This window comes from Nodosilinea sp. LEGE 07088 (genome assembly GCF_015207395.1).
Taxonomy (GTDB): domain Bacteria; phylum Cyanobacteriota; class Cyanobacteriia; order Phormidesmidales; family Phormidesmidaceae; genus Nodosilinea.
In genome coordinates, this window is sequence record NZ_JADEWX010000022.1 from 1 (window position 1) to 53,878 (window position 53,878).

A 53,878-nucleotide genomic window follows, 5' to 3' on the forward strand; every position below is an offset into this window, starting at 1 on the left:
GGGTAGGGTGGGAGTACTGTCGGCAACAGTCATGGGGCCTCCGGGATAGTGGTTAGAGGCTAGAAAGCATTGCTAGCTTTCTAGCTTGCTCAGATGGGTAGCATTCCCTACCGAGGTCTTGGGCAGAGATTGCGATATATCCATTATGACAAGGTTGGCCTGGGGCCAGAGCGATCGCCCCGCTCTGGCATAATGAGAGCCTGTTCTGTACGGCGCTGCTATGGCCACCACTCCGCGATCGCCCCTGCTGCGCAACCCGGCTGTCAAACCCAGCACCAATGTCTCGGTGGTGCTCATGGGGGTGGGCAGCGTCATTACCGTAGGGTTTATTCTGATTGCTCTGCTGGCCCCGCTGATGCAGTCGTGGGGCTGGCTGGCCGACCCCACCACAGCGCTGCAAAACCCCATTCACCAACCCCCCAGTGACGATTATTGGTTTGGCACTACCCGCCAGGGCTACGATGTGTTCTCGCGCACCCTGTTTGCCACTCGTGCCGCCTGGCAAGTGGTCATTCTAGCCACCATGCTGAGCGTGGTCATTGGGGTGCCCCTGGGTATGGTCAGCGGCTATCTGGGCGGCTGGCTCGATCGCGCCCTGCTGTTTTTTATGGATACGATCTACACGCTGCCTGGGCTGCTGCTCTCGGTGACGCTGGCCTTTGTGGTGGGTCGGGGGGTGGTGAATGCTGCGATCGCCCTCAGCATCGCCTACATTCCCCAGTACTACCGAGTGGTGCGCAACCACACGGCCAGCGTCAAAACGGAGCTGTTTATTGAGGCAGCCCAGGCCATGGGGGCTGACCCCTGGACGGTGCTGACCCGCTACCTCTTTCTCAACGTCATTCAAAGCGTGCCGGTGCTGTTTACCCTCAATGCCGCCGACGCCATTTTGGTGCTGGGGGGGCTAGGGTTTTTAGGGCTCGGGCTACCCGAGCAGGTGCCCGAATGGGGTGCCGACATTCGCCAGGCCCTGGATGCGTTACCCACGGGTATTTGGTGGACAGCGCTGTTTCCAGGGCTGGCGCTAACGCTGATGGTCACTGGGCTATCGCTGGTCGGTGAAGGGCTGAACGAGCTGATGAACCCCCTACAGCGCCGCGAAAACTGGCGCTAGTCCAACGGCTCAACGCACCCATAACGACAGCCTTATTCATGTTGCTTAAGTACAGTCAAAAGGGAGCAGGGAGTAGGTGACAGGGAACAGAGTGTACTTGTTTCACTTGTACACCGCTATAAGGCGAGTTTGTGTGCAGGGGCCTGCAAGACTAATCATCACAGTCCGAAACCGCAACAGCCGTCACAGATGACGCTGCCTCGACAGCCGCTTTTTTGTGGGCTAGCGAGGTTTACTGCGCAGGGCTGTCACCGAGTAAAGCAGCAGCGCCAGCCAAATACAGCTAAAGGTAACGACATGGGTGGGCGTAAACGGCTCACCGTAGATAAACACTCCCAACAGCAGCGAGAGCGACGGCCCCAGGTATTGAAAAAAGCCCAGGGTAGCCAACTTCAGGCGTTTAGCCGCGTTGTTAAACCACAGCAGCGGCATAGAGGTGGCAACGCCCGCACCTATGAACAGGAGGGTCAGCGGTAGGTTTTCGCCAAATCGGCCTTGGCCACTCATGCCCAACCAGCTCACAAACAGCAGCGTAGCTGGCGTAATCAACAGGGTCTCGACTGCTAAGCCCACTAGGGGGGCTACCGCCACTACCTTTCGCAAGAGGCCATAGAAGGCAAAAGAGAGGGCCAGGGCCAGGGCAATCCAGGGCACGGTGCCGAGTTGCCAGATAAAGTAGCCCACCCCGACTACGGCCAGCGCCACCGCCACCTGCTGCCCCCGATACAGGCGTTCTTTGAGAAAGACAAACCCCAGCAGCACGCTCACCAGGGGGTTGATGTAGTAGCCCAGGCTGGCTTCGACGACGCGATCGCTATTGACCCCGTAAATGTAGAGACCCCAGTTAAAGGTCAGCAGGCTGGCCGTGAGCAGTAGTACTAAAACCTTGCGAGGCATGCGCAGCAGCGCCAGCAGATCACCCAGCCGCCGCTGCACCAGCAAAATACCCACCAGAAACATCGCTGACCAGATCATGCGGTGACTGAGCACCTCGACAGCCGCAGTGTGATCAAAGAGCTTCCAATAGATGGGCAATAGCCCCCAGGTACCGTAGGCCAGCAAAGCGTAAAGCGGGCCTAGGTGCGACTCAGCGATTGGCCAGTTAGCAGCAGAATGAGGTGGAGTCAAAGCAATAGCCGTAATAGATGCAGATTGTCTAGCTAGCTACCCATGGTGAATGGGTAGCTGCACGGCTACCGTCGTGCCCCTGTCAGGCTGACTACGGGCCACTACATTGCCACCGCAGTACATCAGCAGCTGCTGTACGATCGAGAGCCCCAACCCCGCTCCTTCGACGGCACCTGGGGGTAGGTTGCGGCCCCGATAAAAGTGCTCAAAGATATGGGGCAAATCACTCGGAGAAATGCCGGTGCCGGTGTCGCGCACCTCAATTTCGGTGTAATCGTCGAGGCGCTTGGCCGTGACCCAAACCTGCCCGCCACTAGGCGTATATTTCAGACTGTTGTTGAGCAGGTGAATCATAATCTGCCGCAACCAGCTATCGGGGCAGCTAACCGGTGGCAATTGGCTGGGAATCGTATAGGCCAGCATGATCCCTTTTTCTTCGGCTAGGGGCTGGTAGGTGCTGACCACTGGGGGAACTGTTTCAACCAGGTTGAGCGGATCGGGCTGGGTTTGGTCAAGACTGGTTTCGACCTGCAACAGATTGAGAACGCCCCTGATCAAAGAACTTTGGCGATCGCACTCATTGCTAATCATCTCCCGGTAGCGCTGCCGCTGGGGGGGCTTGAGATGGGGCGAGTCGAGCAGGGTAAGGGCCGTTTTAATGGTCGTGAGCGGAGTTCGAAGCTCTTGCCCAACGGTATTGAGAAAGTCATCTTTCAGCCGCAGGGTATGCATCAGCACCTCGTTTTGCGAGGACAGGCTCGACATATTTAGAGCCTGGCGGCGGTAGGTTGAGGCCGACTGACGCAGGTGCTCTTGGCGCTTGAGCTGCCAATTGAGCCAGCGATCGACCAGAGTGAGGTAGTTAGGGTTCAGAGCTTGGTCGGGGTCAGGCTGGGGCCACTGCCGGGCGATCGCCGCCGCTTCGGTATCGATCGCCCCTAGATCGATCGCCCGTTCCAAGGGCGGGCCAATCGCCTGGATAACGGTGGCCACTAGACTCGGATTGACCGAACAACAGACCGACAGGTAGGAAGACCGAGCTGTCGTCCGCTCGTCGATGGGAGAGCCCGCCTCGTCGTCATCTGGCCCCGCCCCCCGATCGCCCAGAGCAGCAGCAGCAGATAGGGGCTGCATCTGGTGGGCCACCACCATAGCTCCAAAGCTCTCAGACTGCACCACCACAAAATAGTCACCCCGCCAGAGATAGCCTTCTCCCAGAGAAATGCTCTGGTCTAACGATGTGGACGAGCGTTGGTCGGTATCGGCACGGAGAAATCGCCACACACGGTAGGGGGGCACTAGGCTGCAGCCGTAGCGCTGCACATCTTCATGCCACGTTGCCCCGGCTGGCAGTTTTACCAGCAGGTGCGCCTGAATACCGTAGGCTTCGAGAAATTCTACCGTCGATTGCAGAATTGCCTTAAACCCCTTGGGTTTAACCTGCACATACTCTGGTGTTGCTGCACTGAGCTGAAGCAGCCGGTGTAGCGACACCTCTTGCTCTTGATCGGACTGCATAGTGCTCCAACGGGCCAAAACCAGGCTAGGGCCAACCGCACGGCCAATCAGCACTAACACCTATTAGGGTATCTTCAACCGCCTGAAATAACGTCGCGAATGTTGCGTGTTTTCATATAACGTCGCGATCGCAGGGTCAAGCGTTATCTAACTGTACCGTTTTTCGAGAAAGTGGCGGGCCTGCTCACGATCGTCAAAGTGAATTTTTTCGGTGCCGAGGATCTGGTAGTCTTCGTGGCCCTTACCCGCAATGAGAATGCCATCCCCTGGCTGGGCCATGGCAATGGCCGACTGGATAGCGGTGGCGCGATCGCCCACCACCTGATCCTCGCCCAGCTTCGCCGGAATCCCCGCCACCACATCCTGCAAGATGCGCTCGGGGTCTTCGGTGCGGGGGTTGTCGGAGGTGACCACCACTACGTCGGCCAGATCGTAGGCAATGCGGCCCATCTGGGGGCGCTTGGTGCGATCGCGATCGCCGCCGCAGCCAAACACGCAGATCAGCCGCCCCGGCACAAAGGGTCGCGCCGCCGTCAGCGAACTTTTCAGACTGTCCGGGGTGTGGGCGTAGTCCACAATCACGCTGATGTCTTGGGTCTCAGATACTTTCACCTGTTCCATCCGCCCCGGCACCCCGCCAAAGTCTGGCAGCGCCGCCGCCACGGTGTCGAGGGCCACGCCCAGGTGCAGGGCGGCCCCCACCGCCGCCAGCAAATTCTCTAGGTTAAACTGCCCCACCAGGGGCGAGCTAAAGGGCACCGTCCCCATCGGCGTCTTGAGCGTTCCGGTCACGCCGTTGGCCTGGTAGCTTAGATCCCCGGTATAGAGATCGGCCTCAGGATGCTGTGTGCTGTAGGTCCACACCCGATCGGCTGGCAGCTGGGCGACAATGCGATCGCCGTAGGGGGTGTCGCTATTCACCACCGCTCGCCCCGTCAGGTACTGGTCGTTAAACAGCAACGCTTTGGCCTGGAAGTAATCTTCCATGTCACGGTGGTAATCGAGGTGATCCTGGGTCAGGTTGGTGAAGACCGCCACCTCAAAGGGGCAGCCCCAGACTCGCTTTTGCGCTAGCGCATGGGAGCTGACTTCCAACACCGCGTAGCGACAGCCCGCATCCCGCGCTTTGGCCAACTCGGCCTGGAGGTCTACCGCAAAGGGAGTGGTGTAGAGGGCGGTCTGCTGATGGCCGGGCCAGCGGGTGTAGAGGGTGCCCAGTAGTGCCGTGGGTTGCTTGGCCGCTCCCAATAGATGTTCAATCAGATGGGTTGTTGTGGTTTTGCCGTTAGTGCCCGTTACCCCCACCAGGCCCATCTGCCGGGCTGGATAGTGGTAGAAGCGCGCCGCCACCTCAGCGCAAGCCACCGCCATATCCATCAGCGGTACCACACAGACCTGGCCATCGGCGGGACGAGTTTGCAAGGCTTGGGCCGACACCAGTGCCGCTATAGCTCCGGCTTCCACAGCGCTGGGCCAAAATTCGCCGCCATCGACTCGCGTGCCCGGCATGCCAATGAACACATCCCCCGGCTGACAGGCATGGGAATTGGTGCAGAGGCCTTTGACAGCGCGATCGCCAGCTGTCTCCGACAGCGAAAAACCAGTCTCAATCAGCCCAGCGGGCAAGTCCTCAAGCAGTTGACGCAGCTTCATGTCAGCAACTCCTCACAGCACTGAAGTTGACCTATTCTGCCTTACTCTGGCCTAAGAGTATTCCACCTCAGAAACTATTTTTGTCAGGATCTCGGGACCCAGCCTGGTTAGCAGGTCGTAGGCAACACTCTAGAGGGCGTCTTCGCTGGAACACTCTAGATATGTCTGTATCAGTTGTTCCACCCTGGCCTGGGGTGCCCTCGGTGACAATCGAGGTAGGGGATTTTCCTGCACTCCAGCCTCGGTGACCAGCACCTGGCACAGCACCGGAATCTCGTACTGGTAGCGCTGAAACCAGTCGTCGCGGGTGGTAATGTCGCGCACCTCTAGCTCAAACGGCAGGTGGGCAGCGGCGGCAAGTTTTTCTTCTAGCCCTTCGCACAGGTGGCAACCGGGCTTGCTGTAGAGCACAAATTTCATCGGGTTAGCGTCGCGCAGAAGGCGATGGGAAGAGGGCGATCGCACCCTGCCCACACCGAGCAAACTCTACAATATCAGGAAGCTATCTCGACAGGCTGGGTTTTGGTATGGCACCTCGACTGCTCTCCACCGCTGATCAGGTAGAGGCCATTTTTACGGCCCCGCCCCTCGTCTCCACGGGAGGCTTTTGCTGGGGTGGCACCTACGTAGACTGCCGCTGGGAACCACCGGGGGAAACCCCTGGGGAAGTGACAACCCCCTGGCACAGCATTGTACTGTTTACCCAATTTCCTGAACCGGCCCTAGCCGAGCGCTCAATCGATGGCCAGTTTAGGGTCGAGCAGGTGCACCCGGGAGATATTTTGGTGCTGCCGGCCTGGGTGGGGCAGCGCGCGCGGTGGAACGTACCCGGCGAGTTTATCAGCCTGGTCTTTGAGCCTGCTGCCCTGGAGCGATCGCTTAAAGACACCGCTGGCCCCATCCCTGAGCTAACGCCCCACTTTGCCACCCAAGACCTGCTGGTGTTGCAGCTAGGGCTAGCCCTCAAGCGCTTGCTGCAGCGGGGAGAGTGCGATCGCCTATACGCCGAATCTCTTACCACTACCCTGGCGGTGCACCTGTTGCAGACCTACGCCACCCGCAAACCGGTCTTCAAAACCTACTCCGATGGTCTGGCTCGCCCCCGTCTCCGGCAGGTGATGGAGTATATTCACAGCCATCTCGATACCGATCTAAGCCTCGAAACTTTGGCCAACCTGGCGGGCATGAGCGCCCACTACTTTGCCCAGCTGTTTAAGCAGTCGATGGGGGTAGCCCCCCACCAGTACGTCATTCGCTGTCGGATAGAGCGAGCCAAGACCTTGCTAGCCCGTCCCGATCTGCCCATTGCCGATATTGCCTGCCAGGTCGGCTTTGCCCACCAGAGCCACCTCAATCGCCACTTCAAGCGGCTGCTCGGCGTTACCCCTGGTCAGTGGCGGCGAAGATAGCGGTCGGAAGTTTGTGCAAACGGGCCGAAGAACCTGCAAGACAGAGGGCGATCGCTCCCGCCATACTCAAGCCATGAACTCTGACAGGAGGAGTCCCCATGGCTCAGATAGAAACTCGTACCGAGCCAATCGTGATCAACTTTGGTCCCCACCATCCGTCAATGCACGGCTGCTTCAGGATTATAGTCACCCTCGACGGCGAAGATGTAGTCGATTGCGAACCCGTGATTGGCTACCTGCACCGGGGCATGGAAAAAATTGCCGAAAGCCGCACCTCGACTATGTTCATTCCGTACACCAGCCGGTGGGATTACTACGGCGGCTTGTTTAACGAGGCCGTGACCGTCAACGCAGTTGAAAAGCTGGCAGATATTCAGGTGCCCAGGCGGGCCAGCTACATTCGCGTCATTTTGCTAGAGCTGACCCGCCTGGTCAATCACCTGCTGTGGGTGGGGCCATTTGTGATGGATATGGGAGCGCAAACGCTGTTTTTCTATTCACTGCGCGATCGCGAGCCTATTCTCGATTTGTTTGAGGCGGTGAGCGGCTACCGCATGGTCAACCACAACTACTTTCGGGTTGGGGGCGTGGCCGCCGACCTACCCTACGGCTGGGTCGATAAGTGCCAGGATTTTGTTGCCTATCTGGCTCCCAAACTCGACGAGTATGAGCGCCTGATTACCGATAACCCCGTGTTTCGCCGCCGCTGCGAAGGTCTGGGCGTCGTCACCCGCGATCAGGCCATTGGCTGGGGCTGTTCTGGCCCCATGCTGCGCGCTTCCGGCGTCAAGTGGGATCTGCGCCAGGTCGACCACTACGAATGCTACAACGACTTCGACTGGGCCGTAGCCTGGGCGATCGAGGGTGACTGTCTGGCCCGCTACCGGGTGCGGTTCGAAGAAATGCGTCAGTCGCTCAAAATTATTGAGCAGGCTTTAGAGCGGCTGCCGGGTGGCCCTTGGGAGAATTTGGAGGCCAAACGTTTAGCCGAAGGCCCCAAATCGAAATGGGAGGGGTTTGACTACCAGTTCATGGCCAAAAAAATAGCCCCCACCTTCAAAATTCCGGCCGGGGAGCACTACGTACGGGTTGAGTCGGGCCGAGGTGAGCTGGGCATTTTTATCATCGGCAACGACAGCCCTATGCCCTGGCGCTGGAAGATTCGCCCGGCGGATTTCAACAACCTACAGCTGCTGCCCTACCTGCTAAAAGGTCAAAAGGTGGCCGATATTTTCGTTATCCTCGGCAGCATTGACGTAGTGATGGGGTCGGTCGATCGGTAGCGAACATGCGGCCCGACCACTGAGTGATGGGTCGAAACCTTTCCAGCACTGGCCCCAGCAGCCGGATAATTTTTCCCCTGGGCGACTCTAGAAAGCCGGGTAGCTGACGCCTTAAACCGACTCAACTCGCTCTAGCAGCACAGCCTGGCTATCCTTCAGCTCAAAGGCTTTCAGGTCAGCCTCACCCAGCCCAACCCCGGGAGATATCACAGCCACTCGCCATTCGGCCACGTCAATTTGTAGCCAGTCGCCCAGGGTAACGGTCAACGGATCGCCCCCCATGTGGGCTACCATGGCCACCTGGTGCTGGCTGGTCTGCCCGTCCTCGGCAGGAGCGGTGCGCAGGCCGTAGAAAACGGTTTGCTCCTCAGTGTCGATGCGGTTAAAGCGGTCTAGGGCCAAGAGATTTTTGCGCAGCCAGGGATTGGCCCGGCGGAACCGCCGCAGCGCTAGATTAAAGGCCACCTGGTCGGCCTCTAAAATATCCTGCTGCAGCCAGACATTGCACAGGTCATGGGTATCTTCCATAAAACTCCTGGCAAACTCCTTCAGCTTGGCCACATCGAGCTGGGTCAAAATCGCTGACTTGTCGGGCACGTTGAGCTTGTGCAGAGATTTAGCCGATTTACGGGTTTGGTTCTCTGCCGCCAGGGCATCAGCATCGACATCTGCCCCCATAAACTTTTGGCACAGGTGCGCCACCTCGTCGAGGTCATAGTCGGTTTCTTCAATGGCGTCGTAGAGAGCCCGCACAAACTGGCGCAGCTCGCCCAGCTTGGTAAAGCCCATGGCCTTGAGGCGCGGGAACAGATTGGGCCAGTCATAGGTTTCGGGAATCACCTGCCAGTCTAGAAAACCCCCGGCCTCTTCGGAGACTACTTTGACCCCGTAGCGATCGTCGGTGTTGCGCAAAAATGCCCAGGGCGATCGCATGGTGCAGTTGATAAAATCCATCGGTAGTCCAGGGCTAAAGCCGTAGGTCATCAGCGCGATCGCCGGGTTGTCGTAGGCGTTGTTGAGCACCTCGGGCAGACCATCGCCCAGGTTCCAGTTGATGTCGAGTTCAGAATCCACCTGGGTGCCGCGCCGCAGGGTGTCGTGGTTGCCGCAGCCGGTAATCCAGTTTTCGCCCACCTGCATCTGCTCAACCACCCGCCGCCATTTGCGATTCCAAAACTTTTTCAGGCTGGGGGTATTGTGGGCAAAAATTAGCGGCCCCCACTGAAAGGCGTCGGGCTTAAACTCCACGATGTCGCGGTAGGTGGAAATTTCTTCCCAGTTTTCGGCGGGCCAGGGGCGACCATCTTCAAAAATCGAGAACAGCCGACGCTGGCGATCGCCCACCTGTTGCAGCACCTCGGCCATGTCGCTGAGGTAGTTGTCGTCATACTCAACTCGGCCCGACAGCGGGTTAAAGAACTTGAAATCTTGAGCCCCGTCTACCCGAATACCGTCTACCCCGGTGTTGTTTTTACGCCGCTGCATTTCTAAGAGAATCGCCCGCACCGTGGGGTTCTGGTGGTTGACATCCTGACCGTACATATTGGGGCCTTTAAGAAAGCGCCCGTTTAGTAAACTAATGCCCTGGTTGTCGGCATGGCCATAGACAATGTCGAAAATCACCTGTATTGGCCCGGTGGGGAAGTTGTGCAGGGTTGCAATGAATTCCACCAGCTCATCGGGGCGCAGGGTTTCGAGCACAGATGGGTTGGTCGCCGATGAGCCAAAGATGACGATGTCGTAGCCCCAGTTTTGGGTATCGGGCTTCTTCAGGGTGACGTTGATATCCCCTGGTTCGCGCTCGATTTCCTCGGTTTCGGGGTCCATTTCCCCCATGTCGTCTTCCCGCAAAATAAAGAAGCCGTGGCCCAGCTCATGGGCACCCAAATACTCCACCGTGGGCTCGATGGGAAGCAGCTGCACGGCGTCGTAGCCCAGAAAATTTTGCTCCGCCGGGGTGAGGGGGGCTTGGGTTTTGAGCTTGTTGGCAATGCCCTGATAAACGGCGGTTAGCCCGCTGAGGTAGCCATTGGGCGAGGCCGTGTTGACGTGGAGCTGCAAAATATTGCCGGGCGAATGCACCTGTACGACGCCATCGTCGTTGGTGTCGCCCTGGGCGAAGTAGTCGAGATCGGCGCGACGACGCTGAAGACCATCCATGTCGTAGAGCTCAGCTGGCGCGTAAACCCCGTAGGGCAGGGAGTAGGCCAGGCAGTCGCCAATCACCCGCACCTCGTCGCTGTTCATGTCGAGGTAGCGCAGCCAGTAAAACGAGCCCAGCTCGTCGCGGGTGCCGGGTTTCATGCCCGACAGCACACCCCAGAAGTACTCGCCCTGCTTGTGCAGCTCCACGTAGTCGCGACGGAATATCACTTTTTGGCTGGCCCGGGTCGGGTCAATCTTCTTTTTGGGGGTAAAAATCTCTAAATAAATATTCTTGGGCTGCACCATGTCAGCCCCCAGCTCTGGAGCCCAGAAGCCGATTTCGGTCAACCCGTCATTGCGGTAGTGGGCACCCAGTCGAGTCGCCAGAGCTTTTGCCTGGTGAAACAGGGTTTCATCGGATTGGTGCACCTGTTCGGCCCAGTCCAGCAGCGCTTGGGTTTCTGTGTCTAGGAGCTGAATGCGAGCAGCGGTTGCGACCATGCTGTGAGAATTCCTTCTTTAGAGATAAACAACGGTTCAAGCGAATGGGGGCAATGGTGCAGCGGGTAGAGCACTATTGCTGTAGATCGAAACGGGTAGACAGAGGGTTGGGGCAGTCGCGCTATCTCAGCCCAGGACATTTCTCAGCGCCCGGAAATATCTGGCAGGGGCGATCGCCCCACACTCCGCACCCTACTGAGGAAGCCAGCGGTTAACCGTTCAGCTTGAACACCATCACCCCCAGGGGTGGCAGCGTCAAACTCAGGGCGTGGGGCCAGCGGGGGTGATCCCAGGCGTGGCTCTGCTGACCGCCATGGTTGCCGACGCCGCTGCCGCCGTAGGCCGTGGCGTCACTATTGAGCAGTTCTTTGTAATAGCCCGGCTGGGGCACCCCGACCCAGTAGTCGTGGTGAACTGTGGGAGTAAAGTTGCACACCGTCACCACAAACTGATCGGAGTGCTTGTCCTGACGAATGAACGACACCACGCTATTCCCCGCATCATTGCAGTCGATCCACTCAAACCCCTGGGCCGAGAAGTCGTCGGTGTAGAGGGCGGGCTCCTGCTTATACAGGGAATTGAGATCGCCCACAAACTGCTTCAGCTGCCGGTGGGGTTCCTGGTTGAGCAGGTTCCAGTCGAGGTCGAGCCAGCTATTCCACTCGCTGGTTTGGCCAAATTCCATGCCCATAAACAGGGTCTTTTTGCCGGGGTGGGTAAACATGTAGGCATAGAGGGCGCGCAGGTTGGCCAGCTTTTGCCAATAGTCCCCCGGCATCTTTTGAACCAGATTGCCCTTGCCGTGCACCACCTCGTCGTGGGAGAGGGCCAGCATAAAGTTTTCGCTGAAGGCGTACCAGAGCGAGAAGGTAATATTGTTGTGATGGTAGCGGCGGTGGATTGGGTCTTCGCTGAAGTAATGCAGCATGTCGTGCATCCAGCCCATGTTCCACTTAAAGTTGAAGCCCAGACCGCCGATGTAGGTGGGGCGCGACACATTGGCCCAGGAGGTAGACTCTTCGGCGATGGAGAGAATGCCGGGGTAGTAGCCAAACAACACCGTATTGAGCTGGCGCAGCAGATCGACCGCTTCCAAATTCTCGTGGCCACCAAACTGGTTGGGTACCCACTCGCCCTCTTCGCGATCGTAGTCGAGGTAGAGCATTGAGGCCACCGCATCGACCCGAATACCGTCGATGTGGTACTTGTCGAACCAAAACAGCGCATTGGCAATCAGAAAGTTGCGCACTTCGTTGCGCGAGTAGTTAAACACCAGGGTGCCCCACTCTTTGTGCTCGCCCTTGCGGGGGTCGGCGTGTTCGTAGAGGTGGGTGCCGTCGAAAAAGGCTAGCCCGTGGGCATCTTTAGGGAAGTGGCCCGGCACCCAGTCCACAATTACGCCCAGGTCATGCTGGTGGCACTGATCGACAAAGTACATAAAGTCTTGGGGCGTGCCAAAGCGGGAGGTAGGGGCAAAGTGCCCCGCCACCTGGTAACCCCAGGAGCCATCAAAGGGGTGCTCGGCCACGGGCAGCACCTCAATGTGGGTGTAGCCCAGCTCCTTCACGTAGGGAATCAGCCGATCGGCTAGCTCTCGGTAGGTGAGAAAGCGGGCCTCGGGCTTCTGACTCACCCGCACGGCATAGCCCTCGGCGGGTGGGTTATCTATGCCGTCGTGCAGCCAGGAGCCCAGGTGCATTTCGTAGACCGAAACCGGCTGCTCTTGAGGATCGTCGTGGCGGCGCTGCTCCATCCAGGTGGCGTCGTGCCACTGGTAGCTGAGGTCGGTGACAACGGAGGCAGTATCGGGCCGCACCTGCTGCTGAAAGCCGTAGGGGTCAGACTTGAGGTAGGCGTGCCCGGCCTGGTTTTTGATCTCAAACTTGTAGATTTCGCCCAGCTCTAAGTCTGGAATAAACAGATCCCACACGCCGCTCTGGAGCAGCCGCATCTGGTTTTTGCGCCCGTCCCACTGGTTGAAGTTGCCCACCACCGACACATTGCGGGCGTTGGGTGCCCACACGGCAAAGTAGACCCCGGTTACACCATCAACCTTGACCCGATGAGCGCCCATCTTCTCGTAGATGGCGTGGTGGTTGCCTTCGTTGAAGAGATGCAGATCGAAATCGGTCAGCAGCGGCGACTTAAAGGCATAGGGGTCGCGCAGGGTGCGCTCATGATCGCCCTCTTTCACCTTGAGCAAATAATTTTGGTCGGCTTCACCGGGCAGTCGGCATTCAAAAAAATGGGGATGATGCACTGACTCCATAGCGTACTCTTGCCAGGTTTCGGGCCGCACCACCCAGGCGGCATCGGCGTCGGGCAGGTAGGCGCGAATCACCCAGTGAGCCTTGTCGTCGGCCTGATCGCCAGTCTGACTGATCGTGTGGGCACCAAGCACCTCAAAAGGATTGCTGTGCCGGTTCTCAACGACACGGTACACCTGGTCAGACGAAAGAGTAGAAGAAGACATAAATACCGCTATAGCTGCTGTAGCTGCTGGTCAAGCCTAGCGGTCGATGACGATATTGACCACTGGAACCATGCCAAAGGCAAACTAAAGGACTTTTCTAGCGGCTGACATCTATCTTGGGGGGGATTTTTTTTTGCGAGAGGTTACGGGCGCTACATGGCTGCGATCGCGCTTCCTTCCCTCGTATAGCTATCTAGAGCATTTAACCTAATCAGAAACAGTCGGCTCGGCTTGAGCCATCCGACCGTTCATTGACCACTGAGCGTTATGTTTGAGGCTTACTCTATGACGACGATTTATTACACCGCTACTAGCCTGGATGGCTTTATTGCCGACCCAAACAATTCCCTCGACTGGCTGTTTCAGTTTGGCGAGCTAGAGCCCAATACGTTTGATACGTTCCTGGCTGGGGTGGGTGCGATCGCGATGGGATCTACCACTTACCAGTGGATCTACGACAACCAGATTGCGCCTGCAACCGGCGATCCGCAGCCCTGGCCCTACCAGGTGCCCGCCTGGGTGTTCACCTCCCGCCAGCTGCCCACCCTTGCCAATGCCGACGTACGCTTTGTCAGCGGCAACGTGCGGCCCATTCACCAGGAGATGGCGATCGCAGCAGGCGACAAAAACCTGTGGATCGTCGGCGGCGGCGACCTGGCAGGACAGTTTTACGATGCTGGGCTGCTCGACGAAATTGTGGTGCAGATAGCCTCCGTTACCCTGGGTGGTGGAGCCCCACTCTTTCCGCGCCCAGTCGATCCGCCGCTACAGCTGCTGTCGGCCAAGACCTATGGTCGCGATTTTGTAGAGTTGTACTACAGGGTGTCCTACACCTGATCAACCTAGCCCTAGGGAGGCCCCATGCGACCGTTAACCTATCTCGTAGCGTGCAGTGTCGATGGGTTTATCGCCCATCGCGACGGTTCCCACGATGGCTTTTCCCAAGACCCTGACTACTTTGCCGATCTGTTCAGTCGCTTTCCCGGGACGGTGCCCACCCACCTGCGCAGTGCTTTGGGAGTTGAGGGCGAAAACCGCCACTTCGACACCGTGCTCATGGGCCGTAAAACCTACGATATAGGGCTCAAAGACGGTGTCACCAGCCCCTACTCACACCTCAGGCAGTACCTGTTTTCGCGCCGCATGCCGTCTAGCCCCGACCCCAGCGTTGAACTCATTTCAGACAACGCGACTGAAGTGGTTGAAAACCTGAAGCACGAATCTGGCATGGGTATTTGGCTCTGCGGTGGCGCCGATTTGGCCACTACGCTCTTTGCCAACCGCCTGATCGATCAGCTGATCTTGAAGGTCAATCCCTTCCTGATGGGCTCAGGCATTCCCCTGTTCGGTGGCGAAATACCGCAGACGGCGCTGACCCTGAGCGATCGCAAAATCTACGACAGTGGTGTGGTGATATTGCACTATCAGATCAACCATCCCTAAGCCCTCGAATCTGCTTTGAGTCGAAGGATGCGATCGCCCATCCCTTGCCACCATAACCCTAAAGATTCATTTCCCCTGACAACAAAATAGTACAATTGAACCATAATGATGGGGCGGTTCGCCATTGTCGAGTTCGTAGGTAACAACCATGCCCGAGCCCAACGCCATTACCCTGCGCGCTGTCACCACCGCCGATGTCAATCTCTTGCGCCACTGGGACAAGCAACCCCACGTGATCGCCGCCGACCCCAACGACGACTGGGCATGGGAAACAGAGCTGAGCCATACCCCCGACTGGCGAGAGCAACTCATTGCTGAGCTGGCAGGTCGCCCCATCGGCTGCATTCAAATCATCGATCCGGCCCTGGAAGACAGCCACTACTGGGGTGACGTAGCAGCCAATCTGCGCGCCATCGACATCTGGATTGGCGAAGCGACCGATTTGGGGCAGGGCTACGGCACCACCATGATGCAACTGGCCCTGGCGCGATGCTTTGCCGATCCGGCGGTAGCGGCGGTGCTGATCGACCCTCTGGCCAGCAACACCCGTGCTCACCGCTTCTACGAACGCCTCGGATTCAAGTTTTTGGAGCACCGCCGCTTTGGCGATGACGACTGCCGCGTTTATCGCCTCAGCCGAGCCAGTTGGACTGAGTCAACCATCGCTATGGAGAGCGCAGCTCATGTCTCTACTTGAACAACGGGTTATCCCCGCGACCTGAGATTTATGGAACCAGTCCGCAACAGTACCTAACCGGTATCGATTCGATCGATAGGAAAACAACTGCAACATAAAGAGGTAACAACAATGGTCAGCATCCCTAAGCAGACCGTAGCCACCATCATTCCAACCCTGCGCTACAACGATGCCGCGAAAGCGATTGATTGGCTTTGCCAGGCGTTTGGCTTTGAAAGGCACCTGGTTGTGCCCGGCGAGAACGGTGCCATTGCCCATGCCCAGCTCGTGTTTGGCAACGGCATGATCATGCTCGGCTCGGCCCGCAACGATGCCTTTGGTCAATTGCAGCAGCCTCCTCAACGAGTGGGCGAGGCCGTCTGCCAAAGCCCGTACATCGTTGTAGACGAGATTGACCAGCACTACCAGCGGGCGATCGCCGCCGGGGCTGAAATCGTCATGGACATCCAAGACCAGGACTACGGCGGGCGCGACTACGCTTGCCGCGACCCCGAGGGCTACCTGTGGAATTTCGGCACCTACGACCCCTGGAGCAGCGAATCTCAGCCTGAATAACTTACTCACTCATCGAGGTCATCTGCTCGGACGCGGATGAGCACCGAGCCCGCGTCGAAGCTAGAACCTCCGACATTGCCGGGCTGCGACTCCCTACCTGGCTAGATGTGGTCAACCGCGACTATGCGCCCTGGGCGACGGAGCCTATCGTTATTGACACCGCCGGGCGATCGCTCGACCAGAGTTTTGCCGAGTTGGTCAACATACTACAGTATTCAGCTTAGGGCCTGTATTGACCAAAGTTCACAGCCTGTAATTCCAGTATTTTAGCCAGTCGATCTGGAATCATGTGTAGCACGTTGTAGTATACTTGGTGCGACGCTCACGGTGCTCTTGCAGAAATGAGGTGGTAACGGCTGATGGCTAACCGTGGCCTTATCAGACCACTGACCTTGACCAGGCTAAGCAAGCTGACGGTGTCTTGCAAGCAATGATCCTTCCGGATCGATCTGAACCATCGCTAGCAGCCATTGGCCTAAAGCCGTAAATTTCCCCGCGCCATATCATCCATCCATCAGGGAAAAATCATGCTGCTCTACCTTCGCGTTCCCAAAAGACACAAAAAAGAAGACCCGCCGCCGCCACAGCCTGCGACTCCCGAGTCCTCAGAGCAAAACTCGCTAGCTCGATACCACCAGGCTGAAGCAACCAAGGTGTACCAAAAAGTCAGCGAGAACTACCTTTGTGAACGGCGGTTAATTCTCTAACGGTCAGCTGTCTAACAATCCAGCCTTTTGGCTTCAGCGACGGCAGTTTTAACCGTACTGCTGCGGTTGCGTAGGACTTGAGCTTTGGCAGTCAGATCCTGAAAGAAATCGGTCTCGACAATTTCTTTTACCTGTTTTTTGCGCTTGGTTTCGTCAATCTCAATGCGCAGGTCGCGCACCTGCTGCTTGAGCTTTTGCTCACGACTGTAGACCTGCTGCGCCATGCGGTCAAACACGCGGGCCAGCTGGCCAATTTCGTCGGTACGGCGGGCGATCGCCCCCAATTGACCCAACTCAAACTTTTCTGCCTCAATGTCTGCCGCTGTACGAGCAATCCCTAACACGGGACGGGCGATCAGGCGATCGGCCATCAGCACGGCAACCCCGGCGGTCAAGCCGGTAAAGACAGCGATAATCCCTAGCAGAGTGCGTTTGTTGCGGTTTACCTCGACCAGATAGCTCGACTCTGGAATCACGGTACCCACTACCCAGTCCAGCTGTTCTAGGGGGGTAAACGAAATCAGGTAGCGCTCTCCAGTGTTGGGATCTTTGAATGCAAAACGCCGCAGCTCCGAGAGCCCATCTAAATCAACCCCCTGGTTTACGAGCGTCTGACTGGCGATCCGCAAGAGAGAATTGTCTACCGTTGCCAGCTGCTGCAAACGAGGGTCAGCGGCATCTTGCCCCTGGGTTAGCACCGCTTCGGCCACATCTGTAGAGGCAATCAACTCCCGCTGGGCATTGATAATAAATGCCTCTCCGCTATAACCACTCTTCAGCTGCTGCAAATACTCCGAGAGCTGAGATAGTTCAATGCCTACCCCAATGACACCGTCAATTTCTCCCTTGGGATTGATCAAGGCCGTCGTGGCATCCAATCCAGGGCTCTGGGTAGATCGATAAACATAGACCGTCCAGGCTCGCTTTTGAGGAGAGGCCAGCGTATTGCGATACCAGGGGCGATCGGGCGAAAAGTAAGGTGGATCCATTTCATAGGTTTCAATCCCCAGCGGGGTGAGCCCTTCAGCCGAGGTCTTGTAGGTACTAACCGTCGTCTGGGTAGTGCCGCTAGCGCCATTCCAGTCGCGGAGATGAAAATGGAGTTGTCCGTCAGGAGTGCGCTGGGCCCCCAAAAAGTCTCCCCCGGGCTCGCCGTATTGCACCCAGGTAAAGTCTGGGTTGGCCTGCAAGACGCTGAGCAAAAACAGCTCCCGATCTTGGGGGTTGGTCATGTCAACTAAATTCTGTCCCAGGCTGCTATTTAATAGCGACTGGGCCGACTCTGCATTACTGAAGAGCTTTTCTACCTCCTGGGAGGTACCGAGGGTAATCTCCTGATTGACCTGGTCAACAATAGTGTCGATGTTGCGTTTAGAGACCAGAGACCAGGGCACGTAGACAATGGCCGCCGTCGTGCCCACCGTCAGCAGCATAGCGCCCACCAGGGTAGCTTTGAGACCGGGCATTTGAGGGCGGCGAAAGGGGAGGGGCATGATGACCGTGGGTAAGGTGGTTCAGATCAAAAACTCAGCGAGGTTACGCAGCAGGCGGGCATTGGCCTCACCCTGGGTTCTGCACCCCCATGGATGGTCTACAGTCTCGATGCCATCAGTTGTCTGGCTCTGCGATCAGCGCCGTGGCAGCCATACCGGTATGCACAATACCTAAGGTGCGAAAAGGATCCATCAGGGGGTCGATCGCGATAAATAGAACCAGTACAGCCTCCAGGGGCAGCTTCAGCGGGTCTAACACCAGGCCCAGCATGGTCAACGTGAGAATACCGGTCACCCCGGAGGTGGCCATGCCAGCCAGAATGGAACCTAAAATTACTATGCCCAAACCCACTGCCCCTAAATCACGCTGATAGAGCTGCACCACAAACAAGGTGGCGGAGGCAAAATAGATCACTGAACCAAAGCGACAGAGGGTAATCGCCAACGGAGTCACCAGCTTGGTGGTTTGGGGCTTGAACTTGAGGTTTTCGCTGAGGCTGCCGATCGCAGCGGGCAGGCAGGCGAGGCTGCTGGAGGTAGCCAACGCCAGAATCGTGGGATCTTTGAGGGCAACGAGGGTGGGCCAAAGACCCATGCCAGACCGCCGCCAGATAATCAGGGTGCTGACTAGATAGATCAGCACGAACGTGGCGATCGCAACCACGACGAAGTCAACCATCGACCACAGCACATCTACCCCAACCTGAGACAGTTGATCGGCCAGCAGGCTACACAGGCCAAACGGCAGCAGATAGGTCAGCCCGTGGATAATCTGGTTAAAGGCACGGTAAAGACTGTCGAGGGTGTCAAACAGGGCCGCGGTGCTGGGTGCTTTGACCAACCCCAGTGACACGCCAAAAATCATGGCAAATAGCAGCACTTTCAGCGTTTGTTCTTGGCTGAGGGCCGCGAAAATATTGTCGGGCACCACGCTATCGACCAGGCCCGTCACGTTGGTCGTAGCCACCTCGGGGAGAGGGCCACTGAGGGCCATTTCCAGATCAACCCCCGACTGGTTGACCAACACCCCCAGGGTTTGCAGCGTATCGGCAGAGAGGTTGCGACCTGGGCCAACCAGCGCGGCGATCGCCACTGCGATCGCGCTGACCGCCAGCAAACTCAGCGGAAACACCACGGCAATCCGCTGCACATACTGCTTGGCATCGTGACTCTGCATCAACCGCCCCATACTGTTGGCGATCGCCGACAGCAAAATCGGCAAGACACACATCTTCAGCAAGCCCAGATAGACATTGCCAAAGGGAGCGATCCACGCCGCTAGTTGGGGCTGAGTTGTGCCGATTAACAGGCCTAAACCACTGCCAATCACAATCGCCCAGGGGCTACGCAGCCCCTCGATTGAGACTTGGCGGGGAAGATAGGCTTTCAAAGAAGTAACCATGGGGGGTGCCACAATGGGATGGTTAAAAACTGGGATGGTTAAAAACTGGGATGGTTAAAAACTACGGTTGCTGAGCAGGCTGGGCTGCCCAATAATCGGCATACTCATCGAGCACCGTATCCACGGTGTACTGGGTAGCCAAGGTATCGAGATATTGATCGACAAAGGCCAACAGGTGGGTGCTACTCCAGGGCAGCACCACCGCCAGCGCATCTTGGGTATCGGTGAGGGCAATGGTCTGTAACTGTAGCGCCGCATCGGGCCGATTGCGCACCACCTTCTTAATTTCCAGCTCATCTCGGTAAGCGGCCAGAATGTCGCCCTGCACAACGGCCTCCACCGTGGCCTCCCAGGTTGGGTACTCCACGATCGTGGCCTGGGGAAACTTCTGTTTCAAGAAACCGACGTAGGATGAACCCTGAATCACGCCCACCTGCCCCCGTAGGTCGCGAATGGTTTCAACCATCGATCGCCCCTGGGTCTGTTCGGCCACCTGGAGGCGATTCACCAACAGTCCCTGACGCATACGCAGGTAGGGGTGTGAAAAACGCACCTTCTGCGCCCGTTTCAACGTCCGACTAATTTTAGAGATGGCTAGGTCTGCCTTTTGTTCGTAGACCGTATCCACCACTTGATTGAAGGTTTGGGCCGAACGCGTCACCTCCAAACTGACGCCTAATTGGTCTGCCAACGAGCGCGCCAGCTGTAGATCTAGCCCACTCAGTTGGCCCTGTCTATTCATAAAGAAGGGGGCGTTATCTTGACCCAGCACCGCTACGGTCAATTTGCCGCGCTCTAAAATTCGCTCGATATCGGGCGGCATGGCTGGCCCGGCAGCCGTAGGCGAGGTTGCCGTTGCCGGACGATTTGGGGTCGATTTTGATGCTTGGGTCGCTGTCATCGCAGCAGCTGTGCTGGCCCCTGATTTTGCCGCCGCCATCGCGCCATCGCCAAGGCCCAACGTCACGACCAGGAGCACCGACAACACCCACGCTGGCCGCCAAACTACTCGCCAGTAGTTGCGAGATGCACCATTTCCTGCCCTAAACCCTAAGCGATAGTAGAGTTGAGTGACTATTTTTTTCTGCACCATGCTTTCTCCTAGGCAGCTTGCCAGAGCGGCAGGGAACGGTAACCCCAGGCCAGATCCAAGGTGATGTCGGCCACCACATCTAACGGATCCACCCAGGGCAGTGGCAATGATGGCATTTGCGCAAAGGCCACAGACAGTTCTGTACAGCCCGCAATGACCACCTCTGCTCCCTGGGTTTTGAGCCAGTTCGTCGCCTGCTCCAATACGGTCAATGCTTTGGTAGATACCTGGGTCCCTGTGGTTTTTATTCCCCAATCGGGATGGTAAATTGCCTGCATCACCAAATCTTGCCAGGGAGACTTCAGCTCAAAGCCCATGGGAGTTAATCCCATCTGACCCAGGCTGCGACTGTAAAGTCCACATTGCACCGTGCCATCGGTAGCTAACACTCCCACCCGCTGCACCGTAGGATAAGTCTGGTGGATGTGGCGACTCGTGCAGGTCATCAGATGAATCCAGGGAATACCAAGCTGGGCCTGGACCTGGTCGTAGAACCCGTGGGCGGTATTGCAGGTGACGATCAAAAAGTTAGCCCCGGCCCGCTCCAGCAGTTGGGCGTAGCGCACCAGACCCGGCACACAGTCTGGCCCGGTACCCTGTAAGCTCTCTGTACGGTTGGGGATGGTGGTGCCATTGATCAGCAGCCACACGGGATGATCTTGATCGCACCGCGCCCCTCGCTCGGCGCTGCGCTGAATCAGCCGCTGTTCAAACTGCACATGGGCCATCGGGCCAAGACCACCGAGAATCCCCGGTACAGCAGCTTGTTGATCCTGGGAGGGTAACAGCAAAGTCATGGCAGATCTTGGGTTTGTGGTTGGTTGGCCACCGTGAGGAGTCTGATTACATCGACAGACGACGGCGGGGCATGTTGGTCAGCGCAAAGCCCACCGCCATGATCATGAACAGCGCCCCCATCCAGAACGGCGACAGCATGCCCGAGCGATCAAAGATCCAGCCTGCCCACAGCGGCCCTAGAATAGAGGCCATGCTTTGCAGCGCCTGGTTGCCCCCCAGGGTTTTGCCCTGCTCTTGGTTGGAGACACGAATGGAAATGAGCCCTCGCAGCGAGGGAATGATCAGCCCTACCCCCAGCGCCAGCATGGCCTGAGTGGTATAGAGAGCCGGCACTAGCACTGGGCTACCAGCTGGGATGAGCACCACACCGCTAAAGGCCAGGGCCACCAGCACTAGCCCAGCCACAGTCAGCTTGGCCTCCCCGAAGCGGGGTAAGAGCTGGCGAATGAGCCCCCCTTGCACCAAAGTAGAGACAATACCAATGAAGCAAAAAACCATGGCCGCCTGGCTTGGTCCCCAGCCGTAGCGGGTGTTCAAAAACAGCACGAAGATGCTGCTGAAGCCCGCAAAGGCAAAATTAAAGATAAAAAACGAAATCAGCAATCCCTGAATGCGGCCATCGCGCAGAATGTCACTGAGTTGGCCGATGGGGTTGAGGTCGCGCAGGGTCAAAGGGCGGCGCTGATCTTTGTCTAAGGATTCGGCTAGCACAAACCAGCCCAGCACAAAGTTCATCAGAGCAACGGCACCTGCCACAAACACCGGCAGATTCAGGCTGATATTGGCCAATACTCCGCCCAGGGCTGGCCCTAGAGTAAAGCCGAGGCCAAAGGCTGCCCCGGTAATGCCAAAGTTTTTGGCCCGGTCTTCGGGGGCCGAGATGTCGGCGATGTAGGCCTGGGCGGTGGCGGCGACCCCGCCGGTTGCCCCATCCAAAATGCGGGAGAAGAACAGCATCCACAGAGTGGTAGCGAACCCAAAAATAAAGTAGGAGATGGCCGTACCCATCACGCACACCAGCATCACCGGGCGGCGACCGTAGCGGTCAGATAGCGCCCCAATCACTGGGATAGCGATGAACTGGGCGATCGCATAGCTCGACACCAGCATCCCCAGGGTGAAAGCATCGGAACGAAATCGCTCGACTAGAAACGGCAAAATCGGGAAAATCAGGCTTTCCCCCAGCTTGTCAAACAAGATGGTGATGAAAACAAACACCAGCCGGGGCACCGACAGCGTCTTGGCATTGGCAGGACTTAACGACATAGGTTTACTCAGCGGGTGGATACAGCAGACGTAGCGACAGTGTGGCGAGCTACCCAATCTTGCAGATGGTTGTTAACCACCTCAGGGATTTCATCCTGGGGGCAGTGGCCTGCACCCTCTAGGGAAATAAATGCTTCGACAGCAGGGAAGTTGGCTAACTCACGACCCAGGGCGATCGGCTCCCAGGGGTCAGCGGAGCCCCAGAGAATGAGCGCTGGGCAGGTGATTTGGGGCAGCAAGTCCTCTGGCAGAGGTCCGTCAAAGTTGTTGATAAACGCCCAGAAAACATCTGCCGCCCCTGGTTCGTAGGCCGGAGCCAGCAGGAGTTCAACCAGTTCATCCGTAACGGCTTCGGGGTTGCCGTAGGCGGTGCGGAGGACGGTACGAAGGCGCTCTGGTTTAGCGATTTGGGCAAATAGCCAATGCACTAAAGCCCGATTTTTCAGGACTTTTTTGAGCAGCGGGCGGCCCAGACGACGCGTGGGAGGCTGGGTGTGGAGTTTGCGATCGCAGATCTGCCGCAGCGCACAGTCGATCAAAACCACGCCCCGACTCTGGTCTGGGGCCATCACCGCTGCCTGCAACGCCACCACCCCGCCGATGGAGTTGCCCACCAAAAAAGCAGGTGCTTTAACCACCTCTCGCATAAAATCAGCGACTTGGGTGCCCCAGGTCTCAAAGTCGTAGGGCAACGGCTCGCCTGGGGCAGGCTTAGCCGATTGGCCAAAACCCAGCAGGTCTAGGGCAAATACCCGGTGGTTTTGGGCTAGAGCTGGCATGTTTTGACGCCAGTGGCCCACGCTGGCTCCAAACCCGTGAATTAGCACTAGGGCAGGGCCAGAGGTCCCCATCTGTTGGTAGTTGATCGGTAGGCCACGCCACTCCCAAATGTGGTTAGGGATAACGGACTCAGCAATGGACATGGGGATGTGCTCCGTAGGGGTAGCTTGGGTGCGTCACCCCAGGCGATGACGCACCGATGAGCGAAATTTCAAAGCTGGGAAAAATGCAAAGTCCCTAGCCGACAACTGGCTCAGCGGTTATGGCCTCTTCTGGCAGTTCAGCCGATCCGGCATATTGCTTCAGCAGCTTGCGGTAGGCAATCAGCGTGGCGTCGGAGGCGACCAAGAGTTCCTGGCGCATGTCCTGGTAGGGGGCAATCTGGGGCTCCTGGGTTTTGACCACCACATCGTCTTCCTGCATGATCTGGTTGCCCACCTGGGCTGTGTTGCCGTCGAGCCATTGCCCTAACCCCGGCACCTGGTTGAGGAAGTTGCGAATATTCACCGACTTGACCACGGTGGTGGCGTCATCCACCGGAATGTGAACCATGATGCTCTCGATGGTGTAGCGGCCAAACTGCACCGCCGAATAGGTCACATTGGGCAGGGCAAACCGATAGCGCTTGTGGGCTTCGGGGTCATCTTGCTGCAGCACAAACCGCATGACGCCGTTGAGACGATTGACTTTGATGGGCAGGCTGGCGGCGAGTTCGTAGGCGCTCACCGTGACCTCGTAATCCTCAATTTCGGTATTTTGGGGGGCGTTGCTGGCCCCGATCGCACCCTTGTGCATAAACAGCGCGTGGGAGGTATCGATGGCGTTTTCCATCGTGCGGGTGAAGTGGGCGTCGAACTCGTGACGGCTGTAGGTAGCGGGCCGCACAGGCGACTCAAACTGTGGAAAGGCCGGGATCGGTGGGCGGCGGTCGGCGGGTAAATCTGGGCTACCGACGAACATCCACACCAGACCATACTTCTCCTGCACCGGGTAGGATCGCAGCCGCGCCCGCTTGGGAATGGGTGTGCCCGGCGCATCGGCCGGGATGTGACTGCACTGGCCGTCGGCTTCGTAGGTCCAGCCGTGGTAGGGGCAGCGCAGACAGTTGCCCTCTACCCAGCCCAAGGCCAGGCTAGCGCCCCGATGAGCGCACTGGTTATCGAGGGCGACCACTTGGCCATCGCTGTCACGGTAGAGGACGTAGTCTTTGCCGAGTAGCCTGAGGGATTGCGGGGTCTTGCCCACCTCGTGGCTGAGCTCTACGGCGTACCAAAAATTCTCCAGCATAGTCATTTTTCCCTTGGGGTTGGCGAGTGGGTTATGGGGCGCATCGCCTCGCAGTTTGGGGAGCTGCACCTTAGCGTTGGTAGGGTGGGCCGTGCCCACCCACAGAGGATTCGAGGACGAGCTATTTATCCAACAGTCATCGCCGCCGGAGCCTTACCGTTACCATTGGCAAGTTCCGCCACAGGCGGGACACCGTAGTCACTGCCGATCGCCCAGCCGCGCTCGACACATTGCCGAATCAGCTTGCGGTAGGCCAGTTGCAGACTGTCGGAGGCCAGCAAAATTTCACCCGTTAGCGGCACCACGCGGGGCACCTGGCTTTCGATCACGGCTTTATCTTCGAGGTAGGTATCGTTGGTGTTTTTGCGCGAGTTCCAGTCGGCCCAGGCCTGGGGTAAGAAGTTGCGCAGGCCAATCCACTTGGTCAGGGTGGTGTTTTCATCCACCGGAATGTTGCTGGCGAAGTAGATGTACTGGTAGCCCCGAAAGTTGAAGTCGAGGTGGATGCGGTTGATGTTGGGCATGTGGGCGGTGAGGGTGGCGCTGGAGAAGGGGCGATCGCGCTTCACAATCAGTTTCAGCAGACCTGCTCGCTTCGGGGGCTTCGAGATCGTGCGAGCCGTCGCGCTCCAGTCATCCACCTGCACCTCGTAGGGCGGCACCTCGGCATCGTCGCGCAGATTAAAGAAAACCGAATGCACAAAGGGCGCATGGGAGCTATCCAGACCACTTTCCACCACGCGGGTGTAGTGGGCGTTCCAGGTGTATTCGCCGGTGATGGCGCGCCAGGCGGGGTCACCGTACTCGGGCAGGGCCGGAATGGGAGGCCGCTGGTCGGCGGGCAAATCGCCGACAAATAGCCACACCATGCCGTAGTGCTCTGCTACGGGCAACGCGTCAATACGAGCCCGCTTGGGAATCGGGGTGCCTGCCTGGTCGGCAGGAATGTGAACACAGGTGCCATCGGCCTCGTAGCGCCAGCCATGGTAGGGGCAGCGGATGCAGTTGCCCTCAACCCAGCCCCCTGACAGGGAGGCCCCACGGTGAATGCAGCGATCGCGCATCGCCACCACCTGGCCATCCCCCCCCCGATACAGCACATAGTCTTCACCCATGAGCCTGACAGGCTTGGGCGCGTCGGCAATGGCAGCGCTAAATTCGACGGCGTACCAAAAATTTTTGAGCATGGCAGTCTCCTGGGGGATGGGGCACCTAAAATCACCACGTCCACGGCAGGACGTGCCAATTGAAACAGTCGTAGGTGATGTAAAAGCTTTGCCTGAGCTTGCCCAGGGAAACCACAAAAATCGAGGTGTTTGAGCCTCAAAATTTGTCATTTAGCGAAAAACCCCTAGGGCTTAGCCGCTTTATCCCCCTGAGATCAGCCGATCTCTCGGGGAAACTACGGATGCTTGCCGCTAGAGCTCCTCTTTGCTTGCTTTACCCAGCCTGCTTCTAGCCCCCAGGGATTATACGAGATCCGATTTAGGAAACCCCGATTCATAATCAGGAGCCTCGTAGGGGCATAGCATGCTATGCCCCTACGAACCGGGGATATTCAGGCAGGATTTGTCCTGAAAATAGGCTAGCTCTAGAGGGTTTTGGGTTCTAGGGGCAAAAATACGGTCAACACTTCACCCGCCTGGGGGCGCTGACGCACGATCAGCTTGCCCCCCAATGCCTGGAATAGGTTTTTAGTCGCGTTGAGGTTCAGGCTGAGGCCGCCGGTCTCGGGCTGAAACATCAGCAGCTGCCCCAGCGCCTTAAATGGCGATGCCAGGGGATCATCCTTGAGCTGGGCTTCACTGCCCTCAGGGGGCTGCGACTGAAACTGAAGCTTGAGCTGGTGCCCAGCTAAGGTCACCGCCAGCTCGATATGGCTATAGGGCGGCAGGCTATGGGTAAAGCGATCGATCAGCCCCGTCAGCACCTGGGTCAGCATCGCTGGATCGCTGTTCACCATCGGCAAACAAGGGGGCACGTTCACCGTTAAGCTCAGGTTGCGACGGCTGGCCTGCTGCTGCCAACGGGGAATGGCGTCGTCAAAGATTTGGTTTAGGGAAATGGCCGATAGGGGCGATCGCGGCCTAGGCACACGATCGGTCTCCAGTTCCACGGCGCGGAAAATTAGGCTAAAGCGATCGATCTGCTGGGTGCATTCGCGATCGATCAGGCGCAGTCGTTTAGTGACCTCATCGCTAATGTCTGGGCGCTTGAGCAGCGATCGCGTCAGGGTGCGAATCGTCGTCAGCGGCGTGCGGATTTCATGGGCCATCGCCTTGAGCAGCTCAGTATCGGCGCTGTTCTCTGGAGCTGATTCTGGCTCGGGTATGCCGGCGGCAGCCGGGCTGAATACCGACTCAAGATGAGGGGTTGGCTCGGTCTGAAATGCTTCCAGCCTAGGGCGAGCGGGTAGTGATAGCGGCGGTGACGGGGCTGGGGGCTCAAGGCCCCGATCGGCAGAAGTTCGCTGGCGCAATTGAGTCAGCAACAGATGGCCATAGCGGGTCACCAGACGATAGTCGGGGGCTACTGGGGGAAACTGATCAATTAAGCGATCAAGGCCGGTCAACAGGGGAGGCCGGGTCGCCGCTACGCGATCGCGCAGTTGCTGCCAACCCTGCCAGACTACATCTGGATCAAACGAAAAGTGAAACTGAGGCAGACCCTGGGCACTGTGCCCCAAGACCAATAGCAGACTGAAATGATTGGTCAGTAGCAGACTAAAACGCTCACCTACTAGCGGGTCGTCGCTAGCCAGCGGCACCATCTGCAAGTTGCAAGCGGGGGCATCGATCGCACCGCGACCCTGCCCTGGCAATAGAGGCTGGGTGACTAAGAGAATTTGTTCTAGCTGCTCAGGTACTAGCAACCAGTGAATTAACCGCTGTCCCATCAGGCGATCGGGTAGCACCGGAAACGGCCCCGACAGTACTCCTCCCATCAGAGGAATAGTTGCGCCCGTAGCGTGAGCTGACTCAAGGGGTTCTGTGGGCAGCTCTAGCAACAATCTAATCAACGCTGCCAAACCACCCAACCATTCTTGCTCCGCTTGTACCTGGGCCTGCGGCCAAAAACCAGGGCTCTGTTCCGCAAACGTTTGAGCGGCTCCATACGCCCATTGAACGTCGTCAACCCTGGAGTTAAACGACGTCTGGTACTCGCTAAGCAATTGACTAAGAGGACGAAACTGTTGCACCAAGACGACACCTGTCTCTGCAATAAGCTAGCTGTCGGATTCAAGTCACAGCCAGCGGGTTGCCGATAAAAGCAGCCCAAGGTCTATTACGAGACTAATGCCTTAGCGCGGATTGGGCTATGGGTAGAACCGAACGAAAACCCGGTCCCTAACCAAACCAGCTGGACGGAATGGCCTCAGCTTCGTCCAAATGAGGGCCAGAGCTATGCCGCCAAATCTCAGGCCGCCCCAGCAGAGCATCAATGCCTTGGTGAATGAGTTGGTTAATCTGATCGTGCTGCTCAGAAGAGTAACAATGCCCAGGTGACTTCAGGCCGCCAGCCTCACCGCTATCCATCGTGACGTAGACCACCGGCAGGCGGGCCAGCACGTAGGCTGTGAGCTTTTGCCGCAGCTCAGGAACCGCAAAAATCTGGCGGTATTCATAGAGAGGATAAGCTGCCAAAATGTCGTCAATCTTATCGGTTACGGTTGGCAAGGTTAAGTTGACAATTGCTTGGGTCATTTGAGTTTACCTCCAGGAATATAGGGCGACAATCGAGGATATTATGGATTGAAATAGTCAGGGATCAGGCTAAACAGAAATTAAATAGCGACAAGCGACATGATTGATAGAAACTCAGCCTTTAAAGGCTATCGCCAGATCAACTCGAAGATTACTCACCGAGACCCTCAGGGGTCGAGCTGTCAAGACACATCTAAATAGATGTAAAAAAAGACTCAGCTCAACCAATCCAGATATCCCTATATAAGCGCGATAATAATGACTGCCCTACCTAAGTTTTAGAAAGAAATTATTTTTCTCCTGTGGATGTCCGCAAAAACTACGCAAAGTGAAGCATTTCTCAAACCTTGTTGTTTCTAATTAAAGTGACGGTCTCCTAACTGTTGCGTTGTGTAAGCTAGCGAGGTAAATCTAGGCGGCTAGAGTAGTCAATGCTCTAACCGCGAGCGGGGGGAGGCGGCTAGTGAACCAGGCTGTTTTGTTGGTGTGTGGTGGTATGCACTCACCTCGTTACACCGATCAAATCTGTAGCCTTATTGCTGCGGATGACGTGCTGAGCGCCAGTCCTAGGATAGTGATGCCCGCTTCCCTACAGGTGCTTTCGGCCTTTGCCCTGCGCCAAGACCTCGAAGCCGCTCTATCAAATGCCTCGTTGGCTGGCGTAGAACCGCTGGGGTTAATCATTTGGGCCTTTAGCGCCGGATGTGTAGGCGCTGCGACCCTGGCAACCCACTGGCAGCGGTATCGTGGGCCAGTGTTGGCGCTGTTTATGGTGGACGGCTGGGGGGTACCCCGCGATCCAGACGTGATCGTCCATCGCCTCAGCCACGATCGCTTTACCCACGACACCTCGGGCTGGCTAGGATGTGGGGATGAAGATTTCTATGCCGAGCCAGCTGTGCCCCATTTAGATCTGTGGCGACATCCCCAGTCGGTAACCGGGCACATAGCCACAACCAAAAGACCTGAAGAGCAGATAACCGCCGCTGATTTTCTCTGTCAGCGATCGCGCGCTTATCTCGGGCTAGCCAAATCCTAATATCAACAGCTCATAACCACAGCGCTAATCGCAAGCGCGACAGCCACAAAGACCTGGGCCTCTACTGCTAATATGGGGAGAAATGTTCTTCATGTAACAGCATTGACTGACATCATTCCTGTAAAGCAGCGGCGGTGAGTTCAATCACCGTTCGTGTGGCCTGAGGGAGAAAATGCTCTAAATTTTTGTTTTCTTCTTAAGCAATGCACCCTAGCCCTAGCCCAACTCAAGCACCCGCCGCTATGACAACTCCCGTTGCTGCTCCCAATAGTGTTCTTGTGCGCCGTGCTTCCGGTGCCTTTGCTCTAATTGATAGCCTCAGACGCCACGGGGTGGAGCACATCTTTGGCTACCCCGGCGGGGCCATTTTGCCCATCTATGATGAGCTATACCGGGCTGAGGCAGCGGGTGGCATTAGCCACATATTAGTGCGCCATGAGCAAGGGGCAGCCCACGCGGCTGATGGCTACGCTCGGGCCACGGGTAAGGTTGGGGTTTGCTTCGGCACCTCTGGCCCTGGGGCTACCAACCTGGTGACCGGCATTGCCACCGCCCAAATGGACTCGGTGCCCATGGTTGTGATCACCGGACAAGTGCCTAGCCATGCCATTGGCAGTGACGCTTTTCAAGAAACCGACATCTTTGGCATTACGCTGCCCCTGGTCAAGCATTCCTACGTCGCGCGTAACCCCGACCAAATTCCCCGCATGGTGGCAGAGGCTTTTTACATCGCCCAAACCGGGCGTCCGGGGCCGGTACTGATTGACATTCCCAAAGATATTGGTCTGCAAGAGTTTGACTATGTGCCGGTAGAGCCTGGACAGGTCAATTTGCCGGGCTACAAGCCGACGATTAAGGGCAATCCCCGCCAGATTAATCATGCGCTGCGCCTGCTGCGTCAGAGCGAGCGCCCCCTGCTGTACGTGGGTGGTGGTGCGATTACGGCCGGAGCCCACCCGGAAGTGTTGCAGCTAGCCGAATACTTTCAGATTCCGGTGACAACTACGCTCATGGGCAAGGGCTGTTTTGACGAACACCATCCCCTGGCCCTGGGCATGTTGGGTATGCATGGCACCGCCTACGCTAACTTTGCCGTCAGCGAGTGCGATCTGCTAATTGCCGTAGGGGCCCGCTTTGATGACCGCGTGACGGGCAAGCTGGACGAGTTTGCCTCTCGCGCCCAAGTCATTCACGTCGATATTGACCCGGCTGAAGTGGGTAAAAACCGCGCTCCTCAGGTGCCGATTGTTGGCGATGTAAAGCAGGTACTGACCACTTTACTCGGTCGCCTGAAGGACGAAAAGCAGCTGCCGCCGCCCCATCAAACCTTGGCCTGGCGCGATCGCATCGATCGCTGGAAACGCGATTACCCTCTGGTGGTGCCGAGCTACCCCGATGTGTTGGCCCCCCAGGAGGTGATTCACGAGCTCGCTACCCAAGCCCCTCAAGCCTATTTCACCACTGACGTCGGCCAACACCAGATGTGGTCAGCTCAGTTCTTAAAGAATGGCCCCCGACGCTGGATATCGAGTGCCGGTCTGGGCACCATGGGCTTTGGCATGCCCGCCGCCATGGGCGTGCAGGTGGCACTGCCCAACGAAACCGTGATTTGCATCAGCGGCGATGCCAGCTTTCAAATGAACCTGCAGGAACTAGGCACCCTAGCCCAGTACGATATCCCCGTTAAAACAGTGATTATCAACAACGGCTGGCAGGGCATGGTACGCCAGTGGCAGCAGGCCTTCCACGGGGAGCGCTACTCGTCCTCCAATATGGAGATCGGTATGCCCGACTTTGAGTTGTTGGCTCAGGCCTACGGCATTAAGGGAATTGTGGTGCGCGATCGCACTCAGCTCAGCAACGCCGTAGCCGCGATGCTGGCCCACAATGGCCCAGTGCTAATGGATGTGCACGTGCGCCGCGACGAAAACTGTTACCCCATGGTGGCACCTGGCAAAGGTAACCACCAAATGTTGGGGCTACCTGAAGTACATGGCACCGGCACTAGCGTAGGCACTGCTCCCTGTGTCAGTTGTGGGCACCATAACGTCGCCACCAGCAATTTTTGCTCGGAATGTGGCACTAAGCTATAGCAGCCAAATCGGGGATGAGTTTTAGCGGGCTACTGGCCCAAATTTTTCAGGATGCAGTATCCTAACCTCAGTTTCATTACTGATATGGGGCATCTATGTCTGCTGCGCTGAAATCCTATGTCCCTCGTCCTGTGCCGTCCCGGCGTAGATCAGCAGCGGCTCATGCTGCTGTAGCTCTATCCGATGGCTCTACGGCTATTGCCGTAGAGAGCAGCCCCAAAGTCGCGGCTCCGGTTATACTGCCAACGGCAGTTCCTGGCCCAGCCGTACAGGTCTTATCGAAACTGCATCTGGTGTCATCGGTTTTGGCCGCAGCGGTGGTAGCCCTTACCCTAATCAGCTATGGCACCTCGGTTTACCTTAACCGTCAGCTAAGTCAAGCCAACCAGCAGCTTAACCGCTTACAACGGAGTGAGCAGCAAATTGCAGCCGCTAACGAAGTGCTTAAAAACCATTTGGCAAAGCAAGCCGAAGACAGTAATTTTAGGTTTCAGCCCCCGCAACCAGGTAACGTGATTTTTTTGCAGCCGACTGATCGAACCGCCGCTCAGCCTAGCCAGACACCTAAGGCTTCACCGGGTCACCTGAGGCTACCCAAAGTGGATGTACCGATGGGGTACTAAGGCACTAGCCCAACCGTTTCTCGCCGCTCTGCTTCTCTGCCGCCCTGCTACCTATGGCTAGTTCTGCCTATTCTGACCGCCGTCGCCGTCGCCGTCGCCAGCGGACTCGATCGCCGGTTGTTGTTTCCTTTAACCCAGCAGCTAATCAACGGCGACTGTTGTTAGTTTGGGGTGTCCTCATCCTTGCGATCGTTGTGATGGCTGGGCGACTTACCTGGCTGCAGCTGATCCAGGGAGACAATCTGGCCAATCGCGCTCAGCAGCAGTACTTGTTGGCTCCAGTGCAGCGACAGATGCGCCACTCGATAGTCGATCGCCAGGGCAATGTCTTGGCCATTGATCAGGTTGTCTATACCCTCTACGCCCATCCTCAGCTATTTGATACCCCGATTCAAGATGTGGCAACGGCCCTGGCCCCGCTCCTCAATCAGCCGATTACAGAGCTGTTAGACCATTTGGGCCAGAGCCCCACGGGCATTCGCGTAGTCGATGGTCTACCCGAGGCAACCGTCGATCGCATTCGCGCCCTACGGCTGAATGGTCTTGAGCTCCAACCCCATCAGCAGCGCTTTTACCCTCAACAGCAGTTATTTGCCCCGGTGGTGGGCTTTGTCAATTTTGACGGCGAACCCCAGGCAGGGCTAGAAATTACCTACCAAGATCAGCTCTCGCTGGCCCCGCCTCCCGCCGAGCCAGATTTAAATACCGAGGTCTACGGGCCTCCCGTGAGTCTCTTGACAGCAGCAACCACCGAGACAGCGGCCCCCGATACTGTCGAGCCAGCCACTGCCTACTGGCCCAGTGACAATGTCAGCCTGCAACTCACCCTCGACAGCCGCCTTCAGCGTGCGACGCAGCAAGAACTTCAGGCCGTCGTTGACCGCTACCACGCCAAGCGCGGCACAGTGATGGTCATGGAAGCGCAGACCGGCGCCATGCTAGCCCTGGCCAGTGTCCCTACCTACGACCCTAACCAGTATTACGAGGCCGAGCCGAGCGATTTGAAGAGCTGGGCGATTAGCGACCTCTATGAGCCCGGCTCTACCTTTAAGCCGATCAATATTGCGATCGCCCTTGAGGCCGGGATCATCACCCCCGATGAAATGGTCAACGACAGCGGCCAGATCCAGTTTGGCAAGTGGAAGATTCGCAACCACGACTACGCTAGCGTTGGGGGGCGAGGGCCGATCTCTATTACTGACGTCCTGAAATACTCCAGCAATGTGGGCATGGCCCGCATTATGCAGAAAATGCCTGCCTCCGACTACTTTAGCTGGCTCCAGCGCCTCACCCTAGACCGCCCCACCGGCATCGATTTACCCGCTGAAGCGGCGGGCCAAATAAAAAATCGAGAGGAATTTATCAACAGCCGCGTGGAATCGGCTACCACAGCTTTTGGCCAGGGCTTTTCGCTATCGCCCATTAAAATGCTGCAGTTGGAGGCAACCCTGGCCAACGGCGGCAGATTGGTTACCCCACACCTGGTCAAGGGGATGATCAACGCCGATGGTGAGGCGGTGTGGACGCCTCCTCGGCCCCAGCCGAAGGCAATCTTTTCGCCCCAGACCACCCAGCAGGTGCTCACTATGATGGAAGCCGTGGTTGCCACTGGCACCGGTGATGCCGCCAAATTACCTGGCTATCGCATTGGGGGCAAAACTGGCACCGCTCAAAAGGCGGCGGCTTCTGGCGGCTATGGTCAGGGCCGAGTAACCAGCTTTGTGGGCATTCTGCCGGCTAATGCTCCCCGCTACGTCGTACTGACGATCATCGACGAGCCCCAGGGCGAGAATTCCTACGGCGGCACCGTTGCAGCGCCCCTCACCAAAGAGGTCATCGAGTCTTTGGTGGTACTAGAAGGGCTGCCCCCCGATGCCGAGCAGTCTACTGATTAGCCCCAACCCTCGCTCTAGAACACTTTGAATCCGGCGGCGCTTTACGTTAGAACGAGGGCTCTGTAATAGTGCCGCCCAGGTTTTCCACAATGGCGCGGGTATTGGCCACCATCATCTTGAGATAAGTCTCGCCATCACTCCCGGGTGCACCCACGGAGTCGGAGTAGAGTGGTGTCGGTGCTAGAGCCACCCCGGCTTCTGCGGCCACGGTGGTAATCAGGCGCGGGTTAATCGTGGTTTCGGCGAAAATCGTCGGTACCCCAAGGGTACGAATAGAGTCAACCAGTTGTTGCACAGTTTGAGCACTGGGCTGTTCCTCGGTGCTGAGGCCAATCAGGGTGCCGCCTACGGTTAATCCGTAGGCGTTAGCGTAGTACTGAAAAGCATCGTGGGTGGTCACCAGCTGCCGCTGTGGGGGCGAAATGGTCGCGGTTTGGGCTTCAATCCAGCTGTGCAGCTGGGTCAGGTCTTCGATATAGGCCGCTGTATTGGCGGTGAATTGCGTCTTCTGAGCGGGGATAAGCACGCTGAGTTCGTCGCGGATGACCTCGACCATCGGCACCGCATTGCTGGCATCCCCCCACACGTGGGGGTCGGGCACCACGCCGCCCGCGTAGTCGAGGTCGAGCGGGGGCACCACTTCGCCAACCGCGACGCGACGCGCATTCACCCCAGCCGCGTTGAGCAGCCGAATCAGGTTGGGCTCTAGGTTGTAGCCGCTGTAGAGAATCAGATCGGCCTTTTCAAACGCAATGCTATCGGCAGGCACCGGTTCATAGACGTGGGGATCAGCGCCGGGCTGCAAGATGCCGGTGATTTCGACCTGGTCGCCGCCGACTTGAGCGACCCAGTCGGCAATCAAGGTACTGGTGGCCACGACCCTGGGACGCGAGTTATCTGCCGGGTTGGCGACGGAGTTGTCTACCTCGCTGGAGTCGCAGGAGACCAGCCCCAACCCCGTCGTCAGCAGCACTAATATCGCCCCCCACCCTCCAACTGCCTTCGCCTTGAAGGATCGGCCTGGGGCAGCGAGAGGCACCTCTCTAGCCACTCGACGGTCGCCAGACAAATTGATTCGTGCCATAGACTACATTTCATAATCGTTTCATTTTCACGATACAATACATTTCATAATCGTTTCATTTTTGAAGACAGCCCGCCTGGGGTTCGTCCAGACCATGCCCGTGTTGGAGATCTTGCTATGACTATGGCCCCCGGCATAATCATCGACCACCTGACCGTCAACTATCGAGAGGTGCAGGCGCTGCGAAATATCAACCTCTCGGTACGACCGGGTAAGCTGGTCGGCATCTTTGGCCCCAATGGTGCGGGCAAAAGCACCCTGGTCAAAGCCATGCTCGGGTTGATGCCGGTGGTGACCGGACGGGTGACCTACGGCAACGAGGAACTCTCTCACCAGCTCAATCGGGTGGCCTACGTGCCCCAGCGATCGCAGATTGACTGGACCTTCCCCGCTACGGTCTGGGACGTGGTGATGATGGGCCGGGTGAAAAAAACGGGCTGGTTTAACCGCTTTTCGGCCACCAGTCGTCAGGTGGCCCAGGCCTCGCTGGAGCGAGTGGATATGGCAGACTTTCGCGATCGCCCCATTGGTGCCCTCTCTGGTGGACAGCAGCAGCGGGTGTTTTTGGCCCTGGCCCTGGCCCAAGAGGCCGACATTTTTTGCTTTGACGAGCCCTTTGTGGGGGTCGATCAAAAAACTGAAACCGTGCTGTTTAGAATTTTTCGAGAACTGGCAACGGCGGGTAAGACCGTGATGGTGGTTAACCATGACCTGGGGGAGTCGATTACCAACTTTGACCAGTTAATTCTGCTGAATAAAGAACTAATTGCCGCTGGCCCCCGTGAGTGGGTGCTAACCCGCGACCATATGACCCGCGCCTACGGTGGCCAGGTGGGCTTTTTTGGCCATGTCGCTTGAGCTGGCCATGCTCGACTGGTTTTTTGAGCCGTTGCAGTACGCCTTTATGCAGCGCTCCCTAGCGGTGGCGGTGATGGTGGGCATTATTTGCTCAGTGGTGGGGAGCTACCTGATGGTGCAGCGTCTAGCCCTGCTGGGCGATGCCATTAGCCACTCGGTGCTGCCAGGGCTGGCGATCGCGTTTTTGCTGGGCGTCAATATTTTTGTTGGGGCCTTTATCGCCGGGGTGCTGAGCACGGTGATCATTGGCTGGATTCATACGCGATCGCCGATTAAAGAAGACGCCGCCATGGGCATTGTATTTTCGGCCTTTTTTGCCCTGGGGATTACTCTGATTACCACCATTCAAAAAGACAACAAAATCGACCTCAACCACTTTTTGTTTGGCAACATCCTGGGGGTGACCAGTACCGAGGTGCGCGATACGGCCATGATTGCTGCCCTTGTGCTGGTGACCGTGGCCCTGCTCTATAAAGAGCTGCTGTTCTACAGCTTTGACCCTCTTGGTGCCCAGGCCAGCGGTTTACCCACCGGCCTGCTCAATGCCGGGCTCATGGTGCTGATTGCCCTGACTGTCGTTGCCAGTATGAAGGTCGTGGGGGTGATTTTGGTGCTGTCGCTGCTGATTACACCCGGGGCTACGGCCTACCTGCTGGTGCCCCGTCTGCACCAGGTGATGGGGTTGGGCGCGGCGATCGGCGTCATCTCCAGCGTCAGCGGCATGTATTTGAGCTATTACATCAACCTGCCCTCTGGCCCCGCCATCGTGCTGGTGGTGTCGGCGCTGTTTGCCCTGGCATTTTTGTTCAGTCCTCGCCATGGGGCACTGGTGGGGCCACCGCGATCGCGCCCCTGGCGGCAGCTCCAGCGCCTATTTCGCCCCTAACCCTGGAGCCTGGCTTGATAGGGGGCCAACGCCTGATCGAGGGCAGGAAAGAAAATAGGCGAGGGGTAGAGGGGCTCAAAGAACTTCACGATCGGGATATTTTCTACCCGAGGCAGAAAATCTGACGGATTGGGGCCATCGATATGGCGACTGAGCACTCCAAACCCCAGTCGCTGGCTGCGCGGTTGCCAGGTCGGGGCGGTGCGTTGTAGCCAGTCGACAAAGTCTTTGGCGGCAGTCATGCTGGCCTCCAGATTAGCGATTACCTGGGGCGGGGGCAACGCCTGAGTCAGGTCATCGATGTCGGCGGGCTGGGTCACCCAGGCCTTTGCCAGCAAAGCCTGGCGCTGGTCAGGGGTTTGCCAGGCCAAAATCGCGTACTTAGTTGGGGTCTCAGGCCACGATTCAACCTCAACGGTGCTACCTGTGGCCAGGTCTAGCATGGCCTGATGCATCTCGGTGCCGTCGGTTTGCCAGTCTTGGGCCGCTGCTGCCCAATCGCCGCGCCACCAGCGCAGGCTACCCCTGGCCCGGTGGAGAAACGAGGCCAGGCTGGAGTCCTCCGCTTGCTCAATTAATTCGCCATAGCGCTGCTCCAGGCGATCGAGCACCGCCGCATAGACGCCAGCCAAAGACCCTGTTTGCAGCAATGGGCTGGTCAACAGGGTGGGATGGCGAATCACTTCGAGGGCCAGGGCTTCGGTGGCGCAGTCGAGATTGTTGGTTTGCAGGCAGGCTACGCCCAGGCCAAAGAAAACGCCCATTTTGGCGGGCACCAGGGCAGTCGCCTGAATGAAAGCGGCCCTGGCTTGATCGGGTTGGCCATTTTCGATCTGGAGCCAGCCCAGGTTGCTCTGACCAAATTCCTGGTACGGCACGATCTGGTTGCCCGTCTCAAACCAGGCGATCGCATCCGTCAACAACGCCTGCCGCAGCGGTGGATCATCACCCACTTGCAGGGCAAAATCGCCCAGGTTATAGCCCAGTTGGTAGGGATAGTAGGGTTCCCAGGGGGCCAGAGCATGGGCCTGCCCGAGCTCGGTGGCAAAGCGATTGATGTCGGGAGGCTCGTCTGTGAGTGCCCAGAAACCGCCACTAGCCGTCCCCCAGGCCCGATGGGCAGGCACTAGCCAAAGGGTCATGGCCAGGATCAACCCCAGGCAGAGACCAGCCCACAGCCGATGACGGCGCGGTGATGCAGGCCTCTCTGCTAGGTCACTAGCCGGGGTGAAGGTACGGGCCAGCACAGCAAGGTAAAGGGCCAGGGTAGCTGCGATCGCCGGAATATCGAGCTGATAATCGGTCAGACCGATCAGACCAAAGGCAAACAATCCCGCCAACAGGCCCCAGACCAAGACCGGCGGCAGGTCACTGGGAGTGGTCTGCGCGCCCGATCGCAGCCACCGCAGCACCAGCCATCCCAGGACTAGAACCAGGGCCAAAGGCACGAGAATACCCCAAATACCGAGCTCACCCCAGAGCTGAGCCGGAGTGCTGTGCAGCTGAAATTGAAGTTCGGCATCCCGCCCGGCCCAGGTAGGGCGGTACTGCTGATAGGCCAGGGGCACGCCCCCCGGGCCAATGCCCGTGAAGGGATGGCTGCGCCCCATGCGCCAGCCCGTGACATTGGTAACCACTCGATACGACAGTTCGCCACCGGCAAAATTGCCCGTGGCCAGACTGCCCAACAATTGCCACAATCGCCGGTTGACCACCGCCCCCACAACCAAAAGACCCAGGGCAATGCCAGCGATCACCAGGGTTGTCCGGCGGGGTAGACGAGCATAAACCAGCCCGACACCGACAGCCAACAGCCCCGTAATCATCAGCGCTAGCCAGCCGCCGCGAGAACTGGTGGTATAGAGATTGAGCAGGCCCAAGACCACCCCTATCCCCCAAAGGCCGCGCTGCCAACCCTTATCTGCCCAGGCCAGGGCCGCCAGCAAGGGCAAAACCAACACCAGGTAGCCAGCCACATAGTTTTGGTGGCCAATGGGCTGCCAGTTACGCAGGCTGGTGAGCCCAAAGTTAAAGGCCTGATTGACGCCATAGCCCTGGAGGGTTTGAAGGCGGGCCAGCTCTGGCAAATAGATTTGGGTGAACCACAGCACCAGGCTAAGCAGGATAAAGGCCAGGGTCAGATATCCCTGGAACCGCAACAGCGTCCGAGCCCGCCCCACATCTCGAAGCCAGCCGCTAAGAGCATAGACCAGGGCGATCGCCCCCATGGCGGCCCACCCGTACCATCGCGCCTGGGCCGGAAACTCAGCCCCCACCGTAGCAGCCACTAATCCCAACACCGCCAGCACCGCCACCCAGTCAAACCCGTGGCCCAAACGCTGACCTGGTCGGTGCCACAGCTGCCAACCCAGCCACAGTGGGGGCAAAGTTAGGCCCACCTGCCACAAAAATACCCAGGGCCACGACACCATTAGGGTGCTGCTGCCCGGCAGGAGGGTAAATAGGGTGTAAAACGCCGCCGTTAGCAGGGCTAGTAAGGTGCCATCACTGGCAGTTGAGGCAACGGGCTCGGGCTTAGGGAGAGCATCCTCGGTCATGGCAGTTAAAAAGATTCAGAAAAGAGACAATATCAGCCCTGGGGGAGTTCTGTCAGGCGAAACCCGTTGTGGGTCGGATGGGGTAGCCCCAACGCCCTGGTACGCAACGCCTCGATGCAATCGTCGAGGGCAGAGAATTCTCGGGGCCAGGGGGGGAACAGATTGAGCTTAGCCACCAGGGTATAGGTTTGCAGCTGCTGTGGAGCCAGCATGAGGGTAATTTGCTTGGCCTGATAGTTGCGGTAGGCAAAGGCCAAGGCCCCACGATAGCCGCGATCGGGTCGGGCAATGACCGCCGTCAGCCACTGACGCAGGGGACGCACAGATAGGCTGTCTTCGATCAATCGAGTCTCTAGCTCAGCCTCAGCATCGGGGGCCTCAGCCGGGGAGAACGGATGGCCTTCGGGGTCGAGCCAAGCGGCGAGGAGATCGAGCTCGGGGGTCTGCCGCCCCAGACTGAGGTCGTGTTCTACTGCCGCCAGGGCAGCCGCAGGGTCACTGTCAGCCAGCAGCAAGCCCAAGACCACGGGCCGGAGCCGGTCAGGGTCTACTTCTACTTCAGGCTGGGCCGTCCACCAGGCCAGCAGGGCACGGGTTTCGTAGAGGGTGCTGAAGCCAGGGCTGTCAGGCGAGACCTCAGCCAGCAAAGCGTCGTACTCGACCAGGGTGGCCTGCGCCACCGCTGCATATATGCCTTGGTAAGGGCTCTGCTGCCACTGGGGATAGGTGAGCGCCGCAGGGTTGACCAATGCCTCTAGGGTAAACGCCGCGATCGCACCCTGGTTGTCTCCCTGCCGCAACAGCAGGTCGCCCAGCAGCCAGTAGCCGTAGTGTTTGTGGCGGGGCATTAACTGCACGGCCTGGGCCGCGTAGGGGAGAGCCGTAGCCGGTGCGTCAATTTGATGGAGCACCGCCAGGTTGTGGTTAAACCAGCCGTCGTTGGGGGCCGCCTGTTGGGCCTGCTGGGCATAGTCGACCATGAGCGATCGCACATTGGCTTGGGCCTCAGAGGCACCGAGTACCTGGTTCAGGCCCCACAGCGCCTCACTGGCCACAGCCGGAGCCGTCGGATCCCACGGGCTGAGGCGGTAGGCCTGATACCAGCGGGTATCGGCCAGGTTGATCTGTTGACTGTAAAAGGCTTCATCGGCGGCGGCATCCAAGGCCACGGTGAGGGTAAAGGGCAGCCACAGCGGCACCAGCAGCCCCAGCCCCAGGGCCAGCCCCAAAGCAGCTTGCCGCATGGCGTTGCCTGCCAGCACCCCTGAATCAGGTAGGTAGGCCTGGCCCAGGGCCAACAGCAGCACAATCAACCCTAAGAGCACGCCCGCAATCGGAATATTCTCCAGCTGGTAGTCGGTCAGGCTGGCCACCCCGTAGGCCAATAGGCTACCGCCTATACCCCCCAATAGCGCCCGATCAGGAGAACTCAGGGGCTGCCGCCACAGCCGCCACCCCAGACGACCCAACACCACTAGGCCCGCCAGCACGATGGCCAGACCAACCAGGCCCAGTTCCCCGGCCAGCTGGGCGGGGGTGTTGTGGAGTTGCTGAATGTGGTCGAGGCCTCCCCCAGTCTCAAGCGGACGATAGAGGTTGGAGACCCGCCCCATGACCCCAGAGCCAACGCCCAACCAGGGGCGATCGCGCAGAATGTTGCCCCCCAGACGCAGCATAAACCAGCGATCGAGGGTGGGGCCATCGCTGAGGCTGCCCGCGCTAAACCAGGTGCGAATGCGCGGGTTGCTGGCCAGCCCCAGCCCCAGGGCCACCGCCCCTGCCAACCCCGTCAAGCCCCAGCGCCACCGCTGGGATGCCTCCAATCGCCCCCATCGGATCAGCCAGGCGATCAGCAGCCAGACCACGGTTCCCAGGGCGGCTCCCCGCGAACCACTGAGGTAAAGCGCCACCAAGATTAAGCCACTGCCCGTGGCGGCCAGCCACCGCTGCCAGCCTCGACTGGCCACCGCTGCCGCCACCGCCAGGGGCAGCACGAGGGCAAAATAGCCACCGACAAAATTGTGGTGACCCAGGGGCTGATGGTTCCGCAGGGCGGTTAAAAAATTGTCGGTGGCCCACATTCCAGGGGCCGGTCGCCACAGGGCTAGGCTGACCCCAGCGGTGGCGATCGCGATCGCCACGAGCCCATACCACAGCCGTAGGCGGCTCAGCCAGCCGCGATCGACCACATTGCGATAGAAGTACAAGGCCACTACGTAAATCGCCACCAGGCTGACATTCCACAGCGCCACTCGGGGGAAGGGCGAGACCACCGCTGCCAGCCCCAGTCCTAGCCCCAACGCCAGTATTACTCGATCTAACCCGTAACCCAGGGCATGGCTCGGTTGCCCCTGCCGCAGCCGTCGCCACAGCCCCAGGGCCAGGGCCAACCCACCCAGCTGCCAGAGCAAAATCCAGGCCCAGCCCACCATGCGGTAGTAGCTGAGCGGCAGCCAGCTAAAGCTAGCCAGCACTAGCCCGCCCGCCAGCACGGGTAAGCTGGCCCACCGACTCCTCCAGCTGGCGGCTCGACCGTTGACAGCGTTTTCTGCCAAGGGCTGAGCATTCTCAGCAGTCAATAGGCCCCCTTGCCCCAGAGCACAATGCCCAGCGTGGCAGCAAGAATTTCTAAATCGAGATTGAGTGACCAGTTGTCGATGTAGTGCAGGTCGAGGCGGGCCACATCGTCGAAGGTGTCGATGTCAGACCGGCCCGATATCTGCCACAGCCCGGTCACCCCCGGGAGCACCTGGTGGCGAATGTTGTGCCAGCCATCGAATTTGGCCACATCGCGCACGGGCAGCGGGCGAGGGCCGACCAGACTCATCTGGCCACAGAGCACGTTCAACAGCTGGGGCAGCTCATCCAGGCTGGTGCGGCGCAGCAGGCGGCCTACTCGGGTAATGCGGGGGTCGTGCTTGACCTTGAAGAGCACCCCGTCTGCCGATTCATTTTGCCGCTCTAGCAGGGTCTGGAGCTGGGGGGCATCGACCACCATCGTGCGAAACTTCCACACGTGAAAGGGTTTGCCGTGCAACCCTACCCGCTCCTGGCGAAAGAAAATTGGCCCGGTGGAGTCAAGGCGAATGGCCAGGGCAATGCCCAGCAGCACTGGAGCTAAAAAGAGGAGTCCCAGCCCAGATCCTAGATAGTCGAGCCAGCGCTTGAGGCGGTAGTCCCAGCCACCCATGAGCGGTGCATCGAGGCGGAGGGTGGGCAGACCCGCCACGGTTTCGGGGGTGCCGCGCCGGTAGAGCATGTCGCGGCTGGTGGGCAATAGTTGCATGGCAATGCCGGCCCGGCGCAGCTTCCAGTAGAGCTCTGAGGCCAAATCTGCCGAGGGAATGCTCTCGGCCAGCACCAGGGTGGCGCCGGAGGCCAGGATGGCCTGGTAGGTAGTGGGCGAATTGGCGGTGGTAGCCAGCGCCGCGCCAATCACCGGCACATTGGCCCGCTGGGATAACACATCGGCCAGGCGCTTGAGCCGAGGGGCGGGGGCAATCAGAAATACGGCGGTGAGCCCTTGGGCCTGGGTTAAGGGGCGCAGCAACAGCGTCACTATGAGCCGCAGCCCTACTACCAGCGCCACCCCGCTCAGCCAGGCCGAGAAAAAGAGCGATCGCGGCAGGTCGAGTTTAGGGTCGTAGAAGTACATCACCACCAGCGCCATCAGGTAGAGCAGGCTGAGTAGCTTGCCCGCCCGCAGATGCTTTTGCCCCTGGGAAGCGATATCGTACAGACCGCTGTAGACGAACAGCACCACCGTGCAGGCCATTAACACCCAGAACGGGCTGGGTAGCCCCAGCCAGGTCCACCACACCAGCTGGGCCGGAATTGGGGAGAAAAACTGGTTCAGCGATCGCGCAATGTGCCACGACAGCCCCAGGGCCAGACTATCGGCTGCCAGTAACGCCAACCCCTGCCGCCCCGGCCCGGTGAGGGCATCACGCAGCTGCGATCGCAGCCGCCGGGGGGCACGAATATCTTGGCGATGGCGGGACCGCTGGTGCATCACAGCGGGTACGGCACGGTGACAATCCATAGCAGGGGGCAGACGCATGGGGACAGCATTGGCCTTAGTATTCCGCAATTGTGCTGAGGATCTATCACGACAGAGGTTTGTTTATAGGGCGAGACCGGAACCGGGTCAAAACCTGATGCTTAGCTACCTGCGCCCCAAACAGCAATATAAACATCGGGTTATTTACCAGGTAGCGCTGCCACAGGCGACCGGGTTCCTGGCCCAGTCGATAGAGCCATTCCAGCCCAAACGCCATCATCCAGCGGGGGGCCTGGGCCACGTCGCCGCTCAAGAAGCTAAAGGCCGCCCCTACCCCGATCATGACGGCATGTACCTGGCCCTGATGGCGGTGCATCCATTGTTCTTGTTTGGGGCAGCCCAGGCCGACAAACACCACTCGCGCCCCCGACTGGTTGATGCGATCGACATCGGCTTTGGCTTCGGCCACCGAGAGGGAGCGGAAAGGCGGCGCGTAGGTGCCCGCAATAGGCAGTCCAGGGATCTGGGTCTTGAGATGAACCACCATTTTTGCCAGCATGGCGTCGGTGCCGCCATAGAGGTAGATGGGCCAGCCGAGGCGGGCGGCGCGATCGCACCAGGCCAGCATCAGATCGGGGCCATAGACCCGACTCTGCCCCGGCATTCCCAGCAGCCGCAATCCCATGACCAGGGGCATACCATCGGCGGTGACCAGGGCCGCAGCGTCGAGCACGCGCTGGTAGGCGGGGTTCCAGTAGGCGGTCATGACTACATGCACATTGGCCGCTACCACGTAGCAGGAGCGCCCGGCGGCAGCCCAGGCTTGAATGCGATCGCAGGCGTCGGCATAGCTGGTGGCATCGACGCGGGTTTTCAGAATGCGCCTGGCCGTAAGGTTCGGCTCCGTCATAGTCGTGACCTGTGCATAAACAAATTTTAGCGGTGCTTAGGGTTTGGCTCCCTTAGCATCGCGCTTATCTCTGACATAAATGCCGTTCTGCCGCCGCTGCAGCTCAAATAAGTCGGTGGCATCGACCAGGGTGCTGAGTTTGGCATAGCCATAGTTGCGGGGATCAAAGGAGGCCTGGTTCGAAATATGGACTCCCACCGCCGCTAGATTAGACCAGCCGTCCTCATCCTGGGCGGTGGTGACAGCCCGACGCAGCAGACTCACCAGCTTGGTATCTTGTTTGAGTTCTTTGGTGGTTTTCTTAACGCTGTCAACGGTTTTAGCCGGGCCAATATCGGCATCCTGTCCCAAATTTTCGAGATAGAGAAAGGTCGAGCAGGCATAGACAAAAGGCTTGGGGGTTTTCTTTTCGCCAAAGCCGTAGACCTTGAGGCCGTCGGTCAAAATCCGCATCACCAGCGGGGTGAAGTCACAGTCGCTGGTGACGATGGCAAAGGCGTCGAGGTTGCGGGTGTAGAGCAGATCCATCGCGTCGATGATCAGCGCCGCATCGGTGGCGTTTTTGCCCTTGGTGAGGTCAAACTGCTGCACCGGGCGAATAGCAAACTCGTGCAGGTTATCTTCCCAGGGCTTGAGGTTGGGGTTTTTCCAGTTGCCGTAGGCGCGACGGGTGTTGGCGACCCCATACTTGGCAATTTCAGCCAAAATCGCCTCAATTTTTGCTGCCGGGGCATTGTCGGCATCAATCAGCAGAGCAATTTTGGCTTCCGATGACAGCATGGCTGATGCGACCCAACAAATCTGACAACGTTAACTGACTGGCAAGGCTGGCTCTCGAAGTCACTCATACCATAGCGTTTTCAGCGATCGCATTACCCGCCCGTCACTCGCGGTGGGGAGCGAGGCCAAGCTGGCCCTGAGCCTCAATGTAATTGGGGGTCTGAGCGGTGGTAGCGCTGAGGCTGCGAATGCTGCCCAGAAAAGGTTTAGTAGCTGCAAAAGCGGGGTCATCGTGGAGGTCAAACACCTGGTAGACCAGGGCTAGGGTCGCCCCGGCGTTAAGGTAAAAATAACCGTTGTTGGGGCGCGGAAATGCTGCCGTGGCTTGATCAAACAAAAAGAAATCGGCCAAGGGGTCGTGGGGAGACGGGGCTAACAGGCTGGCCATGGGCACCGTCCCAGAGGTGAGGGCCAGCATGTCTTCGGCTACCCAGCTATGGCTACCCACGCTGAGCTCAGGCCGATAATCATCATCGGTGCGGCTAAAGCGCAGTTCCCAACTGGTGGCGGGCTGCTGGTTGACGGTGCGCGGGTAGGCAGTGAGGCCAAAGCCCGGCAGCAATTCGTCTAGGGTGGCCAGGGTATTTTCGGCGGTGGGGCGATCGCTCGTCTGCAAGAGCAGCCCCAGCCCGGCGTACTGCAAGGGGCCACCGGCGGTGGGGAACGCTGCGATCGCCACTTCCCCGTCCATCCAGCCAAACAGATCTCGATCTAAGTCCAGCCCAGTAGACAGGGTGAAGAACGAACGAATTGTCGCCAACCCCTCGCTGGTAAAGTCGCTGGCATTCTCCAGGATGGTACTGACATTGCGCCACAGACCGGCCACATTGCGGCCACTCATCATTAAAAATGTGGAGGCGGGCAGCAGCGTCAGGGGGCTGTCGGCGTTGGGAACCTCAGGGGTGATGGCAAAGTTAAAGGGCACCGCGTCGTAGTAGTAGCGACCGCGAAACTGCAAGCCCGCAGGTAGGGGATAGACCAGGGCCTCCAAAGTACCGCCAAAATTGAGCGATCGCAGGGTTTGCAGGGTGTCGTCATCGAGGCTGGGGGGGGCAGGCAGGGGCACGGGCAGGGGCAAATCTGCCAGGTCAAAGGCCTCAGCAGACAGATCGTAGTTGAGCAGCTCCAGGGCATTGCCGTAGACCGCAAATAGCGCTTGGGTCTGCTGGCGATGGGTCAGGGTGCGCTGAAATTCTCGGCTATCGGCCAGGGTAGATGTTTGCTCCTGGCGCAGGCGCAGATACTGCTCGATGGCGGCAGGAGATTCTGCTGTGACCAGGGTGTCGGGCAAAAAGGCCACCGCCAGCCCGGCCTGGCCAAACCCCACTAAGGGCACTGGTACCTCCACCTCCATCTCGGTGGCGGGCTCGTCGCCCTCGTGGAAGGGCGTCACGGTGAGGGGCAGCCCAATAGCACCCCTCAGCCGCAGCGTGGCATTGCTCTCTAACGCCTCTGGGCCTAATTCCTCGGGAGTCTCCTCGGTGGGGGACTCCGAGCCATTCTCTTCATCGCAGGCCAGGTCTGGTGCCGCCAAGTCGCACATCGGCTCTTCGAGGGCGTCGTCTTCGGGCCAGGGTTCGGGCCAGGGTGCAGGTTCGGGGGCAGGCCAGTAGTAAATCTCGGTGCCGAGACTCGGAATGAGTTCAGGGTCGCCGCTCTGCTGGGCCAAGAGGCTGTCGCGAAAGGCAGCGAAAGACTCAGCATCGGCGATCGGAGCCAGCATGACAGTATGGTCAGCAGTGGTGCCGCGATCGCCCGGCTGCACCGGGAGCAGTGCCACCACCACGGTATCGCTCACCCAGGGAGCCACCTCCGTCGCAACGTCAATGCCGTAGGGCAGGTAGGGCAGCCCAGGCAGACTGGGCGCATAGCCGAGCTGTTCGTCGAGTAGCTTAAACAGTTGATACTGGTTGAGCTGACTCCAGGTGCCATCGGTGGTATCGAGCAGCAGCGTCAGGGCCGTGTTCTCAGGCAGTTGGTGCCAGGGCGGCTGCACGTCAGCATAGACCGATAAGGGGGGCAACAGGGTTAGCGCTATGCCGCTTGCTCCCCCTATAGCTAGGGTCTTGCCCAGGTTGCCCCAGCGACTTGTGTTGTCTGTGCCCATGATTTTTCCCCGTCTGGTTAGGCCTCTTCTATAAAACCCAAAGCCAGGGATAGTTTCCGTAAACTTTCGCCTTTTATTTACGATTTCTCTACGGTTTCTACCACATCGATCGGCAGTTGACCGGTGGCATAGGCCCGCAGTGCATTGATGATATGGATATTGGCTTTGGGAAAGGGAAATTCTTCGATCGCATCGAGGGTGACCCAGCGCACCTCATCGCACTCGATCGGCTGTGGGTCACCGCTGAGGTGGGTGCAGTGGTGCACATTGAGGGTGACCTTAAAGTGCGAGTAGGCGTGGGTGATGGTGCAGAGGCGATCGCCCACAGCGATCGCTATCCCCAGCTCTTCTTGAATTTCTCGGGCGATACAGGCCTCAATCGTTTCACCCGGCTCGATTTTGCCGCCCGGAAACTCCCACAGCCCGCCCAGCAGGCCCTCCTGCTTGCGCCGATCGATCAAAATCTGCCCCTGGTCATTCCAAATCACGGCGACGCCGATTTGCTTGTGGGGCAGGGGGCCTTTGGTGTCTGACATGGGCAGCTCCGTCTGAATATTGAGATTATAGGCCCGACAATGGGTCTGCCAGGGGCAGCGATCGCACTGGGGCAGGCGGCGGGTACACAGGGTTGCCCCCAGATCCATCAGCGCCTGGTTAAAATCCCGAGGGTTGTCAGGATCCAGCAGGTGCTCTGACAGCCGCCACAGGTCTTTGAGGGCTTTGGCCGGGGGCACTGGCAACGCCACCAGTCGGGCCAGCACCCGCTTCACGTTGCCGTCGAGAATGGCGTGGGGCAGGTTAAAGGCCGAGCTGAGAATGCCCCCCGCCGTCGTTTTGCCAATGCCAGGGATAGCTGTAAGCACCTCAAAATCTTGGGGAATCTGGCCGTTGTGCTCCGCCACAATCTGCTGGGCGGCCCGGTGCAGATTGCGGGCCCGGGCGTAGTAGCCCAGCCCTTCCCACGCCTTCAGTACTGTTTGCTGATCCGCCACTGCCAAAGCCTCTACCGTCGGAAACTGCGTCAGCCAATTTTGGTAGTAGGGCAGCACCGTCTTCACCTGGGTCTGCTGGAGCATGATCTCCGAGATCCAGACGGCGTAGGGGTGATCGATATTGCGCCAGGGTAGGGTGCGGCCCTGGGCGGCATACCAGACCAGCAATTGCGATCGCAACGCCTCGACAAGAAAATCCGGCCAGGGCTGAGTCGCCAGGGCCGGATCGGGGGATTGGGAGAATGGAGTTATCCCTCTCGTTGCACTCGTTGAGTAGAAACCCGAACCATCGCGCGCGGTAGAACAGCGACGGCTGGGGGAGGAACGGGACTGGGGTGGGTTTTGGCGATCGCTCACTCGTTCTCAGGAGCCGAGTCTGCCGACATCAGCGAGTCCTCAAAGGCCATGCGCTGCTCGGCACCCCGCAAAAAATACCCGCTCATCATAGCAGAGGCCAGCAGACGGCCCAGGTTTTCGCGGTTGGTGGTAATTTCAACATCAAAATGTTGAGAAGGGAGCCCGCCCAGTAGCCCAATGATGTTGTGCTCCATCATCTGTTGCACCTCAGAGGAGGCCGGGTTAGACAGCTGAGCAACGGTTTCGGGGCTCATACCGTGAACATACTGCATCAGAGAGTTAGGGAGCTCAGAATTTTTGAAGCCGTTACCGTTAAACAGGTCTTGGGCTTTACCGGAAGAATTGCTCACAGTGGATACCTCGCTTGGCTAGCAATATTGGTGCGGCCTGGGTTAGTTCAGATTGAGCTCGGTAGAGTTAGTATGCCCGCCGCATAGCAGAATCCTACTTTTTGTTAACTAGATAACTATCTTATCTCTACATCAGGCTGATCAGTGTTTCCTGAAGCTCATGTGATTAAGTTAACAGGCTGCGGTGGGCTGTTGGGTGGGTAGAACCGTACCCTCCCAGGAGGGATTTTGCCCCCGCCAGCCAAATTTGAATCAGCCTCTAACGGTAGATGTTTTCCTGCGGCTCAGGCTCCAGGATAACTACAGCCTTTCTCAAGGAGAGTTCAGACAGCTTAAGGCAAAGATCATTTTTCGTTGCGCCCGATCTGCCACAATTGCCAATAATGTCCTTAAAGACCCCAAAATGACCCTTTCTACCCCAGCGGCCCCGTCCTCAGCCGATCTGGTGCATAGCCATCTAACGGCCCGATACCAAGCTGTACGCGACCTGAGCGCAGCTCTCTGCCAGCCCCTCGAACTTGAAGACTACGGTGTGCAGGCCATGGCCGATGTCAGCCCGCCCAAGTGGCACCTGGCCCACACCACCTGGTTTTTTGAGACCTTTTTATTGCGACCGCATCTAGAGCATTATCGAGAGTTTCACTCGGGTTACGGGTACTTGTTTAATTCGTACTATGAGGCGGTGGGCGATCGCCATCCCCGACCCCAGCGCGGCCTGCTGTCGCGGCCCACGGTAGCCGAGGTTTACCAGTACCGAGCCCACGTCGATGCCGCCATGGCCACCCTGCTACAGCACCAGGGTGATCACCCAGCCGTGGTAGACCTCACCACCCTGGGGCTCCACCACGAGCAACAGCACCAAGAGCTGTTGCTCACCGACCTCAAGTACAACCTGGCCATTAACCCCCTGTATCCGACCTACCGTCAAGATGTCGCCTTGAAAACATTGGCGCCTGCCCCACCGCTGAAATTCGTAGATTTTCCCAGCGGGCTCTACACCATTGGCCATCGAGGTTCGGGCTTTGCGTTTGATAACGAAGGCCCGGCCCACCCGGTCTACCAGCCAGATTTTGCCCTGGCCAACCGACCCGTCACCAACGGTGAATACCTAGAATTCATCGCTGACGGCGGCTACCAGACCGCCACCTACTGGCTATCTGAGGGCTGGGCCATGGTGCAAAGCGAAGGCTGGCAAGCCCCCCTGTATTGGCAGCCCCGTGACGGCGAATGGTGGGTGTTTACCCTGGGCGGCCTTAAGCCCGTCAACCCAGCCGAGCCCGTTTGCCATATCAGCTACTTTGAAGCCGATGCCTTTGCCCAGTGGCGGGGCGATCGCTTGCCCACCGAAGCCGAGTGGGAAGTGGCTGCCGCCAAGATCGCCGTGCAGGGAAATTTGCTGGCCGCCGATCACCTGCATCCCCAACCAGCCCAGGGCTCTGACCCGCTCGCCCAGCTCTACGGCGACACCTGGGAATGGACCCAGAGCGCCTATCTGCCCTACCCCGGTTTTCGCCCTGCCCCCGGTGCGGTGGGAGAATACAACGGCAAGTTTATGTGCAACCAGATGGTGCTGCGGGGCGGCTCTTGTGTTACCCCACCCGGGCACATTCGCCCCAGCTACCGCAACTTTTTCCCGCCCAGCGCTCGCTGGCAGTTTAGTGGTCTGCGGTTGGCCAAAGGGTGAGGATTTTGGAGTTTGGATTTTAGAGTTTGGATGTGATGCTTGGACTCAAAACTCAACCTTGAGGCTGCCAACCTTACTCTGCTCTCTTCACCCTTGTACCCTTCACTCTCGTTTGTCGAGTCTCCTCTATGCCCATTAGTTCTCGCTCTCAGGCTACCCCCTCTCCCGTCAAGCTCTACGACTTTCATCCGCCTGTGGAAGACTTTCGCAGTGCGGTACTGCGGGGTCTGAGCCAGTCTCAAAAGACCATCTCCCCCCAGTTTCTCTACGACAAGCGGGGGTCTGAGCTGTTTGATGCCATCTGCCAACTGCCGGAGTACTACCTGACTCGCACCGAGATGGGCATTTTGCGGGCCCATGCCCAGGAGATGGCGATCGCCCTGGGCAACCGCGCCCTGGTGGAATTGGGCAGCGGCAGCAGCCAAAAAATTCGGATTTTGCTGGATGCGGCCCCCCAAGTTAAGACCTATGTGGGCGTCGATATCTCGCGCCAGCACTTGCAGGAGGCCTGTGCGGCACTGATGCAAGATGTGGATGGGTTGGAGGCGATCGCCGTCTGTGCCGACTACACCCAACCTCTACCGCTCAACACCATTCCTGAGCTGCACAATCGGCCCACCATTGGCTTTTTTCCTGGTTCTTCCATCGGCAATTTGGAACCAGCGGAGGTGATTGCCTTTCTCAAAACCGTAGCGGTGCTGGGGGATTTGATTGTAGGCGTCGATCTGAAGAAATCTGCCGCTATTCTCGAACCCGCCTACGACGATACCCAGGGGGTTTCGGCGGCTTTTGCGCTCAACGTGCTGACCCGCATTAACCGCGAGCTGGGGGCCGACTTTGACCTCACTGAGTTTGCCTACAGAGCCCACTACAACGAAATTGAGGGACGGATTGAAATGGCGATCGTCAGCCTCTGCGACCAAACCGTCCACCTGGGCAATACCAAAATTTCCTTTGAACAGGGAGAAACCATCCGCACCGAGCATTCCTACAAATACACCATCGACGAATTTCAGCTATTGGCTATGAAAGCTGGGTTTCAGCCCGTGCAGGTGTGGACTGATGCAGATCAGCTCTTTAGCCTGCACCACTTGAAGCAGTTATAGAGGGTCTAATCAGGGCCTTGGATGCAATACCCCGATTAGACCTTCAGTGTGAGACGCTAGACGCTAGTGTTAACTGGTTTCGCCCCCTATGCAGGTTGATTGGCAAGACGTTAAACCCTACGACGACATCATTTACGAAAAGGCCGATGGCATCGCCAAAATCACCATCAATCGGCCCCACAAGCGCAACGCCTTTCGACCCAAAACCATTGTTGAGCTGTACGAGGCCTTTCTAAACGCCCGCGAAGACAGCCGCATTGGCGTGGTGTTGCTGACCGGGGCAGGTCCCCACACCGATGGCAAGTACGCTTTTTGCTCCGGCGGCGACCAGAGCGTGCGGGGCCACGGCGGCTACATCGACGACGACGGCACCCCCCGACTCAACGTGCTCGACCTGCAGCGGCTGATGCGCTCGATGCCCAAGGTAGTGATTGCCCTGGTAGCGGGCTATGCGATCGGCGGTGGCCATGTGCTGCACGTGGTGTGCGACCTCACGATCGCTGCCGACAATGCCATCTTTGGCCAAACCGGCCCCAAGGTGGGCAGCTTTGACGGTGGCTTTGGCGCTAGCTACCTGGCCCGCATGGTGGGCCAAAAAAAAGCCCGGGAAATCTGGTACTTGTGTCGTCAGTACAGCGCCCAGGAAGCTCTCGACATGGGCCTGGTCAACTGTGTCGTGCCGGTGGAGCAACTGGAGGCCGAAGGGGTGCAGTGGGCGCAGGAAATTTTGCAAAAAAGCCCGATCGCCATTCGCTGCCTCAAAGCCGCCTTCAATGCCGACTGTGATGGTCAGGCGGGGCTGCAAGAGCTGGCGGGCAACGCCACCCTGCTCTACTACATGACCGAAGAAGGCTCCGAGGGCAGGCAGGCGTTTCTGGAAAAGCGGCAGCCCGATTTTCGCCAGTATCCTTGGCTGCCCTAGCGGGAAGGTAGGGATAAGGAGGATGAGGGAGATGGGGGGTATGAGGGAGATGGGGAGGGGTGACTCAAGCTCTCCCCTTTGAAGGCATTGGCAAACCAGACACTTGCTATTTAAGCTTGTTTGGATGGTGTTTTGCCAGTGGCAAAATAGGTGAGAGTAGTCTTTAAATTTAAAGTATAACGATGTCTGTCGGCTTGAGTTAAGTTCTTTTTGTGAATGCTGGCGATGTTTTACTTTACAAGAACTCGGAAAAATGTCATTTCAAGTTTGTTGTTGCTGTCTATAGCCTCACTCCGGCGTTGCTGACGTCTGTCTGCAACCTACACGGAGTGAGCTTTTTTACTCAAGCCCTAACTCTTCAAACACCCTCTAAATGAAAAACCTTAGCTTGAATCTAATTCTGTTGATTGGAGCAGGCCTCGCTGCTCTCACGGTTGTTGGAATTAGCCGAGAACCAGCATTAAGTGAACCCTTCTGCTACATGATAACCGAGAGTGGTGAGACTGTTGACTTGACGTCTAACCTTTGCCAAAACACAGAAGAGGAAATGCCCGTGATTGAGAGTAATGAACCTAACGAAATAGTGGATATAGAAGGGGCTCGATCAGGTCCTTATACGGTCGGGGATACTATGGATGATGGAGTCAGGATACTATCAAACTCCGGAGATATAGTCGAATTTCTCTACCCAACTGGAGCTAAGGTTGTAAGAGACCTTAGAAATGAGACCATTTCTTATATATCTCCTAGTGGCGAAGAGGTAGCACCTGGTAGTTCTATAGAGCTATTTGAAGGCGAAAGGGTTGAAGTTCAAGATATGTCTGATCCTGAGTTCCTTGTAGATGATAGTGCTCTAAGCGAGATTGGAGAAATAGACGATGAAGGCTTTCTTCGACCATATTAGGAAGATCAAAATGATAGCCCTTCTCGGGCTTTCATCCGGAATGGTTTTATTCATATCTAGCTCTCCTGCTATTGCCGGAGCTAGGGACTACTTTATTAATGTAAACGGACAACGAGTGGCTATCCTTTATCGGCTCTTCCGGATCCAGGGTGGTAATTGTATAATGAGTTACGTTTAGGGGGATTGACATCATGGACTTTCACCTAGATACGCTGCTTAATTTTCCTAATGCAACCGTCGAGCAGTGCATTCAGGAGGCCGGAGAGATATTTCTGACATTG

At 58.1% G+C, this 53,878-nt stretch carries 43 protein-coding genes; 18 read left to right on the forward strand and 25 right to left on the reverse strand.

What is annotated here, in order from left to right; genetic code table 11:
* The first annotated feature begins 220 nt into the window (after positions 1–220).
* Positions 221–1,114, forward strand: a complete 894-nt coding sequence (locus IQ254_RS07785) for an ABC transporter permease (protein ID WP_193965608.1) — start codon at positions 221–223, stop codon at positions 1,112–1,114.
* A 222-nt stretch (positions 1,115–1,336) separates the two neighbouring features.
* Here the strand turns inward: IQ254_RS07785 and rarD are convergent, their stop codons facing one another.
* The 4 genes from rarD to IQ254_RS07805 all read right to left on the reverse strand — a co-directional run bounded on the left by rarD (position 1,337) and on the right by IQ254_RS07805 (position 5,833).
* Positions 1,337–2,242 carry an EamA family transporter RarD gene (gene rarD, locus IQ254_RS07790; protein WP_193965609.1) on the reverse strand — a complete coding sequence of 302 codons (906 nt, stop codon included), beginning with the start codon at positions 2,240–2,242 and terminating at the stop codon, positions 1,337–1,339.
* Positions 2,243–2,278: 36 nt separating this feature from the next.
* Positions 2,279–3,760 carry a sensor histidine kinase KdpD gene (locus IQ254_RS07795; protein WP_193965610.1) on the reverse strand — a complete coding sequence of 494 codons (1,482 nt, stop codon included), beginning with the start codon at positions 3,758–3,760 and terminating at the stop codon, positions 2,279–2,281.
* Between the two features lie 147 nt (positions 3,761–3,907).
* Positions 3,908–5,413, reverse strand: coding sequence for a UDP-N-acetylmuramoyl-L-alanyl-D-glutamate--2,6-diaminopimelate ligase (locus IQ254_RS07800; protein ID WP_193965611.1), 1,506 nt, complete (start codon positions 5,411–5,413; stop codon positions 3,908–3,910).
* Between the two features lie 129 nt (positions 5,414–5,542).
* Entirely contained in the window at positions 5,543–5,833 is a 291-nt protein-coding gene (locus IQ254_RS07805) for a glutaredoxin family protein (RefSeq protein WP_193965612.1), read from the reverse strand.
* Between the two features lie 107 nt (positions 5,834–5,940).
* Between IQ254_RS07805 and IQ254_RS07810 the strand changes: the two genes are divergently transcribed.
* Together IQ254_RS07810 and IQ254_RS07815 are read left to right on the forward strand one after the other, a co-directional pair.
* Entirely contained in the window at positions 5,941–6,822 is an 882-nt protein-coding gene (locus IQ254_RS07810; RefSeq protein ID WP_193965613.1) for a helix-turn-helix domain-containing protein, read from the forward strand.
* A 98-nt stretch (positions 6,823–6,920) separates the two neighbouring features.
* Positions 6,921–8,105 (forward strand): NAD(P)H-quinone oxidoreductase subunit H, encoded by a 1,185-nt coding sequence (locus IQ254_RS07815; protein WP_193965614.1) that lies wholly within the window; start codon positions 6,921–6,923, stop codon positions 8,103–8,105.
* Between the two features lie 111 nt (positions 8,106–8,216).
* On the opposite strand, the gene gghA is transcribed toward IQ254_RS07815, so the two are convergent.
* A complete protein-coding gene (gene gghA / locus IQ254_RS07820) occupies positions 8,217–10,751 on the reverse strand; it encodes a glucosylglycerol hydrolase (protein ID WP_193965615.1) in 2,535 nt (844 codons plus the stop codon).
* Positions 10,752–10,962: 211 nt separating this feature from the next.
* Entirely contained in the window at positions 10,963–13,224 is a 2,262-nt protein-coding gene (glgB, locus tag IQ254_RS07825) for a 1,4-alpha-glucan branching protein GlgB (protein ID WP_193965616.1), read from the reverse strand.
* Positions 13,225–13,509: 285 nt separating this feature from the next.
* Here glgB and IQ254_RS07830 point away from each other — a divergent pair, with 285 nt between their 5' ends.
* The 5 genes from IQ254_RS07830 to IQ254_RS07850 all read left to right on the forward strand — a co-directional run bounded on the left by IQ254_RS07830 (position 13,510) and on the right by IQ254_RS07850 (position 16,626).
* On the forward strand, positions 13,510–14,061 hold the full coding sequence (locus IQ254_RS07830) for a dihydrofolate reductase family protein (protein ID WP_193965617.1): 552 nt from the start codon (positions 13,510–13,512) through the stop codon (positions 14,059–14,061).
* A gap of 24 nt (positions 14,062–14,085) precedes the next feature.
* Entirely contained in the window at positions 14,086–14,667 is a 582-nt protein-coding gene (locus IQ254_RS07835; protein ID WP_193965618.1) for a dihydrofolate reductase family protein, read from the forward strand.
* Positions 14,668–14,815: 148 nt separating this feature from the next.
* On the forward strand, positions 14,816–15,364 hold the full coding sequence (locus IQ254_RS07840; protein WP_193965619.1) for a GNAT family N-acetyltransferase: 549 nt from the start codon (positions 14,816–14,818) through the stop codon (positions 15,362–15,364).
* A 111-nt stretch (positions 15,365–15,475) separates the two neighbouring features.
* Positions 15,476–15,919 (forward strand): VOC family protein, encoded by a 444-nt coding sequence (locus IQ254_RS07845; protein WP_193965620.1) that lies wholly within the window; start codon positions 15,476–15,478, stop codon positions 15,917–15,919.
* Positions 15,920–16,446: 527 nt separating this feature from the next.
* Positions 16,447–16,626 carry a hypothetical protein gene (locus IQ254_RS07850; RefSeq protein ID WP_193965621.1) on the forward strand — a complete coding sequence of 60 codons (180 nt, stop codon included), beginning with the start codon at positions 16,447–16,449 and terminating at the stop codon, positions 16,624–16,626.
* Between the two features lie 11 nt (positions 16,627–16,637).
* Here IQ254_RS07850 and IQ254_RS07855 read toward each other — a convergent pair whose 3' ends face one another.
* From IQ254_RS07855 to IQ254_RS07900, 10 genes are all read right to left on the reverse strand, one after another.
* Positions 16,638–18,119, reverse strand: coding sequence for a cache domain-containing protein (locus tag IQ254_RS07855; protein WP_193965622.1), 1,482 nt, complete (start codon positions 18,117–18,119; stop codon positions 16,638–16,640).
* A 115-nt stretch (positions 18,120–18,234) separates the two neighbouring features.
* Positions 18,235–19,521 (reverse strand): dicarboxylate/amino acid:cation symporter, encoded by a 1,287-nt coding sequence (locus tag IQ254_RS07860; protein WP_193965623.1) that lies wholly within the window; start codon positions 19,519–19,521, stop codon positions 18,235–18,237.
* A gap of 61 nt (positions 19,522–19,582) precedes the next feature.
* Positions 19,583–20,614 (reverse strand): ABC transporter substrate-binding protein, encoded by a 1,032-nt coding sequence (locus IQ254_RS07865; protein ID WP_193965624.1) that lies wholly within the window; start codon positions 20,612–20,614, stop codon positions 19,583–19,585.
* 8 nt (positions 20,615–20,622) lie between these two features.
* The gene (locus IQ254_RS07870; RefSeq protein ID WP_193965625.1) at positions 20,623–21,411 is read right to left on the reverse strand and encodes an aspartate/glutamate racemase family protein; all 789 of its coding nucleotides are present in this window, start codon (positions 21,409–21,411) and stop codon (positions 20,623–20,625) included.
* A 46-nt stretch (positions 21,412–21,457) separates the two neighbouring features.
* On the reverse strand, positions 21,458–22,678 hold the full coding sequence (locus IQ254_RS07875) for an MFS transporter (RefSeq protein WP_193965626.1): 1,221 nt from the start codon (positions 22,676–22,678) through the stop codon (positions 21,458–21,460).
* 8 nt (positions 22,679–22,686) lie between these two features.
* Positions 22,687–23,601: an alpha/beta fold hydrolase gene (locus IQ254_RS07880; protein ID WP_193965627.1), complete on the reverse strand. Its 915-nt coding sequence runs from the start codon at positions 23,599–23,601 to the stop codon at positions 22,687–22,689.
* 94 nt (positions 23,602–23,695) lie between these two features.
* Positions 23,696–24,844 carry an aromatic ring-hydroxylating dioxygenase subunit alpha gene (locus IQ254_RS07885; RefSeq protein WP_193965628.1) on the reverse strand — a complete coding sequence of 383 codons (1,149 nt, stop codon included), beginning with the start codon at positions 24,842–24,844 and terminating at the stop codon, positions 23,696–23,698.
* A gap of 26 nt (positions 24,845–24,870) precedes the next feature.
* Positions 24,871–25,932 carry an aromatic ring-hydroxylating dioxygenase subunit alpha gene (locus tag IQ254_RS07890; RefSeq protein ID WP_193965629.1) on the reverse strand — a complete coding sequence of 354 codons (1,062 nt, stop codon included), beginning with the start codon at positions 25,930–25,932 and terminating at the stop codon, positions 24,871–24,873.
* Between the two features lie 404 nt (positions 25,933–26,336).
* Positions 26,337–27,944, reverse strand: a complete 1,608-nt coding sequence (locus IQ254_RS07895) for a HAMP domain-containing sensor histidine kinase (RefSeq protein WP_313887398.1) — start codon at positions 27,942–27,944, stop codon at positions 26,337–26,339.
* Positions 27,945–28,092: 148 nt separating this feature from the next.
* Positions 28,093–28,449, reverse strand: a complete 357-nt coding sequence (locus IQ254_RS07900; protein ID WP_193965631.1) for a hypothetical protein — start codon at positions 28,447–28,449, stop codon at positions 28,093–28,095.
* A gap of 496 nt (positions 28,450–28,945) precedes the next feature.
* On the opposite strand from IQ254_RS07900, the gene IQ254_RS07905 reads away from it, so the two are divergent.
* The 4 genes from IQ254_RS07905 to IQ254_RS07920 all read left to right on the forward strand — a co-directional run bounded on the left by IQ254_RS07905 (position 28,946) and on the right by IQ254_RS07920 (position 34,099).
* Positions 28,946–29,488, forward strand: coding sequence for a hypothetical protein (locus tag IQ254_RS07905; RefSeq protein WP_193965632.1), 543 nt, complete (start codon positions 28,946–28,948; stop codon positions 29,486–29,488).
* A gap of 242 nt (positions 29,489–29,730) precedes the next feature.
* Positions 29,731–31,581: a biosynthetic-type acetolactate synthase large subunit gene (ilvB, locus tag IQ254_RS07910; RefSeq protein WP_193965633.1), complete on the forward strand. Its 1,851-nt coding sequence runs from the start codon at positions 29,731–29,733 to the stop codon at positions 31,579–31,581.
* Positions 31,582–31,676: 95 nt separating this feature from the next.
* Positions 31,677–32,204, forward strand: a complete 528-nt coding sequence (locus IQ254_RS07915) for a hypothetical protein (protein ID WP_193965634.1) — start codon at positions 31,677–31,679, stop codon at positions 32,202–32,204.
* 53 nt (positions 32,205–32,257) lie between these two features.
* The gene (locus tag IQ254_RS07920; protein ID WP_193965635.1) at positions 32,258–34,099 is read left to right on the forward strand and encodes a penicillin-binding protein 2; all 1,842 of its coding nucleotides are present in this window, start codon (positions 32,258–32,260) and stop codon (positions 34,097–34,099) included.
* A gap of 46 nt (positions 34,100–34,145) precedes the next feature.
* On the opposite strand, the gene IQ254_RS07925 is transcribed toward IQ254_RS07920, so the two are convergent.
* Positions 34,146–35,183, reverse strand: a complete 1,038-nt coding sequence (locus tag IQ254_RS07925) for a metal ABC transporter solute-binding protein, Zn/Mn family (RefSeq protein ID WP_193965636.1) — start codon at positions 35,181–35,183, stop codon at positions 34,146–34,148.
* A 117-nt stretch (positions 35,184–35,300) separates the two neighbouring features.
* On the opposite strand from IQ254_RS07925, the gene IQ254_RS07930 reads away from it, so the two are divergent.
* A complete protein-coding gene (locus IQ254_RS07930) occupies positions 35,301–36,041 on the forward strand; it encodes a metal ABC transporter ATP-binding protein (protein ID WP_193965637.1) in 741 nt (246 codons plus the stop codon).
* 7 nt (positions 36,042–36,048) lie between these two features.
* Complete coding sequence (locus tag IQ254_RS07935; RefSeq protein ID WP_193965649.1) at positions 36,049–36,927, forward strand: metal ABC transporter permease; 879 nt, start codon at positions 36,049–36,051, stop codon at positions 36,925–36,927.
* Here IQ254_RS07935 and IQ254_RS07940 read toward each other — a convergent pair.
* The 8 genes from IQ254_RS07940 to IQ254_RS07975 all read right to left on the reverse strand — a co-directional run bounded on the left by IQ254_RS07940 (position 36,924) and on the right by IQ254_RS07975 (position 48,981).
* A complete protein-coding gene (locus IQ254_RS07940; RefSeq protein ID WP_193965638.1) occupies positions 36,924–39,485 on the reverse strand; it encodes an O-antigen ligase family protein in 2,562 nt (853 codons plus the stop codon). The genes IQ254_RS07935 and IQ254_RS07940 overlap by 4 nt on opposite strands.
* 32 nt (positions 39,486–39,517) lie before the next feature.
* Entirely contained in the window at positions 39,518–42,040 is a 2,523-nt protein-coding gene (locus tag IQ254_RS07945) for an O-antigen ligase (protein ID WP_193965639.1), read from the reverse strand.
* Between the two features lie 20 nt (positions 42,041–42,060).
* Positions 42,061–43,527 carry a sugar transferase gene (locus IQ254_RS07950; RefSeq protein ID WP_193965640.1) on the reverse strand — a complete coding sequence of 489 codons (1,467 nt, stop codon included), beginning with the start codon at positions 43,525–43,527 and terminating at the stop codon, positions 42,061–42,063.
* 64 nt (positions 43,528–43,591) lie between these two features.
* Positions 43,592–44,395, reverse strand: coding sequence for a WecB/TagA/CpsF family glycosyltransferase (locus tag IQ254_RS07955; protein WP_193965641.1), 804 nt, complete (start codon positions 44,393–44,395; stop codon positions 43,592–43,594).
* Positions 44,396–44,431: 36 nt separating this feature from the next.
* Positions 44,432–45,175: an NYN domain-containing protein gene (locus IQ254_RS07960; protein WP_193965642.1), complete on the reverse strand. Its 744-nt coding sequence runs from the start codon at positions 45,173–45,175 to the stop codon at positions 44,432–44,434.
* Between the two features lie 103 nt (positions 45,176–45,278).
* Positions 45,279–47,282: a DUF3352 domain-containing protein gene (locus IQ254_RS07965; protein ID WP_193965643.1), complete on the reverse strand. Its 2,004-nt coding sequence runs from the start codon at positions 47,280–47,282 to the stop codon at positions 45,279–45,281.
* 77 nt (positions 47,283–47,359) lie between these two features.
* Entirely contained in the window at positions 47,360–48,454 is a 1,095-nt protein-coding gene (mutY, locus tag IQ254_RS07970) for an A/G-specific adenine glycosylase (RefSeq protein ID WP_228040345.1), read from the reverse strand.
* A gap of 173 nt (positions 48,455–48,627) precedes the next feature.
* A complete protein-coding gene (locus tag IQ254_RS07975; protein ID WP_313887399.1) occupies positions 48,628–48,981 on the reverse strand; it encodes a DUF760 domain-containing protein in 354 nt (117 codons plus the stop codon).
* Between the two features lie 403 nt (positions 48,982–49,384).
* On the opposite strand from IQ254_RS07975, the gene egtB reads away from it, so the two are divergent.
* The 4 genes from egtB (at position 49,385) to IQ254_RS07995 (ending at position 53,597) form a co-directional block, all read left to right on the forward strand.
* Positions 49,385–50,665 (forward strand): ergothioneine biosynthesis protein EgtB, encoded by a 1,281-nt coding sequence (egtB, locus tag IQ254_RS07980; protein WP_193965645.1) that lies wholly within the window; start codon positions 49,385–49,387, stop codon positions 50,663–50,665.
* Positions 50,666–50,793: 128 nt separating this feature from the next.
* Positions 50,794–51,771 (forward strand): L-histidine N(alpha)-methyltransferase, encoded by a 978-nt coding sequence (gene egtD, locus IQ254_RS07985; RefSeq protein ID WP_193965646.1) that lies wholly within the window; start codon positions 50,794–50,796, stop codon positions 51,769–51,771.
* A gap of 88 nt (positions 51,772–51,859) precedes the next feature.
* The gene (gene menB / locus IQ254_RS07990; RefSeq protein ID WP_193965647.1) at positions 51,860–52,693 is read left to right on the forward strand and encodes a 1,4-dihydroxy-2-naphthoyl-CoA synthase; all 834 of its coding nucleotides are present in this window, start codon (positions 51,860–51,862) and stop codon (positions 52,691–52,693) included.
* Positions 52,694–53,066: 373 nt separating this feature from the next.
* Positions 53,067–53,597: a hypothetical protein gene (locus IQ254_RS07995; protein WP_193965648.1), complete on the forward strand. Its 531-nt coding sequence runs from the start codon at positions 53,067–53,069 to the stop codon at positions 53,595–53,597.
* The last annotated feature ends 281 nt before the right edge of the window (positions 53,598–53,878 follow it).

Coding starts and splice junctions, on each gene's coding strand:
- IQ254_RS07875 (WP_193965626.1), bottom strand. CDS start 22,678: ATGTCGTTAAGTCCTGCCAATGCCAAGACGCTGTCGGTGCCCCGGCTG.
- IQ254_RS07960 (WP_193965642.1), bottom strand. CDS start 45,175: ATGCTGTCATCGGAAGCCAAAATTGCTCTGCTGATTGATGCCGACAAT.
- IQ254_RS07925 (WP_193965636.1), bottom strand. CDS start 35,183: ATGGCACGAATCAATTTGTCTGGCGACCGTCGAGTGGCTAGAGAGGTG.
- IQ254_RS07800 (WP_193965611.1), bottom strand. CDS start 5,413: ATGAAGCTGCGTCAACTGCTTGAGGACTTGCCCGCTGGGCTGATTGAG.
- IQ254_RS07995 (WP_193965648.1), top strand. CDS start 53,067: ATGAAAAACCTTAGCTTGAATCTAATTCTGTTGATTGGAGCAGGCCTC.
- IQ254_RS07950 (WP_193965640.1), bottom strand. CDS start 43,527: ATGGATTGTCACCGTGCCGTACCCGCTGTGATGCACCAGCGGTCCCGC.
- IQ254_RS07805 (WP_193965612.1), bottom strand. CDS start 5,833: ATGAAATTTGTGCTCTACAGCAAGCCCGGTTGCCACCTGTGCGAAGGG.
- IQ254_RS07915 (WP_193965634.1), top strand. CDS start 31,677: ATGTCTGCTGCGCTGAAATCCTATGTCCCTCGTCCTGTGCCGTCCCGG.
- gghA (WP_193965615.1), bottom strand. CDS start 10,751: ATGGTCGCAACCGCTGCTCGCATTCAGCTCCTAGACACAGAAACCCAA.
- IQ254_RS07935 (WP_193965649.1), top strand. CDS start 36,049: ATGCTCGACTGGTTTTTTGAGCCGTTGCAGTACGCCTTTATGCAGCGC.
- egtD (WP_193965646.1), top strand. CDS start 50,794: ATGCCCATTAGTTCTCGCTCTCAGGCTACCCCCTCTCCCGTCAAGCTC.
- IQ254_RS07865 (WP_193965624.1), bottom strand. CDS start 20,614: ATGGTGCAGAAAAAAATAGTCACTCAACTCTACTATCGCTTAGGGTTT.
- menB (WP_193965647.1), top strand. CDS start 51,860: ATGCAGGTTGATTGGCAAGACGTTAAACCCTACGACGACATCATTTAC.
- IQ254_RS07905 (WP_193965632.1), top strand. CDS start 28,946: ATGCACTCACCTCGTTACACCGATCAAATCTGTAGCCTTATTGCTGCG.
- IQ254_RS07890 (WP_193965629.1), bottom strand. CDS start 25,932: ATGCTCAAAAATTTTTGGTACGCCGTCGAATTTAGCGCTGCCATTGCC.
- IQ254_RS07920 (WP_193965635.1), top strand. CDS start 32,258: ATGGCTAGTTCTGCCTATTCTGACCGCCGTCGCCGTCGCCGTCGCCAG.
- IQ254_RS07930 (WP_193965637.1), top strand. CDS start 35,301: ATGACTATGGCCCCCGGCATAATCATCGACCACCTGACCGTCAACTAT.
- ilvB (WP_193965633.1), top strand. CDS start 29,731: ATGACAACTCCCGTTGCTGCTCCCAATAGTGTTCTTGTGCGCCGTGCT.
- IQ254_RS07940 (WP_193965638.1), bottom strand. CDS start 39,485: ATGACCGAGGATGCTCTCCCTAAGCCCGAGCCCGTTGCCTCAACTGCC.
- IQ254_RS07850 (WP_193965621.1), top strand. CDS start 16,447: ATGCTGCTCTACCTTCGCGTTCCCAAAAGACACAAAAAAGAAGACCCG.
- IQ254_RS07860 (WP_193965623.1), bottom strand. CDS start 19,521: ATGGTTACTTCTTTGAAAGCCTATCTTCCCCGCCAAGTCTCAATCGAG.
- IQ254_RS07955 (WP_193965641.1), bottom strand. CDS start 44,395: ATGACGGAGCCGAACCTTACGGCCAGGCGCATTCTGAAAACCCGCGTC.
- IQ254_RS07795 (WP_193965610.1), bottom strand. CDS start 3,760: ATGCAGTCCGATCAAGAGCAAGAGGTGTCGCTACACCGGCTGCTTCAG.
- IQ254_RS07965 (WP_193965643.1), bottom strand. CDS start 47,282: ATGGGCACAGACAACACAAGTCGCTGGGGCAACCTGGGCAAGACCCTA.
- IQ254_RS07845 (WP_193965620.1), top strand. CDS start 15,476: ATGGTCAGCATCCCTAAGCAGACCGTAGCCACCATCATTCCAACCCTG.
- IQ254_RS07880 (WP_193965627.1), bottom strand. CDS start 23,601: ATGTCCATTGCTGAGTCCGTTATCCCTAACCACATTTGGGAGTGGCGT.
- IQ254_RS07855 (WP_193965622.1), bottom strand. CDS start 18,119: ATGCCCCTCCCCTTTCGCCGCCCTCAAATGCCCGGTCTCAAAGCTACC.
- egtB (WP_193965645.1), top strand. CDS start 49,385: ATGACCCTTTCTACCCCAGCGGCCCCGTCCTCAGCCGATCTGGTGCAT.
- IQ254_RS07835 (WP_193965618.1), top strand. CDS start 14,086: ATGCGACCGTTAACCTATCTCGTAGCGTGCAGTGTCGATGGGTTTATC.
- IQ254_RS07785 (WP_193965608.1), top strand. CDS start 221: ATGGCCACCACTCCGCGATCGCCCCTGCTGCGCAACCCGGCTGTCAAA.
- IQ254_RS07870 (WP_193965625.1), bottom strand. CDS start 21,411: ATGACTTTGCTGTTACCCTCCCAGGATCAACAAGCTGCTGTACCGGGG.
- IQ254_RS07810 (WP_193965613.1), top strand. CDS start 5,941: ATGGCACCTCGACTGCTCTCCACCGCTGATCAGGTAGAGGCCATTTTT.
- IQ254_RS07900 (WP_193965631.1), bottom strand. CDS start 28,449: ATGACCCAAGCAATTGTCAACTTAACCTTGCCAACCGTAACCGATAAG.
- glgB (WP_193965616.1), bottom strand. CDS start 13,224: ATGTCTTCTTCTACTCTTTCGTCTGACCAGGTGTACCGTGTCGTTGAG.
- IQ254_RS07840 (WP_193965619.1), top strand. CDS start 14,816: ATGCCCGAGCCCAACGCCATTACCCTGCGCGCTGTCACCACCGCCGAT.
- IQ254_RS07815 (WP_193965614.1), top strand. CDS start 6,921: ATGGCTCAGATAGAAACTCGTACCGAGCCAATCGTGATCAACTTTGGT.
- IQ254_RS07830 (WP_193965617.1), top strand. CDS start 13,510: ATGACGACGATTTATTACACCGCTACTAGCCTGGATGGCTTTATTGCC.